The organism is Haloplanus salinarum, from assembly GCF_024498175.1.
Lineage (GTDB): Archaea > Halobacteriota > Halobacteria > Halobacteriales > Haloferacaceae > Haloplanus > Haloplanus salinarum.
Window position 1 is genome coordinate 3,352,637 of record NZ_CP101823.1, and the last position, 53,675, is coordinate 3,406,311.

The window sequence follows — 53,675 nt, forward strand, 5'->3', positions numbered from 1 at the left end:
GAGTGGCCGCCCGCCGAAGACCCGGGCGACGCCGCGGTCGAACCCTTCGACGTCGACGTCGACGAGGCGTCGGTCCGCTCGACGGTCCGCGGGTTCGAGGAGGTCGGCGCCGGCGACGTCGACATCGGCGAGGCCGAGTTCATCGTCTCGGTCGGCCGCGGCATCGAGGAGGAGGAGAACCTCGAACTGATCGAAGAGCTGGCCGACGCGCTCGACGCGACGGTGGCGGCATCGCGGCCCATCGTCGACAACGGCTGGCTGCCGAAAAACCGGCAGGTCGGCCAGTCCGGGAAGGTCGTCACGCCGACGGTGTACCTCGCGTTCGGCATCTCCGGGGCGGTCCAGCACGTCGCGGGCATGAAGGGCGCGGAGACGATCATCGCGGTCAACACCGACCCCGACGCCCCCATCTTCGACATCGCGGACTACGGCGTCGTCGGCGACCTGTTCGAGGTCGTTCCGGAGCTTATCGAGCGGTTCGAATCGTAGCGTCGGAACGTCACGCCGGCCACGGGACCGCGTCGGGTGTTCCGAACGCTGCGATAGCGTCACGTACTTGCCGCGTCCGCCCCTTCGACCGGGCGATGGAGTATCTGGATCGGCGAGTCCGCCTGGTGAACGACCGTTTGGAGTCGCTCATCGAAGCGGTCGAACCGACGGAACTCGCCGCGGAACTCGAACACGTCGCCCTCGCGGGCGGCAAGCGCGTCCGGCCGGCGGTGACGGTGTTGACCTGCGAGGCGGTCGGCGGGTCGCCGACCGACGCCGTCGAGTTCGCGGTCGGGATCGAACTCGTCCACAACGCCTCGCTGGTGATCGACGACATCATCGACCGGTCGGCGGTGCGCCGCGGCACCCCGAGCGCGTGGGAGGCGTTCGGCTACGGTCCCGCCATCGTCGCCAGCGACGGCCTGCTCGGCGAGGCCTTCGCGCTCTTTTCGGAGAACGAGCGGGCCATGCGCATCGTCGCCGAAGCGATGGTCGAACTCGGCGAGGGCGAGGCGACGGAACTGGTCGCCCGCCCGGAGACCGAAGCGGAGTACATGGCGCTCGCCCGGCGCAAGACGGGGGTCCTCTTCCGGGCGGCGGCGGAACTCGGGGCCGTGGCCGGCGGGGCCGACGCCTTCACCGTCGAGTCGCTGGGCGACTACGCCGAGCGGGTCGGCGTCGCGTTCCAGATCCGCGACGACGTGCTCGACGCCACCGCCGACGCGGACGCGCTCGGCAAGCCGACCGGACAGGACGCCGAGATGGACCGGCCGTCGCTGGTCCAGGTGACCGACCTCTCGCCGGAGGTGGCGAACGAGCGGGCCCGCCGGCAGTCCGACCGGGCGCTGTCGGCGCTGTCGGCGGCCGACACCGAGGACGTCGACGCGGTCGACTACCTCCAGGACCTCGCGGAGTTCGTCGTCGTCCGGGAGCGCTAGGCGGGGTCGGCACCCGTCGGATACCGCGACTCCGCGACGGCGAAGGTGAGCGTGCTGAGGACGCCGAGCAGCGTCCCCACGACGAGCGCGATGGCGAGGTCGGTCAGGGTCAGCGTCGTCATCCCCTCGATTGGGGGCAACAGGAACCCCGAGACCGCATAGAGGACGACCGCGATGGCGGCGACGTAGAAGGGCGCGTTCAGGTAGCGCCACTTGAACCGGTCGGCGAGGTACTCGTCGGTGACCTGCCCGAGGCTGCTGGTGATCCCCGCCGCGGCGAACCACTGGATCGCGCCGTTGACGAGGGCCGCGAGCACCGTCATCGCCGAGGGCGGCCCGGCGATGCCGGTCTCGACGGTCCGCAACGTCGAGACGCCCTCGGCGCCGCCCACGACCAGGAGCGCCGCGGCCACGACGTAGGTGATGATCGTCACCCGGCCGGCGTAGAGGACGTTCCGCACGCGGTCGGCGACCTCGTCGACTGTCGATTCGAGGCCGAGGCCACGGAACAGCGTGTAGAGGCCGAGCAGCGCGGAGATGAGGCCGAGGACGGCCGCGCCCGGTACGTCGAAGAAGGTGGCGATGGTGACGAAGGGGTAGATCAGGAGGAGGATGCCGAGCGGAACCAGCAGGGTCCCCCGCGTCTCGGGGTCAGCGAGCACCTGCTTCATCGTGTAGTACATCGACTCCAGGTTCTGGGCCTGCCGAACCACGACCCGACGGACGCTGTCGATGGGGACCCGCGAGCGGATGACCGGCAGCACGGACTCGTCCTGTGCGCCGTCGGTGATGACGACCGCGCGGACGGACTCGCCGGTCGACAGCCCCGCCAGCACGCGGTCGACCTCCTCGCCGACCGCGCGGGTGGCCCGCACCTCGCTCCCTTGGACGCCGGTGACGGCCGCCACCTCCACCTCCTCGCTCTCCTCCCGACGGAGGTCGTCGAGGACGTGAAGCCCCTGGAACATGACGTTCACGTCGGAGTCCTCGGGGTCCGTCGTGGCGAGGTCGACGGCGGCGTCCCTGACGGCGTCACGGCCGACCACCGGCGTCTCGACGCCGGTCTTGCGACCGAGGTCGTCGTCGAGGTCCACACAGAGCACCAGGAGCACGCCCCCCCGTAGGCCATCCGGATATTTGCCTCTTCGGGACGGTCGTGTTCAGATAAGGATTGAAAGGTGAGGCGTAGCGTTTTTTGAGTGCCTATGTCAGAAAACGCTAGCCTCAGCGGTTGTATCGGCCGAATTGAGTTAGGTTTTGTGGAACGAGAGGCAACACCGCGGCTGTTGATGAAGCTCAGTATTCAGCTCCATCTTGCTGGACTATCACTTTCGAATACTGTCTCTATTCTTGAGATATTTGGTGTTGAACGCGCACGATCCACCGTTCATAACTGGGTTCACAAGGCCGATCTACAGCCCGAAGAGGGTCGACGTCCGGATCACGTTGCGGTTGACGAAACGGTGATCCGACTCAACGACGAGCAGTATTGGCTGTACGCCGCGGTCGATCCGGAGACGAACGAATTACTCCATACAAAGCTCGAACCGACGAGAACGAACGTTATCGCTTACTCGTTCTTTCGCGAATTACGCGAGAAACACGACGTTGACGACGCGGTGTTTCTCGTCGACGGTGCGAAACCCCTGAACGACGCGTGCCGTCGCCACGGCCTCGATTTCAGATATGAACGCCACGGAAATCGGAACAGCGTCGAACGTGTTTTTCGTGAGGTAAAATGCAGAACTACCAGTTTCTCGAACTGTTTTAGCAACGCCGAAGCAGAAACTGCAAACGAGTGGCTCAGATCGTTCGCCTTCGCATGGAATCAACTAATCTGAACACCGTCTTCGGGACGATCCAAAGAGTTAACACGTCACTGAGATAACTGGTAACGTATGTCAATGACGAACCGGTCCGGGTCGACCCCGTTCGGGCGGCTCCGGGCGCACTTCGAGGCGTCACGGGCGGCGTGCCCGGCCTGTGGGTACGAGGACCCCGAGGTCGAGTGGCGGGTGACCACCACGGGTTGCCGCGTCGCGTACCGGCACCGCTGTCCGAGCTGCGACGCCGTCGAGGAACACGAGTTCAGCCTGTAAGGAAGAAGATCAGGACGCTGACCGCCATCGCGACGATGATGATGATGGCGGCGAGCGCTCCGCCCATCGAGACGAGGGCGTTGGCGTGACTGGCGAGGGTCTCCGTGCGGTCGTTGCCGAACACCGTCACCGAAGCCCGTTCGGTCGCCATCCCCGCCGACACCGGTTCGAGGTCGGCGACGGCCTCGTCGAGCAACCGTTCGATCAGCGCGACGAACTCGCCGTGATCGATGGCCGACCCAACCTGGTTGTCCGCCTCGACGCTGTTGACGATGTGCGTGTCGGTCGTCATCACCTCCACGGCGTCGATCGGTTCGCGGGCGGTCACCGCGTCGACGACCCGTCCCCGCAGTCCGGGCACCATGTTGTTGCCGTCGACGAGGACGTAGGCCGTGTGTTGCCCCTCGACTTCGGCGACCGCCACCCGGATCCCGAGCGGGCCGATGCCGTCGAGCGGGGTCCACGGCGTCCGGTCCCAGGCGACGCCGAGGTGGAGCGCCCCGCGTGGCGCCTCGCTCAGTTGCCGTCCGGCTTGCCTGGCCGCCGTGATCATGTCGAAGGCGCGCTCGCTGCCGGGCGTGACGTGGCCCAGGTCCTCGCCCTGGAGGCCGTTGTTGGAGTTGTGCGCGTCGACCAGGAGGACGTCGTCGAGGCCGACGGTGCGGGCCTCGGCGGCCGTCGCGAGGCCGACGCCGTACTCCACGTCATCGGCGAAGCCCGGGGCGAAGGTGGCCACCAGGAGGGCGTCGTCGCCGAAGGCCTGGCCGAGCATCGACGCCTCGCCCGACCCCGTGCGGACGCTCCGTGTCGCCTCCTCGGCGTACGCGATCCGGTCGCCCGCGGCGTCGATGGCGTCGAGGATGGCGTCCACCTCGCGCTCGGTCACGAGGTTGAAGTCGTGGCCGGCGGTGGCGTGGGGCGGAAAGACCAGCCCCTCCGTGTGTTCGGCGACCCGGACGGGGAAGTTGCCGCCACCGATCTCACCCATCGGCCCGGGGTGGATCATCGGCAGGACGAACCGCGCCTTCTGGGTGCCGTCGGGCCGCTGGAAGGACAGCACCGTCACAGGGACGACCGCCTCCTCGCCCAGTTTCTCGAAGAAGTCCTCCAGCTCGCGGGATCCCTCGGCGACGTGGCCGACGAACCCGCGGATGAAATCGAGGACCGACACGCCGAGGCTCCGCTGCCACGGGCGGTCGATCACCCGGATGAAGGTGTAGACCGCCCCGGCGTAGATCACGCAGGTGACCGCGAGCAGTTGGAAGTGAGCGGCGTCGATGATCCACAGCTCCGGTGGCGCCTCCGAGGCCCGCGAGAGGTAGGGCATCAGGTAGGCGTCGACGAGCGGGCCGCCGAGTTCCAGAAACCGGACGGTGCCGCTGTAGACGAACAGGAACACCGCCGAGACGACCGTCTGGAGGCTCGCGGGCACCGCGGCGATCAGGAGCGAGGACTGCGAGACGGCCATGACGACCAGCAGGCGGAAGGCGAAGATGGAGGCCAGCGCGATCACCAGGGCGTCGTAGACGAACGTCTGGCCCAGCGGCGTCACCTGCGAGACGATGCCCGCGACGGTGACGATGGCCACGAGGATGACCTCGCAGATCAGCGCCAGCAGCGACGACCGGTTCGGGGTGAGTTTGCCGCCGACGAAGCGGTCGACCCCGGTCGTCCCCAGCGACGCGATGACCGTCGGCAGTCCGATGAAGAAGATGCCCTGCCAGGCGTCGCGGCCGAGGATGAGCAGGTTCCGCCACGTCGGCGACGTGGTCCCCGAGTCGAAGGCCGCGATGCCGGCCATCGCGGCGAGCACGAGCGCGAACCCGAGGCTGGCGTACCAGCTGGGCGCGGTGAAGATATACCGCGACAGGTCCGCGAGGTCGGACTGGGTCGCCGTCATCGGTCGCTCGGTGGACGCGGGACGTGGTAAATCCCCACCTTCAGTCGCAGCGGGCGATGAAGTTCGCGAACACCTCGTCGCCCTCGGCGGTGTGGGCGACTTCGGGATGCCACTGGACGCCGTACAGCTCCCGGTCCGGATCGCTCATCGCCTCGATCTCGCAGACGTCGCTTTCCGCCGTGTGGGTAAAGCCCGTCGGGAGGGCGGTCACCTCGTCGGCGTGGCTCGCCCACACGCGCGTCTCGGGGGCGAGCGACCCGACCAGCGGATCGTCGTCGTCGACGATCCGGACGTCCACGTCCGCGTAGCCGCCGTAGTCGCCGGCACCGACCTCGCCGTCGAGCTCCGTGGCCATGATCTGCATCCCCAGGCAGATCCCGAGGACCGGGATGTCCATGTCGAGATACTCCGCACAGCGGCCGATGCGATCCATGTCGGGCCCCCCCGAGAGGACGAGGCCGTCCGCGTCGAGGTCCTCCGGCGGGGTGTCGTTGTCGACGATTTCGGTGTCCACGCCCGCGTCGCGGAGCGCCCGACGTTCCAGGTGCATGAACTGCCCGTGGTTGTCGACGACGAGAATCCGAGTCATTACGACCGGATAGGCCGGTAACGCCTAAAAGATGACCGGAACCGGCTCACTGCCCGTCGTTCACCGCCGGTCGTCCCGCTCTGCGGCCGTCCGGAAGCCGAACTCGGCTTGCTCCTCGCTCCGTCGTTCCTCGCGGGCGGCGAGTGCCTCGGCGTCCGGATTCACGTCGTCGTCGATCCGCGCCCACCCGGCGTGGACCTTCGCGTGACACCAGCGACACAGCGCCACCGTGATCTCGTGGGCGGGATCGTCCCCGGACGCCTCGGCCGACCCGTAGGAGAGGTGGTGTTCCTCCAGCAGCGGCCGGACGTCGTCGTGGGCCATCCGTACCTCCCCGAGGCCGCAGCGACGACACTCCCGGCCGTCGGTCGTCGAGCGGTAGTGGGGACAGTCGCGCCAGCCGTCGTCGCCGGCGACGACGCAGGCGTGGCCGTCGGCGCGTCGTTCGGCCGCGAACGCGGGATCCTGCCCGGCGTGTTCCAGCGCGAACCGACAGCGCCCGTCGGAGGTCAGGTGATCGCACCGTCCGGCGTGGGCGTAGGGGTCGTCCACCCCGACCGACGTGCCCGTCGGCGTCCGCTCCATGGGCGCCGGTCGGGCGCCCACGGGCAAGAACCTGTCTACCCCTCGTAGCCCGCGTACTCCATCAACTGGGCGAAGATGTCGGAGTCCATCGCCGACTCGTAGACGATGCCGCCGACCATCCCGCCGGGGTAGGCGTTGCCGTTCATCGCGTGGCTCACCTTGTGGCAGTGCATGAGGTAGATGCCGGGGTCGGCGTCGGCCTCGAACTCGATGGTCTTGCGCTCCGCGGGCGCCAGGTCGAGGATGTCCTCCTCGTACTGGGCGGCCTCCGGAATCCGTGACCCGTCCTTCTCGACCACCCGGAACCGGTGGTTGTGCGTGTGGATCGGGTGGTTCATGTAGCCGTTGTTGGCGTAGTGGATGCGGACGGTGTCGCCCTCGCTCACCAGCACCGGCGAGCCGTCCTCGGGGTGGAGCGTCCGCGGTGCCGACCGCCCGTTGATCGTGAACACGTCCGGCTGGCGGTTCCGCGGGCTGTAGCTCACGTCCTCGCCGGCCATCTGCCGGTTGAGCCGGGAGTCCCAGTCTTTGACCGTCATGAACAGCTCCTGATCGGCCGGCTCGTACCCCTCCGGATCGACGCGGAAGATGCCGTACATCCCCATGTCGATGTGCCGGTGGGTCTGGTAGTGGCAGTGATAGAGGTGGGTCCCCGGGACGTTCGCCGGGATCCGGTAGGTGTGTTTCTCGCCCGGCTGGACCGTGATCCCCGTCGTCGTCGGGACGCCGTCGTTCTCCCACGTCTTGCGGACGCCGTGGAAGTGGACGGTGTGGGGCATGTCCGCGTCCGTGTTGTCGAGGGTCACCTCCATGTCCTCGCCCTCCGTCGTCCGGATGATGGGACCCGGAACGCTCGGCTCGCGGTCGTCGGCCTGCCAGGCCCAGACCCGCGGCAGTTCGACGGGGCCACCCATCGCGTCGCCGGGATGGACCGGGAGCCGCGAGGTGACCGACCGGAGCGTCACCTGGTTGTTCTGCTCGGTCACGTCGACGACCTGTGGCTTGCCCGCGCCCGGCAGGCTCCCGCCGCTTTGCTGTGCCGCCGTCCCCGTCGCTCCCCGGGGCTCTCCCTCGCGGTTCATCGGTGCCGTACAGCCGGCGAGGCCGAGGACACCGGCCGTGCCGGTCGCCTTCATGAACTGCCGACGCGAGAGGTTCGTTCCGGGTGCTCCGACGTTGTCCGTCATACGAGTACACGTTACCGGGATAGCTACAAGTCGGGCTCGCCGGTTCCCGTCCGGCGGCAATCCCGTCGGAGATTCCCGAATATGTTCGGCTTCGAAGCGGGGAGTGTGGTGTGGCTCACCGCCGGTCGCGCTCGTTCACGTCGCGGCGGGCGGCCCGCTCGGCGGCCTCACGGTCCATCACCTCCCGGTCGTCGTGTTCGGCCCGGACGAGCCAGTACAGGACCAGCGGCGCCGCCAGGCCGAAGAGGAGGACGACGGCGAGGACGACGGTTCCGCCGGGCATTCAGCCCAGGAACACGTCGACGATGTCGCTCCCCGCCGAGCCGGTGTCGCGGTACAGCTCCGAGTAGCCGCAGTTGGCACAGGAGACCACCCGGAATGAGTTGGTCTGGATGTCGAACATCTTACTGAGACCCCCGCCCGTGGTGGAGATCTTTCCCACGTCGGTCTCGGTGTGGCCACATTTCGGACAGCCGCGGTCGTCCGTCTCCATGCCTTCGGCTTGCGCTCGTCGGGACAAAGAACCTCCGTTGACTCAAAGACGCGTTTGAGACACCGCCGCCTCAGCTGTACTGCTCGTAGATGCTGTCGGCGTCGTCCGCGTTCCGCGAGGCGAGATACCGCAGGTCCTCGGCGACGGTCTCGAAGGCGCCGGCGCGCTCCGGGAAGTCGTCGAGAAGGTCGTCGAGGCGGTCCTCGGCGTCGTTCAACGTGTCGTAGGCGCGCTCGGCCGTGTCGGCGGCCCGGTCGGTCCGGTCGTCGTCGATCTCGTCGCGTGCCCGGGACAGCAGGGTGACGCCGTTCCGGATGTCCTCGGCGTCGTCGGCGAGGGTGGTGAGCACCTCCGATTCGTCGGTCAACTGGGCCACCTTCGCGTCGTGTTCGTCCGCGTCGATGGCGTCGACGGCCGACGCCGGCGATCCTTCGCTCCCCGTGCCGATGGCCTCGATCGGCTCCGAGACCTGATCGGCGGCGGTCTTCACCCGCTCGACGTCGTCCTCCGCGTCGCCCAGGTCGCTGTCGTCCATGTGGGAGTACGCCTCGGTGAGCGCGTCGTGTCCCTCGATGAGCCACGACTGGGCGTCGGTGGCGTGCGTGAGGAACTGCTGCATGGCGTCGATGGCCTCGATGGTCTCCCGCTGGTCCTCGGTCGTCGCCTCTGCCTCCGCCTCGACGAGCGTCCGCTGGATGCCGTCGAGCTGGAGGAGCACCTCGCGGGCCCTGAACGACTCCGTCTCGGCGGTCACCGACAGGAGGTCCCCGGTGACGCCGTCGGTGTAGACGTAGATGGCCTCGGCGAGCTGTCCCTGTGCGGTGCTTATCAGCTCCGCCGCCGCCTCGGACGCCTCCGGCTCCGGCGTGGCCGTGGCCGTCGGCGTCGCGGTCGGTTCGGGCGTCTCGGTGGCCGTCGGTTCGGCTGTCTCCGTCGGGGTCGCCGTAGCGTCCGATCCGCTCGGCTCTCCGCCGAAGCAACCGGCCGCGAGGGGGGTCAGGGCGACGAGGAAGGCACGTCGATCCATACCCGCTTCTGGGGTTTCACATCAGTAAAACGTATCGATGCTGTCAGACGCGTGTGAGACGTGAACGGAGCGATTTCGAGCGTACGAACCGTCCTGTGCGACGTGCGTCAGACACGTATCAGATTTGGATAAAAACATATAGGTCGACGTCGCCGCACAGCAACGAACGATGACCCTCCAGGACTCGTCCACGGGACGCGACGGCGTGGGTGCCCGGGCCGCTGCCGTCGTCGTCGCGCTCCTCGCCGTCGACGCCGGGTGGAACCTCTCGCTCAATACGCTGCTCGTCCGCTCCGGGGCGGCCGAGACGCTCGGAACCACGTTCCCGGTCACCGTCCCGCTCACCACGCTGGGTGCGGTCGGTGGGCTCGTCCTCTCCTCCGTCGCGGGCATCGTCCTGCTGGCGACGCTGGCGCGGGTGTTCGCCGCCGACACGGACGCCCTCGGGGCCGGCGAGACGCCCGCCGAGATGCTCGCGGCGTACGCCCGGGCCGTCGTCGTGACCGTCGTCGGCGTCGTCGCCGCCGGCATCGGCCTCGCCGCCCTCGTCGTCCCCGGACTGGTCGTACTCGTCCACCTGCCGCTGGTGTTCGTCGCCGTCGCCGCCGACGGCGAACCCATCGGGCGCGCGGTCGACCGCACCTGGACGCGCGCCGGCGGCAACCGCGCCCGGATCGCGGCCGTCGGCCTCGCCGTCGTCGCCGTCCCACTCGCGCTGGCCGTCGTCGCCACCCTCACCGCCATACTCCCGCCGCTCGTGGAACTCGCCCTCGGCGTCCTCGTCACCGGCGTCGCGGCCGCGGCGGGCGTCGCCGCCTTCACGGGAATCGCCGACTCGATCGACGGGTCCGCGACCGGCTCGGCCCGGACCGACCGGGTGAACCCCACCGCCTCCGGACGGCTCTAGTGGCCCGGGTCGTCCACCGTCCCGCCGACGGCGACGACCGGGTTCTCGCCGCCGACGCCGCCGTCGCCGACTCCCTCCTCGCGAAGGCCCGCGGTCTCATGTTCCGCCGCTCGTTCCCCGGCGACGCCCTCGTCTTTCCCTTCGACGGCGTCGGGGACCGCACGCTCCACATGGTCGCCGTCCCTTTCGACATCGACGCCGTCTGGCTCCGCGACGGACGGGTCGAACGCGTCGCCCGCCTCTCGGCCTGGACGGGCCTCGGCCGGGCCCCCGCCGACGCCGTGATCGAACTCCCCGCGGGCGTCGCCGACGGGGTGAGCGCGGGCGACGAGATGCTGATCGAGGGTCGCTGACGCCGGGGCGGAGATTTAAGCCCGCCGGGGTTCCCCGGATGTGTATGGAGATCCGATCCAGCGACGACGCGGAGACGACCGAAGCGGTCGCGGACGTCCACCTCTCCCAGTTGGCGTCGGGCGAGGAGATGAGCCTCCAGGGGTACACCATCGACGTCGGCGCGACGGTGCCCGAGCACAGCCACCCACACGAACAGGCCGGCCTCGCCACCCGCGGGGAGGTCGTGTTCATCGTCGACGGCGAGGAACGGGTCGTCGGCGCCGGCGACACCTACGTCGTCCCCGGCGGCGAACCTCACGCCGTCGAGAACCGGGGCGACGAACCGTTCGAGGGCGTCGACGTCTTCAGCCCGCCGCGGACCGACCCCGACTGGCAGGACTAGGCCTCGCGCCGGAGTCGTTTCACCACGAACGACTCGTCGAGTTCGCCGAGGAACTCCCCGAGGCGCGGACCCTCGGTGTCGTCGAAGAAGAGCCGATAGCCCGCGGCGAAGAAGTCGCCCACCTCGACCCCGTGTTCGCGGGCCGTCTCGTACATCTGCCCCTGGATGGCCTCGCCGTCGTGACCCTCGGCCACGAAGTCCGCGAGGTCCGCCAGCGCGGCGACGACGTCGGCGTCGAAGTCCGTCTCCGGCAGGTCCGCCTGCAGGCGGTAGTTGTACGCGTTGTCCATCCGCTCGGCCCACGTCCGTGCCCGCTCGACCCGGTCCAGAGCCTCCTCGATCGCCCACTCCGGCGTATCGTCGTCGAAGAAGCCTTGGTTGCGGGCCATCCGCACCCGGAGGTCGCGGTCGTCGGTCATCCCGAGGACGGCGGCGAAGGTGTACGGCAGGCGCACCCGCTCCGGGCGGACCTCGTCGACGACGAGCGGGTAGGCGCGATCCGCGAGCGGCTTCAAGTCCTCGTCGGTCTCCTCGTCGAAGTAGACCCGTTCGAACCGGTCGAACTCGTCGACTAGCAGGTCGATCCGCTCGGTGTCGAAGTCCTTCGCCCGCTTGGGGTTGCGGACGAAGAAATAGCGGAGGACCTCGGGTTCGAGGAGCGCGAGCACCTCCTCGACCGTGACGACGTTGCCAGCCGAGGAGGAGAGCGGTTCGCCGTCGAGCGTGAACCACTCGTAGGTCATGGGGACCGGCGGCTCGGTCTCCAGGATTTTTCGGGCGATCTCCTGGCCGCTCGGCCACGAGCCCTCGGCGTGGTCCTTCCCGAACGGCTCGAAGTCGACGTCGAGGACCTTCCACTGCGCGGGCCACTCGAAGCGCCAGGGGAGTTTGCCCTCCCGGAGCGTGCCCGTCCCCTCGTGGCCACAGCCCTCGATGTGGTCGCCGCCGGCGTCCAGCCCCGAACAGACGTACGACACCTCGCCGGCGTCGAGATCGACGCCGCGTACGTCCTGCGTGAGTCGACCGCACTCCGAACACTGCGGCATGAAGGGGACGTAGTCCTCGTCGACGCCGTCCTGGTACGCGGCGAGCACTTCGCGGGCGCGGTCGGCCTTCGCGAGCACTTCGCGGGTGACGGCCTCGAACTCGCCGGACTCGTAGAGGGCGGTGTTCGACACCATCTCGACGGGGACGCCGACGGCCTCCGCGCTCCGGGCCAGGAGGTCGGTGAAGTGAGCGCCGTACGAGTCGCTCTCGCCGAAGGGGTCCGGGATGTCCGTGTACGGTTTGCCGAGGTTGCGGCCCAGCGCCCCGGCGTCCACCTCGCCCAGGCCGACGAGGTTCCAGTCCGCGTCCGCGAGCCGTCGGGGGACGCCCCGCAGGGCGTCGCGGTCGTCGCTGGTGAACACCTGTCGTACCTCGTGACCCCGCTCCCGGAGGACAGCGGCGACGAAGTAGCCGCGCATGATCTCGTTGAAGTGGCCGAGGTGGGGGACACCCGAGGGCGAGACGCCGCCCTTGACGACGACGGGATCGTCGGGATCGCGGGCCTCGATTTCGTCGGCGACGTCGTCGGCCCAGAAAGCGTTGTGGTCGCTCATCGGCTCCAGCCGTCGGGGTTCTCGGTACAGCCCTCGGGGACCACGTCCGTCCCGGTGTGTTCCCCCCGGAGGACGGCCGCCTCGATCCGTTCGGGGTCGGTCCCGTCGAGGACGATCGTCCGCATCTTCGAGCGCTCGATGAGTTTCGCCGCCAGCAGGTCGACGGGCGCCGAGGCGCCGGCACCGCGGCTCATGGGGGCGATCAGGTCGACGAGTTCCGCCCCCGTGAGCCGCCCGTGGCGCTCGGCCTCGGGATCGGTGTCGGGGTCGGCGTTGAACACGCCGTCGACGCTCGTGGCGTAGACGAGCAGGTCGGCGTCGACGTACTCCGCGAGCGCCGCGGCCACCGCGTCGGTGGTCTGCCCGGGCATGACCCCACCCATGACGGGCACGTCGCCCCGGCGCAGCGCCTCCCCGGCTTCCTCGTAGTCGTGGGCCGGCGAGGGCGCCGAGAGCCCGTCGAGAGCCGCGATCAGCAGGCGGGCGTTGATCCGCGTCACGTCGATGCCGAACTGATCCAACTGTACCTCGTTGGCGCCGAGTCGGCGCGCCGTCCCGATGTACTCGCGGGCGACGCCGCCACCCCCGACGACCGCGCCGACTTCGCAGCCCGCCTCGACGAGCGCCTCGACCGCCGCCCCGTGGCCCGCGACGCGGTCGGCGTCGAGGTCCGGCGCGAGGACGCTCCCGCCGATAGAGATCACGACTCGCATTATCCGTCCGGTAACCACGAGGCCGGCTTAAGGGTTGTCAAGCCGCCGAGCGTGCGTGAACCGTCCGCGTGACCCCGACTCGCACCGTCGAGTCACAGTTAAGGGTCCGCGTCCGCTTCTCGACGTATGAAGACGCTCAACATCGTCGGCCCGGGCGCCGTGGACCTGGCCGACCGACTCGTCCCCCGACTCGACGGCCGCGTCGCCACCGTGGAGACCCTCCCCGAGACCGCCGCCCGCGACACCGACGCCGGCGCGGCCTACGGCCTCTCGACCGACGGTTCGTGGATCGGTGCCGGTGACGGCGAGACCCTGTCGGACCTCCTCGACTCGCTGGTTCCCGACTACGACGCCGCCCTGACCGTCGGCTTCGCGGACGCTCGCCTCCCGACGGTCGCCGTCGCCGACGCCGAGGCGGCCGGCGAGGTCCGACACACCGTCCCCGAGGCCGCCGACGCCGACCTCGATCCGGTCCTCGACGTCGTCGCCGACCTCGAACCGCGGATCACGCTCGAATCCCTCGTCGACCGGGCGAAAGCGTCCCCCAAGGCCGAGCGCGCCGGCGCCATCGCCACCTTCACCGGACGCGTCCGGGTCAAGGATGCCGAGGACGACACCCCGACCACGCACCTGGAGTTCGAGAAGTACGAGGGCGTCGCCGCAGACCGGATGCGGACCATCCGCGCGGAACTCGAGGCCCGCGACGGCGTGTTCGAGGTGCTGATGCACCACCGGACCGGCGTCATCGGCGAGGGCGAGGACATCGTGTTCGTCGTCGTGCTCGCTGGACACCGCGAGGAGGCCTTCGACACCGTCGAGGACGGCATCAACCGCCTCAAGGACGAAGTTCCCATCTTCAAGAAGGAGTCGACAGCCGAGGAGGAGTTCTGGATCCACGAGAAGGCCTGACCCGTCAGATACCCGATCGAAACGGCGATATAATTTTGCACCAATATTAAACGAAAGAAATTATTAGATGAGGTGGTAAAATGTCTCGAGGCTTCGTAAAACGTCCTGAATGATTTTCCGACTCGGATAAATCGGTAAAACCGCCCGAACTGCTCCGAACGTTCCTCCCTTTATAACACCCTCCGGGCTGTACGAACGGTCGAGGCGAAATCAAATGAGCGCAACCGCAGACCCCTCCACCGACTCCGACGACAGTGCCTCCAAAGAGGAGCGGCTCAAGCAGTACCTGCTCTCGAAGGCGCAGGACGGCGAGCACTACTTCAAGAGCAAGTTCATCGCCGACGAAGTCGACCTCTCGCCCAAGGAGATCGGCGCCCTGATGGTCAAGCTTCGTGACTCCGCCTCCGACCTCACCGTCGAGAAGTGGTCGTACACGAGCGCCACCACGTGGCGAATCGAGGCCGCCTGATCGGTCGTTCCCCCGTCCCCGCTGCGCCATCGCCACCCCGCCGTTCGCCGCCGGTTCGACCGCTGTCACGGGTTTTATACCGCTGAACGCACTACCCTGCACCGATGGACGGAGCCGACGGGCCGCCGTCAGAGCCCCTCGAAGCGGTGTTTTACGTCCGCGAAACCGACCGCGACGGCGACAGCGTTCGTTACTACGGCGAGCCCTTGGTGCCGAAGGGGTCGCTGGCCGACGAACTCCAGGAGCCGTTCCGTCGGGCCGGCTACCGCCTGGACCTCGAGGCCGGGCGCGAGCCCTGGGAGACGGTCGTCGTCGCCACGCCCGCGGACGGCCGGATCGACGGGGTCCCGTGGACCAACCTCGTGCTCTTCGTCGCCACGGTCGTCTCGACGCTCCTCGTCGGCGCCGTGGCCTGGTACTACGTTCCCCCCTCCGACCTCGCGGCCAACCCCCTGCTCGCCCTGCGGGCGTGGCCCTTCACCGCCGCGGTCCTCGGCGTCCTGACGACCCACGAACTCGGTCACTACCTCGTCGGTCGGTACCACGGCGTCGACGTCTCCTTGCCCTACCTCATCCCCTTCGTCGTCCCCTTCGGGACGCTCGGAGCGATCATCCGGATGCGTGGGCGGATGCCCGACCGGAAGACGCTGTTCGACATCGGCGTCGGCGGCCCGCTGGCCGGCCTCGTCGCCACCGTCGTCGTGACGGCAGTCGGGCTCTCGCTCGATCCGATGACCGTCCCCCAGCGGGTGATCGACGCCCCCGGACGGATCATCGTGTTCAACAACCCGCCCCTGCTCGACCTGATCGCGGCGGTACTCGGACAGCCGACGAGTTACGCCGACCCGACCCGCACGGTCCATCCCGTCATCATCGGCGGCTGGGTCGGGATGTTCTTCACCGTGCTCAACCTGCTCCCGGTCGGTCAACTCGACGGCGGACACATGGTCCGGGCGATGCTCGGTCACCGACAGGAGACGGTCGCCTCGCTCGTGCCCCTCGCCCTCTTCTCGCTGGCCGCGTACCTCTACTACGTCCGCGGCCTCGGGTTCAACGAGTCCGTCGGCCTGTGGGCCGTCTGGGGGCTGTTCGCGACGTTCATCGCGTACAACGGCCCCGCCGAGCCGGCCGACGAGACGCCGCTCGGCTGGAAGCGGCAGGTCCTCGGACTCGTCACCTTCGCCCTCGGTGCGCTCTGTTTCCTCCTGGTCCCGATCCAGCTGCTCGGTTAGTGGGTGTACCCCCGATCCGGAAGCGGTTCGCCGTCGGCGACGACGCCCCCGTCGGTCACGCGTCCGATCCGGGTCACCGGCACCGGAAGCTCCGCTCGCACGTCGTCCAGCCGCGCCGCCGGCGCGGTGAACACGAGTTCGAAATCCTCCCCGAAGAAGGCCGAAAGCTCCCGCCGGTCGGCGTCGTCCGCGGCGACGGCGTCGACGCTCGGATCGACCGGGAGCCGGTCCCACGTGATGTGCACTCCACAGCCGCTGGCGGCGGCGAGCTGGTGGAGCGAGCGCGCCAGCCCGTCCGAAGAGTCCATCATGGCGGTGGCGACCGGCGCGAGCGCCCGTCCCGCCTCGACCCGCGGATCGAACCGGAAGAGCTCGTTTCCGCGGTCCGCGTTTCCGGCCTCGAACTCGCGGATGGCCGCGGCGCTCCGGCCGAGCGTCCCCGTCACGAAGACGCCATCGTCGGGGGCCGCCCCGCTCCGGTAGACCGGCTCCTCGACCCGCCCCACGACCGCCCCGGCGACGGTGAACTCGTCGTGGTCGTCGAGGTCGCCGCCGACGTACCGGGCGTCGACCGTCCCGCAGACGTCGGCCGCGCCGTCGACGAACGCGGCCACCTCCTCGGGATCGAACTCGGGGGCGCCGTAGGCCGCGACCGCCGCCGTCGCCGCCCCGCCCATCGCGGCCACGTCGGAGAGCGACGCCCCGATGGTCCGCCAGCCGGCCGTATATCGGGTCACCCCCGCCGGGAAGTCCGTCCGCTCGTGGAGCATGTCCGTCGTCAACACCAGCCCGTCGATCACCGCCGCGTCGTCGCCCGCCTCGCCGACGCGGTCGGCGAGGGCCGCCAGCGCGCTCCGTTCGTCCATGGCCGGCGTTGGGGGTGCCGGGTCAAAAACCCCCGACGCCCGCCGGCGTCGATCCGGTGGGTTAATGCGTCGGCTCCCCCTCCGAACGGACATGGCCGGCGGACGCACTCGGGCGACCGTCCTCGGGTTCGCCGGCGCCATCGCCGTCTTCGCCGTCCTCTTCTGGCTCGCCGGCGTCGACGACCTGCTCGTGCAACTCGCGGGTGCCGACCGCCGTCTCGTCGGCCTGGTCCTCCTGGCGACCCTCGGCTGGCTCGCGGCGTGGGGGCTCGCGCTCCGGGTCGTCCTCTCCGTCCTCGGCATCCAGCTGTCGGTGCCGCGGGCCCTCTTCGTGTTCACCGGAGCCATGTTCGCCAACAACGTCACGCCCTTCGGCCAGGCGGGCGGCGAACCGATCACCGCCCTCCTGATCTCGCGGGTGGCCGACACCGAGTACGAGACGGGGCTGGCCGCCATCGCGAGCGTCGACACGCTCAACTTCGTCCCTTCCATCACCATCGCGCTCATCGGCGTCGGCTACTTCGTCACCGAGGCGACCCTCGGCACCAGCCGGCGGCTCGAACTCGCCCTCGTCGCGGTAGTCGTCCTCGCCGTCGGCGTTCCGACCCTCGTCTACCTCGGCTGGCAGCGCCGCTACCGGCTCGAAGCGCGGATCGTCGGCGTCCTCACGCCGCTCGTCCGCCGGGTGGCGAGCCACGTCCCGCGCGTCCCCGAGCCGACGGTCGAGGGCGTCGAACGTCGGATCAACGGGTTCTTTCGGGCCATCGAGCGCGTGGCAGCCAACCCCCGCGGACTCGCGCTCGCGCTCGCGCTGTCCTCGCTCGGCTGGCTCTGTCAGATGCTCGGCCTCTGGCTCGCCTTCCGGGCCGTCGGCACGCCTATCCCCCTCTCGGTCGCGCTGTTCGTCGTCCCCATCGGCGCCATCGCGGGCGTGACGCCGCTCCCCGGCGGCGCCGGCGGCATCGAGAGCGTCCTCGTCGTCCTGTTGGTCGCCGCCCCGCTCGCGGGGGTCACCGAAGCCGTCGCGCTGGCGGCCGTCGTCGTCTTCCGGGGGATGGTCTACTGGACCCCGACGGTGCTCGGCGGGGTCGCGACCGGCGCCGTGGGCCTCCGTTCGCGGGCCTAATACGATGGGTTTAAACGCCGTCCGCCGGAAGCCTGCGCCAATGGTAACCCTCTACGACGTGCCGGCGGACGCGCTCATCGACGAGCTCGCCGACCGGCTCGCCGACCGTATCGAGGAGCCCGCGTGGGTGAACTACGCCAAGACCGGCTCGAGCAAGGAACTCCCGCCCCAGCAGGACGACTTCTGGGCCGTCCGCGCCGCGAGCCTCCTGCGGAAGGTGGCCGTCGACGGGCCCGTCGGCGTCGACCGGCTGTCGACCGCCTACGGCGACCGCAAGCAGGGCTCGACCCGCTACCGCGTCGCCGCCAAGCACACCGAGGCCGGCAGCAAGAAGATCATCCGGACCATCCTCCAGCAACTCGAGGACGAGGACCTGGTCTCGACCGCCCAGGGCGAGGGCCGCGTCGCCACGTCCGAGGGACAGAGCCTCCTCGACGAGGTGGCCGCCGACGTCCTCGATGACCTCGACCGGCCGGAACTCGAGAAGTACGCCTAACCCTCCGAAATCGTTTTCACTGTTTCGCCGGAATTCGTACCCATGAGTGGCAACCCCGACGACGAACGAATCGAGGAACTCCGCCAGCAGAAGATGCAGGAACTCAAAGAGCAGGCCCAGCAGGGCGGTGCCGACGGCGAGCGGGCCGAATCCCAGCAGGCCGCCCAGCAGGAGGCCGAAGCCCAGAAACAGGCGCTCCTGAAACAGCACCTCACCGACGGCGCGCGCCAGCGGCTCAACGCCGTCCAGATGTCGAAACCGGAGGTCGCCGACAAGGTCGAACAGCAGGTCGTCGCCCTCGCCCAGAGCGGGCGCATCCAGGACCGCATCGACGAGGACCAGATGCGGAAACTGCTGAAGGAGCTCACCCCGGACAAGAGCTTCGACATCCGCCGCCGGTAAGGCGATGGACGCCGCCGTCCTGTTCAGCGGCGGAAAGGACTCGGCGCTCGCGGCGCTCTCGCTCGACCGGTTCTACGACGTGACGCTGGTCACCGGCACCTTCGGGATCACCGACGACTGGCGGCACGCCCGCCGGGCGGCCGACCGCCTCGACTACCCCTTCCGCACCGTCGACCTGGACCCTGCCGTCGCCGACGACGCCGTCGACCGGATGCGCGCGGACGGCTACCCCCGAAACGGCATCCAGCGCGTCCACGAACACGCCCTCGAACGCGTCGCCGGCCTCGACGTGACTGCCGTCGCCGACGGCACTCGCCGCGACGACCGCGTCCCGACGGTCGATCGGTCGACGGCACGGAGCCTCGAGGACCGCCGCGGGGTCGACTACCTCGCGCCGCTCGCCGGGGTCGGCCGGGGCGCCGTCGACCGACTCGTCGATGCCCACCTGACGGTGCGGGCCGGGCCGAGCGAGGCACTGCCCCGGGCCGACTACGAGGCCGAACTCCGCGCCCACCTCGCCGACCGCGCCGGTCCCGACGCCGTCGCGTCGGTGTTCCCCGCCCACGAACAGACGGTCGTCCGCGGGCGACATCCCGCCACGGACGGCGATACGCCGAAGTGACTGGACGCGAAAGCGTGGCCATGGATCTCATCGAGGCGCTGTCGGCCGACGCGGACCTCGTCTGTGTCGTCGGCGCCGGCGGCAAGAAGACGACCCTGTACGCCCTGGCCGCCCGGCTGGAGCGGGCCGTCGTGACCGCGACGGTTCGCATCCCCATCTTCGACGACAACGTCGCGGCGGTGCGTGTCACCCGCGACCCGATCGGGACACTCCGCGACGCCGACGCGACGACTTGGCCGCTCGGACTCGTCCCCGAACGCGAGCGTGACGACCGCTACCTCGGCTACGACCGCGAGACGGTCACGGCGATCCGCGCGGCACACGACGGGACGGTCCTCGCGAAGGCCGACGGGGCGCGCACGCGGCTGCTGAAGGCACCCGACGACCGCGAACCCCAGGTGCCGGCGACCGCCGACACGGTGATCCCCGTCGCGAGCGCCCGCGTCGTCGGGAAGCCACTCACCGACGACCACGTCCACCGACCCGAGCGGGTGGCCGAACTCACGGGCCTCGCCCTCGGCGATCCGATCGGTCCCGAGGACGTGGCGACCGTCCTCGCCAGTCGAGCGGGCGGGCGGAAACGCGTCCCACCGACGGCGACGGTCGTCCCGCTCGTGAATATGGTCGACGACGACGACCTCGCGGCGACCGGTCGGAAGATCGCCGCGGCCGTCCACGACCGGGCCGACGTCCCCCGGGTCGTCCTCGCACGGATGGCCGACCCCTCGGTCGTCGACGTGATCTAATCGCGCAGGCGCCGTTCGGCGTCGGCGAAGTCCTCCCGCGTGTTGCAGTTCTCGAAGGTACGCCGGTGGCCGTGTTCCCGCACCGCCTCGGCGTCGACGACGACGAAATCCAGTTCGAACAGCGGCGCGACGATCCGCTCTTCCCCGGCGTCCAGGGCCGCCTCGCAGGCCTCGGCCATCGCCGCCGCCCGGTAGACCGCGTGGGTCGTCTCGAACCACTGCTCCGGCCTGGGGACAACGGCCTCGTGGCCCGGGGCCCGCTCGAACAGGTAGTCGACGAACTCGGGGTCGACGAAGGGCATGTCGCAGGCGACGACGAAGGCGTACTCGCCCGCGACGGCGCGAAGGCCCGTCGCCATCCCCGCCATCGGCCCCTCGTCGGGGGATTCGTCCTCCGCGAACGTGACGGGGAGGCCCACCCCGTCGAGCGCCTCACGGATCGCCGGCGTCTGTTCGGCGCGGCAGTTGATCACGACCGCGTCGACGACGGGGGCGACCCGGTCGACCACCCGCCGGATCATGGGCGTCCCCGCGAGGTCGGCGACCGCCTTGTCCTCGTCGCCGAACCGCGTCGACCGACCGCCGGCGAGTACGACGGCAGTGCGCTCGGACATGTCGGTGGCTACGCGGGCCCACCTTTTTACGTCGTCGGGTGACGCCCACCTTTTTACGTCGTCGGGTCGCGCTCCGCGCGACCGCTCCTCGCAAAAAGCTGGAGCAAAAACGGCCGCGACTCGCCGCGGGATCGGAGATCCCTCGCTCGTCGCGGTCACTCGTGCTGGACCGCCCCGCCCCGCCCAGCACCGCCCCGCCCAGCACCGCCCCGCTCAGCACCGCCCCGCCCAGCACCGCCATCCACACCCTCACTCGATGCCGTCACACAGGTCGCCGACGACCCGCGCGGCCGTCCGCGCCTCGACGCGCCGCTCCGCGAAGACGCCGAGTGCGCTCTCGACGGCGTCGGGGTCCGGCGCGAAGGTGACGCCCGGATACGTCACGTCCGCGAGGACGAGCGGCGTCGCCGGTGCGGTGGGAACCCCCGCGGGGCCGTCGAGGGGGTCGGGCCCGAGGACGCGGCCCACCCGCTCGGGGTCGCTCTCGCCGGCACCGACCGCCCGCACCAGCGACGCGATCCGACGGACCATGTGCCGGGCGAACCCGCCGGCCGCGAGCGTCAACACGAGGAAGTCGCCGTCCCGCTCCCCGCTCGCGTCGAGGCGGCGGACGGTCCCCGCGTCGTCGGTCGTGAGGTTGTGAAAGTCGTGCTCGCCGGTCAGGCGGTCCAGCGCCTCGCCGGCCCGGTCGTCGTCGAGCGTCGGCGCGTACAGGTGGTATCGGTAGCTCCGGCGGCGGGCATCGTGGGTGGCGTGAAAGTCCGGGCTGACGTCCGCGCTCGCCCACGCCCGGACCGTCGCGGGGAGCGTCCCGTTCAGCGCGGCGGGCGAGAGCCAGTCGGGCGCCTCGAAGGCGACGGTCTGGGCGAGCGCCGAGACGCCCGCGTCGGTCCGCCCTGCGGCGGCGTAGCCCGCCGGCGGCGCCGCCAGGTCGAGGTCACGGAGCGCGTCGAACAGCGCGTCCTCGACGGTCGGCCGGTCGGGCTGTCGCTGGAACCCCGAGTACGGCCGGCCGTCGTAGGCGATCCGGAAGGCGCGTCGCGGCATCGACGGGGGTCGGGCGCCCCGGCAGTTAACCCCTACGCGAAGTCGTCGTAGGTCGGCCGGTCGTGGTCGCCCGGGAAGGCGTCGACGGGTGCGGTCGTCTGGTCGCCGCTCTCCATCTCCTTGACCGTCACCTCGCCGTTCTCCAGGTCGCGCTCGCCGACGATGACGACCGTCTCGGCGTTGACGCCGTCGGCGTAGGACATCTGCGCGCCGAAGCTCCGGTCCGCGAGGTCCGACTCGACGACGTGGCCCCGCTCCCGGAGGTCACGGGCCACCCGCGCGGCCGTCTCCCGGGTGTCACCCACCGAGAGGACGTAGTAGTCCGTCGCGAGCGCCTCGTCGGGCCAGACGCCCGCCCGCTGGAGGAGCAAGGAGAGCGTGGCGTGGCCGGGTGCGACGCCAACGGCCGGCGTCGGCTGCCCGCCGTAGCTCTCGATCAGGTCGTCGTACCGCCCGCCGCCGAACACCGCCCGGGACACCTCGCCCTGCGTGTCGAAACACTCGAAGACGGTGCCGGTGTAGTAATCCAGTCCCCGGGCCGTCTCCAGGGAGACGCTGCAGTACTCCCGGACGCCGAAGTCCGCGGCGGCGTCGAGGACGTTCCGCAGGTTCCCCACCGCCGCCGCGACGTCGTCGGTGCCGGCGAAGGCCGTGAGGTCGTCGAGGTCGTCGGTCGCCAGCAGTTCGTCGAACCGCTCGGCCTGGTCGTAGGAGAGGCCGGCCTCGTGGAGCAGGTCGTAATACTGAGCCGGCTCGATCTTCTCGGATTTGTCGACCGCACGAACCGCCTCTCGAACCCGTACGTCGGCGTCGAACGCCCGGAGGAGGCCGCCGAGGATGTCGCGGTGGGAGACCCGGAACTCGAAGTCGTCGCCGGAGAGGCCGAGCGCGGTCAGGGCGTCGGCCGCGTACGCCAGAATCTCCGCGTCGGCCGTCGGCTCCGCCGACCCGAAGACGTCGACGTTCGTCTGGTAGAACTCGCGGAACCGCCCCTGCTGGACCTGCTCGTACCGCCAGAAGGGCCGCGTCGACATCCACTTGATCGGCTTCTGGAGCTCCTGGCCCTTCGCGACGACCATCCGCGCCACCGTCGGCGTCAACTCCGGCGTCATGGCGACGTGGCGGCCGCCCTTGTCCTCGAAGGCGTACAGTTCCTCGACGATCTCCTCGCCGCTCTTGTCGGTGTAGAGATCGACGGCCTCCAGCGCCGGGGTGCCGATCTCCCGGAACCCGTACCGCCGGGCGGTCTCCTCCAGCGTGTCCGCCACCGCCCGCCTGGCGGCCATCTCCTCGGGGTAGAAGTCACGGAACCCCTTCAGTCGGTCGTACATACCGCGTCGTCGTCGCCCGCCGCGCTTGAAACCTGCCCTTTGGGAAGCGGAAGCCCTTGCTCCCACACGGAGGCTAAGGCCCCCCGCCGGCGACGCCCGGCCTATGTCGCTCGTCTCCGCGTTCACCTCGGCCGTCCTCCCCATCGTGGCGGTCATGGCCCTGGGGTATACGCTCGCGGCCGCCCTCGACGTCGAGGTCGACTCGCTCAACGACGTCGCCCTCTATCTCTTTCTCCCCGCGCTCATCTTCCACAGCATCGTCACGACGACGCTCTCCGGCGACACCGTCGCGCTCATCTTCGCCGGGGTCGGCCTCTTCGTGATCGTCACGATGGGGCTGGTCGAACTCCTCGACCGCCTGCTCGGCGTCCCCGAACCCTACCGGAGCGCGGACGTCCTCGCGGGGGCGCTCCCCAACGCCGGCTTCTACGGCATCCCGCTCGCGGAGTTCGCCTTCGGCGACGTGGGCCGGACCACGGCCGTCATCTACATCACCGCCCAGGCGTTCCTGATGTACACCCTCGGCGTCTACGTCGCCTCCCGGGGCGGCGGCGAGGCCGGCATCGGCGCGGTCAAGGAGATATTCCGCCTGCCGCTCGTCTACGCCATCGCCGTCGCCGGCACCGTCCGCCTCCTCGGGATCGCCCCGCCGACCGACGGGACGTTCATGTCCACCGTCAGCCTCGTCGGCGACGCCTCAATCCCCCTGATGCTCGTCATCGTCGGGGTCCAACTCTACGGCTTGGAGTACGGCAACGTCCGCCGGGTGATCCGCCCCTCGATCGTCAAACTCGTCGTCGCCCCGCTGACGGGCCTCGCCGTCGCGCTCGCCCTCGGGAAGTTCGGCGACGTCGCCGTCGCCCGGGTGTTCGTCCTGCTCTGTGCGACGCCCGTCGCGCTCATCCCCCTCGCGCTCACCCTCTCGTACAGCGACGTGGACGACCGCGACGGCCTCTCGGCCTCCGAGTATCTCACCATGACCATCTTCGTCACGACCGTCGCCAGCGTCCCGGTGTTGACCGTGCTGATCACGCTCCTGCAGGACGGCGTCGTGCTGTGACCGCCTGAACGCTTTTGCCCGCCCGGACGCTTGCCACGGACGATGTCAACGTCGCGAGCGACCGTCCGCGGTGCGATCAGGGGCATGGGTCAGCGAGCCAATCCCGCCTTCGCCGCCGGCGCCGTCGCCGTCCCCGTCGGCGCCCTCGCCTACGCCCTCCTCGCCGCCCCCGTCGTCCACCACATCTACGTCCACGTGATGGCCGGCGTGCTGTGGACGGGCATCGACCTCTTCATGGCGCTCGTCCTCGGTCCCGTCCTCGGTGGCCTGTCCGTCGAGGAGCGTGCCAGCGTCTTCCGGCGATTCACGCCGAAGATGGCCTTCCTCATGCCGTCGCTCGCCCTGGTCACCATCGTCGGCGGGGTCACCCTCGCCGAGCGGCTGGGCGTCTTCCCCCACGCCCAGCCGTGGATCGCCCTCCTGACGCTCGCGACCACCGTCCCCGCGCTCCTCCTCGTCGGCTGGCAGTTCGACGCCCTCGACGACCCCCGGTGGCTGGTCGCCTTCGCCGTCGCGCTCCTCGGCGGCGGCGCCTACCTCGCCGTCACCGCCGACGCCTTCGGGCTGACCTCCCCGATCATCCTGCTCACGCTCGCCATCGTCACCGTCCTCTCGGTCCTCGGGTTCGGCGTCCTCCTCCCCGGCGAGATGCGTATCTACCGCCAGTTGGCGTCGGGCGACCCCGACCCCGAAGTCGTCAGCCGGATCGGGATGCGAAACGCCCGCCTGAGCGGCGTCCAGGGCCTGTTTCAACTCGCCATCGTCGTCGTGATGGTCTACCTGCGGTGGCCGGCGGCCTAACCCATCGCCGACCGCCCCGCCCCCAGGAGGAACAGCGCGCCGACGCCGACCAGGAGAAGCGGCTTGTTGCTTCGCTCCGGCTCGAGGTACCCCTCCCCCGGCGCGTCGGTCGGGACGTACACCGTCGCCGTCTCTCCCGGTTCGTCCCCGTCGAGTTCGGCTCTGGCCGCGCTCTCGGTGTCGAAATCCCGGACGAGCGTTCCGGGGTAGACGTTCGAGGCGGTGTAGTTCTCCCCCTCGTAGGTGTACTCGAAGGTCGCCCGCGGGACGTACGAGGTGCCCTTGGTCGAGCGCTCCTCGACGGACGTCGACGTGATCGTCCCCTGGACCGTCTCGGCGGAGCCGAGCGCCGACGACTGCGTGCTGTAACTGTACGCGCCGAATCCGATCGACGCGAGACCGATCACCAGCGTGAGGGCGATACCGACTCGCCCGGAGGGCCCGCTGATTCGCATATCGGCTCCCAGAACCGAGGGGATGGTAAAAGGTACGCTCGGCTCGCCGAACTGGAAACGGTTTTGCCGGAGCGGGTCCCCGCTTGGGCCATGTACGTCGACCTCGGCAACGCACTCGACGCCGAACCGCGACTCACGCGCGAGGCCTTGGAGCGGCTCGACGAGCGCGTCGCCGACGCCCACGACCGCATCGAGCGCGGCCGGGCCGAGGCGGCCCACGGCTACGCGTCGCTGAACCTCCCCGAGACGGTCGACCCGGCGGCCGTCCGCCGGGCGGTGGATCGCTTCGACGACCCCGCGGCCGTCCTCTCCGTCGGCATCGGCGGGAGCGCCCTCGGCGCCGCGACGCTCGCCGAGGCCCTCGGAACCGACCTCGACGCATACGTCCTCGACAACGTCGACCCCGCACGTGTCGCCGGTCTCCTCGAGACCCTCCCGCTTTCCGACACCGTCGTCCACGTGGTCTCCCGGTCGGGCACCACCGCCGAGACCCTCTCGAACTTCCTGATCGTCCGCGAGGCGATGGCCGACGCCGGCGTCGACTGGACCGAGCGCACCCTGGTCACCACGGGTCCGTCGGGGAACCTCCGGAATCTGGCCGACCGCCACGACCTGCCCGTTCTCGACGTCCCCGCGGGCGTCCCCGGGCGCTTCTCGGTGCTCTCGACGGTCGCGCTCCCCGTCGCCGCCCTCGCCGGCCACGACGTCGAGGCCATCGTCGACGGGGCGCGGGCCGAGGCCGACCGGCTCGCGGGGTCGCTGTTCGAATCGCCCGCCTACGCCTACGGCGCGACCTGTCATGCCCTCGAACGCCGCGGCGCGGGCGTCAACGCGATGATGCCCTACGCCGAGTCGCTGGAGTCATTCGCGGAGTGGTTCGCCCAGTTGTGGGCCGAGAGCCTCGGCAAGGACGCCGTCGGCCAGACGCCCGCCCGGGCGCTCGGAGCGACGGACCAGCACTCCCAGCTCCAGCTCTACCGCGCCGGCCCGCGGGACAAACTCGTGACGCTCGTCCGGCCCCGGGAGCGTCCCGACGTCGCCATCCCCGAGACGGACCTCGACGGCCTCGCCTACCTCGGCGGCGGGAGCCTCGCCGACCTGCTCGACGCCGAGTTCCGGGCGACCGAGGCGAGCCTCGCGGCCTCGAACTGCCCGAACGTCCGCATCGAGGTCGACCGCGTCGACGAGCGGGGCGTCGGCGAACTCCTCTACGGCATGGAGGCGGCCTGTATCATGTACGGCGAGCTCGCGGGCGTCGAGACGTTCACCCAGCCCGCGGTCGAGTGGGGCAAGCGCGCCGCCCGCGGCCTCCTCGGCGGCGGCGACGTCGACGCGGACGACGCGGTGCCCGAGAAGCGCCGTCTCGTCATCGACTGATACTTACTCCCGGGCCGACAGGGGCCGGTATGGTCAACGAACTCCTCGTGGTCGGGGCGATGTTGCACCTGCTCGGCGGGCTGGTGCTCGGGACGCTCGTCCACCAGGACGCGTCGCTCCGGGGGAGCGACCGCGCGACCGAACTCGGGGCCGCGACCCTCGCCCTCGGACTGGTCTTCGCCGTCGGCTACTACCTCCGCCGCGAGCGGGTCGGGGACCTGCCGCCCGACGCCGAACGGCACCGCGCCCCGTTCGCCGACCGCGGGTGGGACCTCCTCCGGAGCCTCCTCCTGATCGTCGCCGCCTTCCTCGCGGCCACGGCCGTCGTCGGGCTCGGGATGAGTGCCCTGATCGGGGCCGGTATCCTCGCCCGCGAGACCCTCGAATACCGCGTCGTCGCCTCCGTCTTCCAGTTCGTCGGCTTCGGCCTCGCCGTCGCCGGCTACCTCGCCATCACCGGCGAGTGGGACCTCCTGCAGGTGAAACGCCCCTCCCTCCGGGGGATCGGTCTGATCGCCGTCGGCGTCCTCGTCCTCGTCGGCGCCCAACTCGTCATCGCTCGCCTGCTGACGGCGTTCAGCGTCGAGGTGGCCCAGAACCAGGTCGTCGTCACCGGCCAGCGCGACCCCCGCTATTTCCTCTATATGATCCCCGTCGCCATCCTGCTCGTCGGCCCGTTCGAGGAACTCGTCTTCCGGGGCGGCGTCCAGGGCATCCTGCGGCGGACCTGGGGTCCCTCGGTCGCCATCGCCCTCTCCAGTGTCCTCTTCGGGGTCGTCCACTGGGTCGCCCTCACCGGCGGTGGCGGCTCCCGGGTACCCTACGTCACCGTCGCCGCCGTCCTCGGTCTCGTCCTCGGCTACCTCTACGAGCGGACCCGCAACCTCGTCGTCCCGGCGGTCGTTCACGGCCTCTACAACACGGTGCTGTTCGGCGCGCAGTACCTCTCCGCGACGGGGATGGGGTAGCTACCGCACCTCGATCGACAGCTCGTCGAACTGCTCGTCCACCAGCGACTCCACCGCGGCCCAGTCGACGGGCGGATCGAGCGATTCGAGGGTCGACTCGAACGACTCGACGGACGCGGTCACCTCGTTCCAGGACTCCTCGAACCCGTCGATGGCCTCGGCCGTCGCGTCGAGACGCCTCGAACACGTCGCGTGGCGCTCGGAAAGCCCCGTGACGCGGTCGCGGAGCGACGACAGTTCGTCGTCGTACGCCCCCTCCCGCCGGCCGAGCCACGCCTCGAGTTCGTCGACGTCCGCCCGGAGTTCGTCGAGGATGACGCCCATGACCCGCTGGAGGTGGTAGGCGGCCAGCCACCGGTCGAACGCCCGGTCGTCGTCGCCGTCGCCCGCCTCGATCCGGTCGAGGAGCCCGGCGGTGTTGTCGAGATACCGTTCGAACCCGCCGAGTTCCTCCCGGAACGCGTCGAACCGCGCCTCGGGGTCGTGGAGCCACGACTCGAACTCGTCGAGCCCCCCCTCGACGTGATGGAGGCCGTGTGCGACTTCGTGGACGGCCCGCTCGCACGCGACCAGCCGTTCGGCACCCGTATAGAGGTCGACGGCCGATCCCGGCTCCCGCGACGTCGCGTCGAGTCGGTCCGCCGCCGTCGATAGCTCCGCCCGAAACGCCTCGAACTGCGACTCGTACTCGTCGATCCGCGCCCGGACCTGGTTGTGTTCGCGGTCCGCGGGGTCGACCCCCGCCAGCAGGTCGCGAAAGCGCGTCGCCGCGGCCTCGACGTCCTCGGCCGTCGAGCGTCGCTCCCGTCGGCACTCCCGGTACCACGACGCGAACGCCTCGGTCGCGTCCGCGCCGTCGGCCTCGTCGACACGCGTCGCGAGGCGGTCGAGTACGTCGTCGGACGCGTCGACGTCCGCCTCGTCGACGCGCTCGCGAACGGTCGCCACGTCGAGGTCACGCTCTCGGTCGTCGGTCATCGACGGCCCTTCGAGGGGTTCGCATTTAGGTGATTCGAGGCGTCCCGCGGCGACGCGGTCGGGATGCATCGAAGACGCCATTATCCTCGCTCCCGGAACGTAGACCATGAGCGCGAACGAGGGCGGCGACGCCGGGGCGTCGGAGCGACACCCCAACGCCGAACAGGCGGTCATCGCCGTCGACGGGGACGATCAGGAGCAAGGGACGGTCAACCGCCTCGATGCACACACCGGCGACGGCGTCCGTCACCGCGCCTTCACCGCCCTCGTCTTCGACGGCGAGGGCCGGGTGTTGCTCGCACAGCGCGCGCCGGGCAAGCGCCTCTGGGACACCCACTGGGACGGCACCGTCGCCTCCCACCCGCGACCGGGCCAGACCCAGAAGGAGGCTACCCGCCAGCGACTCGTCGACGAACTCGGCGTCACGCCGGATCAGTACGACGACCTCCGGGTGACCGACAAGTTCGAGTACAAACGCTACTACGAGAACGCGGGCCTGGAGTGGGAGGTCTGTTCAGTCCTGCAGTGTACCCTCGACGACGTCGCCCTGGACCCCGACGAGACGGAGGTCGCCGGCCGCCTGTGGGTCGACTACGACCACCTCCACGAACATCCCGAGTGGTACCGTCAGCTCCGACTCTGCCCGTGGTTCGAGATCGCGATGCGCCGCGACTTCGACTGATTCGGAGTATCGTAACCGTTCACCGGGTGGTCGCCGGGACGGTCCGGCGACCCACCGGGACCGACCTGCGATAAACAGCACGAGGTGCTCGTCCCGCCCCGCGGCCGCCGACCGCGAGCGTCGCCGACGGCGCCCCGATCAGGTCGAGAGCCGCGCGTAGGCGGCCCACGAGGCGTCGACCGACGGCGCCGCGATCCGGTCGCCGTCGACGTAGGCTCCCTCGCCCTCGACGACCCGACCGATCCGGGCGGCGGTAGTCCCCCGATCGGCGAGCGCCGACAGCACCGCGTCCGTGCCCTCGGGGTCGACGGCGACGACCAGCGTCCCCGACGTCGTGGCGGTCCAGGGGTCGATATCGAGGGCGGCACACGTCTCGGCGACGCCCGGCCGGACGGGAATCCGGTCGCGCTCGATTTCGAACCGGACGCCGGCGCCCGTCGCCATCTCGGCGAACGCGCCGTGGAGGCCGCCCTCGGTGGCGTCGTGCATCGCGGTCACCGGCCCTGCGGCCGCGGCGGTCAGGGCGTCGCGGACGCAACTCGCCTCCTCGAGCCGGTCCTGGGCCGTCGCCAGCGTCGCCGGCGGGAGGTCGACCCGCTCGGGGAACAGCGTCGTCAACAGCCCCGTCGTCTCGACGGCCGGCCCGCCGGTCACCAGGAGGTCGTCACCCGGCCGCGCCCCGTCCGGGCGAACCACGTCCGCGGCGTCGCCGACGGCCAGCGCCGTCGCCCCACCGACCCAGGGGAACGAACACCCATCGTACCGGGCGGTGTGACCGGTGACGACGCTCACGCCCAGGTCCGTCGCCTCGGCGTGGAGGCCCTCCCACACGGCCGCGAACGCCTCGTCGCTCATCCCCGGCGGCAGGGAGAAGGAGACGGCGAGATGCGAGGGCGGGAGGCCGCTGACCGCCACGTCCGCGAGGACGACGTCGAGCGCGAAGCGGCCGGCCCGCTCGTAGCCGAGCGCGGGGAGGACGGAGACGGGATCGGTGGCGATGGCGACGGTCCGGTCGCCGATCGACAGGAGGCCGAAGTCGACGCCGGGCGTCGGGCCGAGGCACACGTCGTCGCGCTCGGCGCCGAGGCGGGGGCGGACGTGGGTCTCGAAGAACTCGCGGTCGATCTTTCCGAGGTCCGGCATACCGTCGCTCGCCGCGCCGGGAGTAAAGGCGTGCCGCTCGCGGTCGATCACGCCATCGCCCGGTCGGCGAACAGCACGCACGCCGTCCCGACGACGAGGCTCCCGACGACGACGGCGAGGAGCGTCCCGCGGACGGCGACGGCGAGGCCGTAGCGAGGCGTGGCGAACGCGACGGCCCCGCCCATCACGACCGGCGCGACGGTGCTCCCGATCCGGCCGGCGGACTCGCCGAGGCTGACGAGCGACCCCCGGAGCGCCGCGGGCGCAACCGTCGAGACGGTGCTGCGATAGAGCGTGAGCACGACGCCGAAGCCCGCGCCGACGACGAGCGATCCGGCGCCGGCGACGGGCAGCGAGGGGGCGAGCGCGACGGCCGCGAGGCCCAGTCCGGCGGCCGCCGTCCCGACGAGCAAGGGGGCGCGCCGGCTGTCGAAGGCGGCGGTGAGCCGCCCCACCTGGGAGCCGCCGACCGAACTCGCGACGCTGGCGACGGCGACCAGCGCCCCCGCCACGCCGGGCGTCCCGTCGAGCAGGCGGACCACCACGATGGAGTTGTAGGTCAGGAAGCCGAACCAGAGGAAGGAGGGGACGGCCCGGCCGAGCAACACCAGCGCGATCCGCGGCGTCCGGACGAGCGCGAGCAGTCGCGTCACGTCGAGCCCCTCGGCGTCGGGGTCGGCGGCCGGCTCCTCGAACCGCCGGTGGACGACGGCCGCCGCCGGCAGGCCGAGCGCGAACAGATAGAAGGGATACTGCCACGCGACGGCGACGAGCAGCCCCGCGAGAAACGGGAAGACGGCGAGGGAGCCCCCGACGGTGGTAAAGCGGAGGCCCTGGGCGGTCGCCTCGCGCTCGCCGGTGAAGAGGTCGCCCGTGGCCGCGATGAGGACGGGCGCGATGCCGGTGAAGCCGACGCCCTGGACGAGACGCAGGGCGACGGCGACCCGGAAGTCGGTCGTGAACGCCAGCCCAAGTCCGGCGGCGCCGAACAGGGCCAGCCCGGCCGTGAGCACCGGCTTTCGTCCCACCCGATCCGACACCATACCGACCAGCGGGATGGCGAGGACCCCCGGGGCGGTGAACGCCGCCATGAGCAGGCCGATCCGTGCGCCGGGGATGCCGTAGACGCCGGTCAGCGAGTCGAGCAGCGGCGAGACGAGCGAGGCGCCCATCGGGGAGACGACGCTCCCGAGGAGGATCACCCTGAACCGCGGATCGGCCACCACGTCCGCCTCGTCGCCGGCGAACCGCGTTGCGAGTCCCACGCCGATGGCTGTGTGCCGTCGGGTTTGAGCCTTCCCGTTTCGGCCGTCGGTTCCGGTTTCACTCGGCCGCGTCGAAGCCCGCCCGCAGGTGGTCGGCCACCCGGTCGGGGAACTCGCGGTGGAGCCAGTGGGTCGCGTCGTCGAGCAGGACGGCCTCGCCGTCCCGGCAGTAGGCGACGCTCTCCTTGGCCATCGACGCCCGGAGGAAGCGGTCGCGGACCCCCCAGATCACGCGCGTCGGCGGCTCGACCGGGTCGGTCCGCTCGGGCGGCGGATACCGCGCCACCGCGCGGTACCAGTTCACCATCGCGGTGAGGGCATCGGGCTGGCGCCACGCCGCCCGGTAGCGCTCGAAGTCGGCGTCGTCGAACGTCCCCGGGCGACTGGACTCGCGCATCGACCGCTCGAAGAGGCGGTAGTTTCCCGCCCGCGAGACGAGTTCCGGGAGGCGGGGAAGCTGGAAGGCGGCGAAATACCAGCTCCGGCGGCGCTGGTCCCACGACCGGGCGAGGGTCCGTCGCATCACCGTCGGGTGGGGGACGTTCAGCGCCGCGAGCGTCCGGACCCGGTCGGGGTGGTCGAGCCCCAGCCACCAGGCCACGGCGGCCCCCCAGTCGTGGCCGACGACGTGGGCCGACGTGGCGCCGACGGCGTCCAGCACCCCCGCGGCGTCGGCCGCGAGCGTCGGCAGGCGGTAGGCGCCGACCCCCGACGGCTTCTCGCTCGCGTTGTAGCCGCGCTGATCGGGGACGAGGACCCGATGGCCCGCCTCGGCGAGGCGGCGCGCCACCGGCTCCCAGCCGTACCAGCACTCGGGGAAGCCGTGCAACAGGAGCACCGGCGGCCCGTCGGCGGGGCCGGCACGCACGACGTGGAGGCGGACGCCGTTCGCCTCGACGACGGTCGACTCGCCCTCCGACGGCCGGGGACGGACTGGGTCGGTCACGTCCGGTGGATACCGCTACAGCGACAAAAGGGCGCCCCCCGGGGCGTCGGACGCCGTCCCCGACGGTCCGTCTCAGTCCATGAGCTGCCGGCTCTCCCCTCGCTCGACGAGGAGGAGTCCGACCAGGCCGAGGATGAGCACGGCGTAGGCGGTGGCGGCGAGGAGGGCGTCGGTCGACGTCGCGTACTCGCCCGTGCGGAAGATGATCGTCTTTCGAACCATCGCGATGACCCCGGTGTAGATGACCAACCGGACGATTCGACGGGTCTCGCTCTCCTCGGTGTAGGCGATGACCGTCTCGTACACCTCGACGATGATGAGGAGGAGGAGGCCGGTGTCGATGAAGCCGATGACGACCAGCGGATCGGTGATCCGGCCGGCCTGTGTCGCCTGCACGATCTGGATCATGAGGTCGACGACGCCGATGGCAAAGAGCAGCGCGAAGACGGCGGCCGCGACGAGTTCGACCATGTGGACGAACCGGTTGGTGACCGCCGCGAACCGGCTCGACGCGAGCGGCGTCGCCCGGCCCCGCGACTCGAGCACATCGGACGAGAGGTCTCCGCTGGTCGACTCGTCCTCGGCCGTCGCTTCACCCTCGTCCGTCTCCTCGGTATCCCGTGCCACTGGGGAACCGTACGCGAGCCGGCACATAAAAACCGGCGGGGCCGGGGGGCGAGCCCCCGGCTCAGTCGCGGTCGGTCCAGAAGTCGAACGAGCGGCCCGGGGCGAACACGTCGAGGCCGACGGCACGCTCCTCGCCCGTGTTCTCGACGCGGTGGGCCTCGTTCGATTCGAGCCACACCGAGTCGTTCGGGCCGAGGGTGACCGCGTCGTCCGCGGTGGTCACGGTGAGCTCGCCCGACAGACAGAGACACACCTGTTCGTTCTCGTGGTCGTGCATCGGCGAGCTGTGCCCCGGCGGTTTCTCGAACCACTCGAAGGAGAAGCGGTCGCTGCCGGCGAGCGCGACACGCCGCCACCCCTCCTCGGGTTCGTAGGTTTCCGCCTCGTCGAAGGCGACTGGCTTCATCGGGGCACCTCCGCCGGACCGTCGGTGATCGGAACCATGTGGCTCGGTACCGCGGGCGACGGGCAAAACCCTTTCCTCGGCGCGGGCGGCCGAAGGTATAGGTGGGTCTGGGTGTTACACGTTCACACCCGCCGCCGGTCGGTTGCCGACCCCGGACGTGGGTACGGCCGTCGACTCGCTCTATCACCCATGACGGACGCAAGTCTCCCGGAATCGGATCACCCGGAACAGGTTCCGCCGCTGTCGGTGGCCGACGCCACGACGCTCACCGACCGCATCGTCGACAACGTCGAGGAGGTCATCGTCGGGCAACACGACGCAATCGAACACATCCTGGTCGCGACCCTCGCCCGCGGCCACCTCCTCCTCGAGGACGTCCCGGGGGTCGGCAAGACGGTCCTCGGGCGGGCCGTCGCCACCTCCGTCGACTGCTCGTTCAATCGCGTCCAGTTCACGCCCGACCTCCTCCCCTCGGACGTGACCGGCGTCAACGTGTTCAACCAGAAGACTCGAGAGTTCGAGTTTCGCCCCGGCCCCGTGTTCGCGAACGTCGTCCTGGGCGACGAGATCAACCGCGCGCCGCCGAAGACCCAGGCCGCCCTGCTGGAGGCGATGGCCGAGGAACAGGTGACCGTCGACGGCGAGACCCGCCGGCTCCCCGATCCCTTCACCGTCATCGCGACGCAGAACGACGTCGAGCCCGGCCGGACGTACGACCTGCCGATGGCCGAAGTCGACCGCTTCATGAAGAAACTCCGCCTCGGCTATCCCGACGAGGACGCCGAGACGCGACTGCTGGAGCGGGTCGCGGGCGATCACCCCATCGAGTCGCTCACACCCGTCGCGACCCTCGACGACCTGCGGGGTGCCCGTCGGACCGTCGCGAACGTCACGCTCAGCGAACCCGTTCGGCGGTACGTCTCGCGGCTGGCGTCCTACACCCGCGACGAGGCGTCCCTGGGTGTGAGTCCCCGGGGCGCCATCGCCCTCACCCGCGCCGCGCAGGCGCGGGCCGTCCTGAACGGCCGCGAGTACGTCGTCCCCGACGACGTCCAGACCGAGGCGCCGACCGTCTGGAGCCACCGCATCGACGCCGACCGACCGGGGCGCGACGTCGTCGACGCCGCGCTGACCGCCGTTTCGGTCGAGTGAGATGTCCCGACGCCTCCTCCCGACCCGCCGTGGGGTCACCGTCGCCGCCGCCGCCGTCGCCGCCGTCGCCGCGGGCGCGGCGTTCGGCCCGCGGTCGCTCGACGCCGTCGTCGTCCCCGCGGGCGTCGCGCTCCTCGCCGCGGGCGTCCAACTCCACCGCCTCGATCCACCGACCGTCGAGCGGACGCCGCCGCCGCCCGCCGATCCGGGGACGACGGCGACCGTCCGGCTGGCGTTCGACACCGACACGCCCGTCACCGCCGTCGTGCGCGACCGTCTCCCCCCGGGCGTCGACGGCGACGCCGAGGCGACGACCCTGGTCGGGGGCGACCCCCTCGTCTACGAAGTGACCTACCGCGAGCGCGGCGAACACGCCCTCGGCCCCGCCACCGTCGACGCCCGGGACGTGCTCGGCCTCGCGCGGCGCACCTTCGTCCCCGAGGGACGGGCTTCGGTGCTGGTGTATCCGCGGGTGTTCCACCCGTCGCCGGCCGTCGCCGAGCGGCTCCGGGGCCTCGCAGCCCTCGACGCGGGCGCCGAGCGCGGCGCGTTCGATCACCTCCGGGAGTACGTCAACGGCGACTCCCTGCGTGACGTCCACTGGAAGTCGAGTGCCAAGCGCGAGGACCTCGTCGTCCAGGAGTTCGCCGACGACGGCGACCGCCGGACGGTGACGGTGGCGGCGAGCGCCGCGCCCGGGCGGGCGGACGCGATGGCGGAGGCGGCCGCCACCGTCGCCGTTTCCCTCCTCGACGAGGGCGTGTCGGTGTCGCTCGCGACGCCCGACGGCCGGGTTCGGACGGCGCCGGACGACGCCGACCGGGTGCTCACCCACCTCGCCCGCGCCGGTGCCGGCGACCCTGGCGACGCCGACGCCGACGCCGACGTCGCGGTTCGTGCGTCCGAGGACGGGGTGACCGTCCGCGTCGACGGCGCGTCACACCCCTTCGATCCCGGCCCCCGACGCCGGCTCGACGACCGGGGGGACCGACCCACGGAGGACGGCTCCCCGTCCGCACCGGAGGTGCGAGCGTGAGCGTCGAGGCCGCCGACCGGTCCGGGCTCCTCCCGTGGTCGATCGGTCCCGACTTTCGGCTCGCCGCCCTCTGCTCGCTGGTCGTGCTCACCGCCGCCTACGGGAGCGTCCTCTATCGCGTGACGGACGTGGTCGGCGGCTCGCGACTCATGCTCGCCACGCTCGTGGGGGCGGCGACGCTGGCCGTGGCGACGGGCCGCGTCCTCCGGGTCCGGACCGCGCTCCTCCTTGCGGCGCTCTCCCTCGTCGCCGGCTTCGCCGTGTACTTCCTCTCCGTGCCCGCGAGCCAGCGGGCGCTCATCTCCCCCGAGCGCCTGCTCTCCGACACCGTCGCCCTGCTCACCGGGCTGTCGGTCCTGCGACTGACGCAGGCAAACGTCTGGGCGCTGTCGGTCGCGCCGACGCCCGTCTTCCTCTCGTGGTACCTGGCCGTCCGCCGCCGGTACGTCTCGAGCGTCGTCGTGGGCGGGACGGTGCTCGCCATGCTCGTATTGACGGGCGACGCGGGGACGCTCACGACCCTCGCGGGCGTCGTCGGCGCGGCGGCCGTCGTCGGCTTCGGGACGCTGGATCGCTACGGCGGGACGGGCACGCAGGTCGACACGCTGGTGATCCTGCTCGCGGTCATGGTGGTCGCCGCGGCGTCGCTGTCGGTGGTGCCGGCGACGCGGACGGCCCCCGTCCTCCCCGACCGCGGTTCGCCCGCGGGCGTGACCAGCCTCGTCGACACGCAGGACCGCGTGGAGGTGGTGGGGACGATCAGGCTCTCGCCGCAGGTGCAGTTCTCCGTCGAGAGCCGGGCCGAATCCTACTGGACGACGGCCACGTACGACCGCTACACCGGCACGGGGTGGGTTCGGTCCGGCGACACGAGCCCCTACGGGGGGCGACTGGACGGGCCGCCCGGCGACGGGCCCGAGGTGAGACAGACGGTCACCGCCGAGACGGAACTGGGGGCGATGCCGGCGGCGTGGCGGCCGACCGCGGTCACGGACATCCCCGCCTCCCGGGTCCGGGTGACGCCACAGGGGACCCTTCGCCCGGCGACGACGCTCGATCCCGGCGAGCGCTACACCGTCACCAGCCGACTGAACCGACCCTCTTCCGACGAACTTCGGGCGGCCGGCACCGACTACCCCGACGGGATCCGCGAGCGCTACACGCAACTCCCGGCGTCGACGCCGGATCGGGTGCGGGAGCGCGCCGCGACGGTGGCCGACGAGGCCGGCGCCGAGACGCCGTACGGGACGGCGGTCGCCATCGAATCGTATCTGGAGGCGAACAAGCGCTACTCGCTGACGGTCGAACGTCCCGAGGGGAGCGTCGCCGACGCCTTCCTGTTCGAGATGGACGCGGGCTACTGCACCTACTACGCGACGACGATGGTGACGATGCTGCGGGCGGAGGGGGTGCCCGCGCGGTTCGTCACGGGCTACACGCCGGGCGAGCGCGTCGCGGAGGACGAGTGGGTCGTCCGCGGCCTCGACTCCCACGCGTGGGTGCAGGTGTACGTCCCCGACGAGGGCTGGGTACGGTTCGATCCGACGCCGGCCGCCCCCCGCGAGTCCGCCGAGCAGGCCCGGCTGAACGACGCCCGCCGCTCCGACGAGGCGGGCGTCGACACGGCGGAGACCCGCAACACGACCCCCGTCTCGACGGCCGCGGACCCCGCCTCGGTGCCGAACACTACGTCGACGGTGGCTCCCGCCGGCGGCGACATGCCGGACACCCAACCCGACGCGGTCGGCGACGCCGACCCGGTCGCGGCCAGCGACGCCGACCGCGGCCCGACTCTGCCCTCGCGGGAGACGCTCGCGCTGTGGGGCGTGGTGCTCGTCGGCATCGGGGCGGCGGCCAGACGCACGGGCGCGGGCGCTCGAGCGGTCCGCGCGGTGTGGCTCCGGCGCCGCGGCCCGCGTCGCGACCCCGATACCGACGCGATACGGGCGTTCGAGCGCCTGCAGTACCTGCTCGAACGACAGGAACGCCCCCGCCGTCCGGGCGAGACGCCCCGGACGTACGTCGAGCGCGTGACGACCGACGACCGCGCTCGGCTGGTCCTGCGGACCTACGAGCGCGCTCGGTACGGCGACGGGGTGGATCGCGAGGCGGCCGACGCGGTGACCGACGCAGTCGGCGAACTGGTCCGCGAGCGGACGCTCCCGACCCGGCCGTTCGCCCGCTGATGGACCGCTCGGCCGGCCGCCGTGACCGGTCCCGACACTGTTTAATAGTCCCATCCAGTAGCTTTACCCTGTAATGTCGGAAGTCTGCTCGACGTGCGGGCTCCCTGAGGAACTCTGCGTCTGCGAGGACGTGGCCAAGGAGTCTCAGGAGATCAACATCCGCATCGACGAGCGCCGCTACGGAAAGGAGGTAACGATCATCGAGGGGTTCGATCCGAAAGACGTCGACATGGACAGCCTGTCGTCGGACCTGAAATCCAAGTTCGCCTGTGGCGGCACCGTCGAGGACGGGTCCATCGAACTCCAGGGGAACCATCTCGGCCGCGTGGAGGACTTCCTCCGCGACAAAGGGTTCAACGTCGCGTGATCGGCGGCTAGTCCGTTCGTCGAGCGCACTCCTTTTCCGCCCCGATCAGAACGGCGAGTCCGGCGTCTCGCCGTCGGTCTCCCGGTCGTCCGTCTCCAGTGGTCCCTCCCACGCCTCGAGGCCGCCGGCCATGCTCTCGACGCGTGCGTCCGCCGTTCCCTCGTAGGACGCGATGAGGCGTGCGGCTTGGACGCTCGCCTTCCCGTGGGGACAGACGGTGACGATGCGGTCGGCGTCGGCGAACTCCTCGATTCGGTCCGGCAGTTCCCCGAACGGGACGTTCTCGCTGTCCGGGATGTGCCCGCGCGCGAACTGCCCCGGCGAACGGATGTCGATCACTCGCGGCCGCTCGTCGCTCTCGAGCAGCGACTCGACGTCCTCGGGCCTGATCTCGTCGTCCATACTCGCTCAAGGGATGTCGAGCCGAATAAGCCACCGGTTCGGACCGTTTGGGTCGTTACCGGTGGTTCGCCGGGACGGTCCAGCGAGCCCCGGGAAACGGGAACGATACTCCGTCTCAGTCGGTGTGCAACACCGCCGTCGGGAACCGCTCGCGGCGCGCGGCCGGATCGTCGGGGAGCTCCCGCCGTTCGTCGAGGGCGGCGTCGGGGGCCGTCCACAGGAGCGTCGTCCCCTCGCGGTCCGCGTACTCCGCGGCCGTCAGTGTCGTCACCGCCCCGACGGCGAGCGTGCGGTCGTCGAGGACCAACCGGTCCAGATCCGGGAAGGGGTCGTCGACCACCCCGACGGCCAGCAGCCCCGCGCCGGCTCCCACCGGTTCGTCCTCGACGGCGAGGGCCGTCACGCCCGCCGTCCGCGCCCGCTCGACGAGTTCCGGTAGCGTCGCCTCGACCCGCTCCAGTGCCCGCCGGAGTCGGTCGACGCCCGCCACGGGTGCGACCGACTCGTCGTCGGCCGCGAACAGGGTGAGCAACGAGTCGGTCCCGGCGTCGGCCGGGCGACGTTCGATCCCGAACGGGTACGGCGTGTCGTCGACGCGGACCGCCGTCGCCTCGACGTCGAGGTCCATCGACTCCGGGCCGTGGACCGATATCGGTAGCTCGCGGTCCCACCCCGGATTGACGGTCCGGACGCCGACGTGGGTCGCGCCGGCCGTCCGGAGCCGTTCGAGCAGGGACTCCAGTGGGACGGCGTCGACCGTCTCGTCGAGGAGCCGTTCGAGCGCGTCGCTGTACCCCTCGTCCGGGCCGAGCCGGCGCGCGAGGCGCTCGGCCACCTCGCCTTCCACCCACAGCATCGTCGGCTCCGCGTAGAGGTCGTCGGGGTACGGCGGCGGTTCGGCCCGCTTGATCGTCGCCTCGGCGGCGTCGATCTTCTCGACGGCCCGCTCGTGATACCCGTCGACGATGGTCCGCGAGAGCGGGTCGCCCTCGGCCGAGCGACCGATCGCCCAGATGTAGAGGCCGATGGCCTCGAACGAGAGGCGGTCGGCGCCCTCGTAGACGAGGTTCCGCAACACCCACGTCTGGGCTTCCCGGCGGGAGAGCGTCGTCTCCGCGACCAGTTCGTCCACGTAGGAGCCGTACAGCTGTTCGAGCGTGTAGCAGTACTCCTCGACCTGGTCGCGGGTGACGTTCTCGGGGAGCGGATCGACGCTCGTGAAATCCAGCGCCGCACCGATGGCGTTCAGCTTCGTCGAGGGGTGCCATCGCGTCTCGATCTCCACGTTCACGTCCCGGGGTAGTGGCGTCGGCCCGTTAAGTGCGCCGGGCGGCCGGGGCCTACGTCCGGTCGGCTCAGATCCGACCCTCGAAGTACGACAGCGGCACCTCCTCGACCACCTCGGCCTCGCCGCTCTGGACCTGCAGGATGCGGTAGGGGACGACCGGTTCGAGGTTCTCGTTCAGGTCGACCGAGCCGGAGGCGCCGTTGTAGTCGATGGCCTCGTCGTTCCCCAGCGCGTCCTTCCCGGCCCCGAACTCCGCGACCGAGACGGTGGTGTCGCCGTCGTTGGGGCGGGAGACGGCCCGGATGTTCTCGGCGATGCCCGTGCCGCTGGCCTCGCCCGCGGCCTCCAGCGCGAAGCCCATGAGGTACGTCGCGTCGTAGGCGTGGGGGGCGAACTGCGTGATGTTCCCCTCGCCACCCATGTTCTCCTGGAACGTCTCGCTGTTCGCGGTCTGGGGCGAGGTGATGTACATCCCCTCGACGATCTCCGAGAGATCGGAGAGGAGTTCGGGCGACAGGATCGCCTCGGCACCGACCCACTCGCCGCCGTAGCCGCCCTGGTTCCACTGCTGGAGGATCGTCCGCCCGCCGCCGGGGTACATGACCGCGCCGACCGCGTCAGGGTCGCCGTCGAACACCGAGTCCAGGGTGGACGTGTAGTCGCTGGTCTGCTGGGAGTAGCCGACCATGTTCAGCGTCTCGCCCTCGAAGTTCTCGCTCGCGGCCTCCGCCAACCCCTGTCCGTAGGGGTTGTCGACGTAGAGGAAGGAGGCCGTCTCGGCTTCGATGGACTGGTTCAGCACCCGCGCCATCACGAGCGCCTGCTGGACGTCGTTTGGCGAGGTCCGGCCGTAGTATTTGACGCCGTTGCTCTCGTTGACGCCCGCGGTCGCCAGGGCGGGTGAGGTGTTGCCGTTGGAGACCTCCATCACCTGGTTGTCACGGGCGATGGGAGCCAGCGTCGTCCCGATCCCGCTGGAGTACGGTCCCACGAGACCGACGATGCCCTCCTGGTTGATCATCGTCCGGAACTTCTGGGCCGCGCGCGACGGGCTCCCCTCGGTGTCGCGGTTGACCGGCGTGATCTCCCGGCCACCGAGGACGCCGCCGGAGCCGTTGATCTCCTCGACCGCGAGGTTGAACGCCTGCTGGTGGCCGCCGCCGTAGGCGCTGTTCGTCCCCGTGATCGGGAAGATGGAGCCGAGGGCGATGGGTTCGCCGCCGCCACCGCCGGACTCCGACTCGGTCTCCGTCTCCTCCATCCCGCCGTCGTCGCCGTCCATGCCCCCCTCGGTCTCCGTCGGCGTCGCCGTGCTCCCGCCGTCGCCGTCCTGCTGTGAACACCCAGCGAGCGAGACGATGCCGACCGTCCCGGTCGCACCGAGCCCCCTGAGGACGTCACGTCGACTGTGGTCTGACATTGCGTGCGCCGTGTTATTACTTTACATAAATTAATCTATTGCTCGTTTGTACACAAATGTATGGGACAGTGGGCGAAAAATATGTACGTACGGCCGTCTATTCCGTCCACCGTGTCCGTCTATCCCACCGGTGATCCGATATGTTAGACGTATCGTCATGTCCCCGACAAAAGATTGTGGGAATCCGTAACAGGATCGAACGCCTCGGGAGCGCGGTGTCGGGGCGGGCGGCCGATCCGGAGCCGGCGGCCCCAGGCCGCCGCGCCAGTGACACCCAAACGATATTAACCGTGCTATGTCATTCCGACGTATGGCCGCCGAGACGGGACTGCTGAACGCCATCGTAACGGGCGTCGTCACCGGCAGCATCGTCGCCCTCGGCGCGACCGGACTCGCGCTCGTGTACGACATCGCCGAGGTCCCCAACTTCGCACACGGGGACCTGTTGACGCTCGGTGCGTACGCTGCACTGTTGGTCAACAAACCGGATACGGTTCCGCTGTTCGACCTGCTGGCGACCGGCTCCCAGCAGGTCGGCGTCGCCGGCGCCGCGGTCCTGTTCGTCCTGTCGGCCGCCGGCGTCCTCGGCACCGTCTATCACCTCGGCGGCGTCCGGGCGCTGAAGGGGAGTTGGTGGGGCGTCGACGTCCCCGACGGCGTCGCGCTCGCGGTCCACGGGGGCATCGCGGCCGCCGTCGGCGCGGCCGTGGTGCTCGGCGCACCCGCCTTCGAGGCCGCACTGCTCTTCTCCTTCGTCCTGCTCGGTGCCGTCGTTCCGCTGCTCGAATCGCTGATCTTCCGTAAGTTCCGCGAGAAGGACGTCGAACTCGCCTTGATGCTCATCGTCTCGCTCGCCGTCGCCTTCGTCGTCCGGTTCGGCATCCAGACGATCTTCGGCGGCGAGATCCGGTTTTACACCGTCGAGACGACCGTCCCCTTCCTCGGCGGCCCGCTCGATTTCACCCTCGCGAAGTTCTTCGACTTCTTCCTCGTGGACGGCGGGCTCACCCTCGCGATCATGGAGAGCCGCGGCGACGCCGTCGAACCCCTGCTCGTGTTGAGCTACTCGTGGCTCGAACTGGCGGTCGTCGGCCTCGCGACGGCGGGAGTCGCCTACGCCGCCCACCGCCGGCGCCGGGGCACCGCCGGCGTCGTCGGGCCGCGCCTCGCCGCCGCGCTCTCGGGGCTCGCCGTCCTCGCCCTCGGCGGCGCGGCCCTCTGGGGCGGCGGGACCGCGGTCCCGGAGACGTCCATCGCCGCCACCCGCGTCCGCACCTCGCCCCTGCGGCTCGGCATCGTCGTCCTCGCCTTGCTCATGATGTCCGCCCTCCACTACCTCCTGCAGGCGACGACGCTCGGCAAGGCCATGCGGGCGACGAGCGACAACCGCACGCTCGCGATGGTCCGCGGGATCAACACCCGACAGGTGATGATGTCCGTCTGGATCATCTCGGGACTGTTCGCGGCCATCGGCGGGGTCATGCTCGGCTTCCTGTTCAGCTCCATCACGATCAACCTCGGGTTCAACCTCCTGCTCGCGATGTTCGCCGGCGTGATCCTCGGCGGCATCAGCGTCTACGGCGCCATCCTCGGGAGCTACGTCGTCGGCCTCGCGATGGAGGTGGGCATCTTCGCCATCCCGGGGCTCAGCGCCACCTACCGCATCCCCGTCGCGTTCGTCGTCCTGTTGCTCGTGTTGCTCGTCAAACCCGAAGGCATCGTGGGGGGGAGCTGAGATGGCGGCCTCCGACGTCGTCATCTCCTTTATGCTCCTGGTGTCCATCTACGGCATCCTCTCGCTCGGCCTGAACGTCAAGTACGGCCACACCGGCCTGCTCGATTTCGGCCACGTCGGCTTCTACCTCGTCGGCGCGTACACCGCGGCGCTGTTCGTCCTCGGACCGGACGACCCCACCGACTTCACCGCGTACGTCATCGGCCTCGGCGAGGTGCCCGTGGTCGGCACCTGGCCGGTCGCCATCGCCGCGGCGACGCTCCTGGCCGGGGTGATCGGCGGCCTGGTCGCCCTGCCGACGATCCGGCTACGCGAGGACTACCTCGCCATCACGGTGCTCGGCGTCTCGGTCATCTTCCAGCGGATCATCCAGTCCGAGACGTGGCTGGCGAACGGGCCCGACGCCCTCCGCGGCTACAGCCCGCCGCTCCAGGACCTCTTCCCGCTGGCGATGGAGACGCTGATCGGCCCCGCGATGTTCGGCCTCGTCGTCGCCATCGTCTGGGGAGTCGCCACGGGCGCGCTCGGGCGCCTCCGCGAGACGGACTCGCGGCTCCCCCTCGACGGCGTCTACGCCGTGACGACGTTCGGACTGACGCGGCTCCGCCGCCGGACCGACGCGCTCGGCTCGGCCACGACGGTCAGCGCCACGGCCGGTGCCGTCGCGGGCCTGCTCACGTTCGCCCTGCTGGTGGCGGTCGACCCGCTCTTGAGCCTCGGGGCGGTCGTCTCGCTGTACACGTGGTTCGTGGCGCTGGTGGCCGTTTCCCACTACTACGGCGACCTGGCCCGCCGCGAGTGGGCGGTCGGTATCGCGCTCGGGACCGGCCTGCTGGTCGCGCTCCTCCCGCTCCCCATCGTCGACGCCGTCGGGCTCAAGAGTGCCCTGACGCTCGCCTTACTCGGCGCGCTCGTGGCCGCGTACTACCTCGGCGTGACCCGGGTCGACTGGCTCGCCGACGTGAAACTGACCGTCGTCGGCGTCGGGTCGCTCTGGTTCGTCTCGCTGTGGTACTTCCTGCTGCCGATCCTGGGCCCGCTCGGCGACGGCGACGTCGGCGGCGCCCTCAACACGCTGGTCCAAAACGTCGTCTGGCTCCTCGGCTTCGGCGGCGACACGGGTATCGGCTACGCGGTGGTCTTCGTCGGCGAGCTGACCGTCAACGTCGACTACGCGCGCTTCCAACTCGCCGCGTTCGTCCTCTTTCTCGCCGGCCTGTACTACGTCCTGGAACTCGCCGTCAGGTCGCCGTTCGGCCGCGTCCTGCGGGCGGTCCGCAACGACGAGACGGTCGTGAAGTCCCTCGGCAAGGACCCGTTCGTCTACAAGGTCCAGACGATGGTCCTGGGGTCGGCGCTCGGCGGGTTCGCGGGCGCCCTCTGGGCCATGTACGCCCAGGGGCTGACCTTCACCACCTTCGCGCCCCGGATCACGTTCATCACCCTGCTGATCATGTTCCTGGGCGGCGCCGGCAACAACAAGGGGATGATCCTCGGGGCGGCCATCTTCTGGGCGTTCCAGCAGGCGACGACACAGCTCGCCTCCTTCTTCCCGCCCGCCGTCCGCGTCAACATCCAGGCGTTCCGGCTGGTGGTCGTCGGCGTCCTCTTCCTGCTCGTCCTCTACTACGTTCCGGAGGGTCTGCTCGGGCGCGAGGAGGGGACCACCTCGGAGGTGGACGGATGAGCGACGCCATCGTCGAGGTCGAGGACCTGCGCAAGACCTTCGGCGGCATCGTCGCCGTCGACGGCGCCACCTTCGACATCGCCGAGGGGTCGATAACGGGACTCATCGGGCCGAACGGCGCGGGCAAGACGACCACGTTCAACCTCGTCAGCGGGTTCTACGAGCCCGACGGCGGCACGGTCCGGTACGACGGCCGCGACCTGCAGACGATCATGCGCCCCCACCGGGACGAGACGGTCATCTGGGGCGGTGCCAGCGGGCTCACGATCGGCGCCCTCGGCGGCGTCGTCGGCCTCGGCCCCCTCGGGCTGAGCGCCGTCCCGGCCGCCGGGGCGACCGTCGCCGGCGCGGCGCTCGGCGCGGGTGGTTACCTCGCCAAACAGCGGGCCACCCAGCGCCGCCCCGGCCACACCAACAGCCGCCCGTACATGCTGGCCCGCGAGGGGTTGGTCCGCACCTTCCAGCTCACCCGCGAACTCGGCGAGATGACCGCACTGGAGAACCTGATGCTGGCGCCCCAGGGGCAGGCCGGCGAGAACCTCGCCAACGCCTGGTTCCGGCGCGGGGCCGTCGCCGAGGAGGAGGCGACGGTCCGGGAACGGGCCGAGGAGACGCTCGAACTGCTGGAGATCGACCACCTCCGGGACGAACCGGCGGGCAACCTCTCGGGCGGCCAGCGCAAACTGCTGGAGCTCGGGCGGGTGTTGATGCTCGAACCGCGGGTGATCCTGCTCGACGAACCCGTCGCGGGCGTCAACCCTGCACTCACCGAGAAGCTGATGGCCCGCATCGAGTCGCTCCGCGAGGACGGCTACACGTTCTGTATCGTCGAACACGACATGGAAGTGATCATGGAACTCTCCGATACGATCATCGTGATGAACGAGGGGAAGAAACTCGTCGAGGGGGAGCCCGAGGCGATCCGAAACGACGAGGCAGTCATCGACGCCTACCTCGGGGTGGGATGACGATGGCGCTGCTCGAAGCCCGCGGCGTGGTGTCGGGGTACGGCGACGCGGAGATCCTCCACGGCGTCGACCTCGACGTCGAGGACCGCGAGATCGTCACCATCATCGGGCCGAACGGCGCGGGCAAGTCGACGATGATGAAAGCCACCTACGGCCTCATCGACTGCTGGGCGGGGACGGTCACCTTCGACGGCGAGGACATCACCGACCTCCGGGCCGATCAGGTCACCGAGCGCGGCATGTGTTACGTCCCGCAGCGGGAGAACATCTTCCCGACGCTGACGGTGCGCGAGAACCTCGAGATGGGCGCGTACATCGACGACCCCGACCCCGCGGACTTCGAGGAAGTCTGGGAGCGGTTCCCGTTCCTCGAGGAGCGGGAGAACATGCGGGCGAGCGCCATGTCCGGCGGCCAACAGCAGATGCTCGCGCTCTCCTCGGCGCTGATGATCGATCCCGACCTCCTGCTCGTGGACGAACCCTCCGCCGGCCTCGCGCCGGACCTCGTCGACGACATGTTCGAGCGCCTGGTGCAGATCCGCGACGAGACCGACACGGCCATCCTGATGGTCGAACAGAACGCCCGGAAGGCGCTGGCCGTCTCGGACCGGGGGTACGTCCTCGACATGGGCGAAAACCGGTTCGAGGGATCCGGCGAGGAGCTTCTCGAAAGCGACGAGGTGGCGGACCTCTACCTCGGGGGCGCGTGACCGTTCCCGCCTACTTCGAGCAGGGACAACACGATTCCACGCGGTCCCGGACCGTCCCGGCGAGGTAGCCACCCGCCCCGCCGAAGCCCGCGCCGATACCGGCCCCGACCGGGCCGAGCGGGCTGCCCATCACCGCGCCGACGGCCGCGCCCATTGATGCACTCTTCCGTGCGCGTTTGTCGTCGTCTCGCATCGTCGGCCCTTCGACTCGACCGAGAAAAGCCTGTCCACGGGGTCGACGACGGCCGGCAAATTTCCAGCTGTGAGACCCCGAATCCCGTTTGACCGACGCGGCTGGGCTTCCAATTCTTACGAATTGATAATTGGCGCCGTGGATTCATGTATCAGGCATGTAGTCCCCGAATATGCTCATGGACCAGTATCGACGAGCGCTGTGGGGGACGATGGACGTCCTCGGGATCACCGAGTCCATCGAGCGCAAGATCGTCGCCGCGGTGACGATCCAGTTCGGTGTCGCGATCGTTCTCGCCGTCCTCCCCTTCGTCCTGTCAGGCGTCGTTCGGACGGCGCTGACGGTCGCCCTCCTCACTGGCGCCGCCGTCGCGTTCGTGAACACGCTGCTCATCGCTCGTCGCGACTTCGTCGCCCCGGTGCGGATGCTCGAGGACGCGGCGACGACGATCGCCGCCGGCGAGATCGACGACGCCACTATCGAGAGCCACGATCAGGACGACGAGATCGGGAGCCTCGTCGACGCGTTCGACGACATGCGCGCGTCGCTCGTGACGATCTCCGCGCAGGCCGACGCCCTCGCCGAGCAGGAGTTCGACGCGCCGGTCCTCGCGGAGTCGGTCCCCGGGTCGTTCGGCGACTCCCTCGACCGGATGGCGGACAACCTCCGGCGGAACACCCGCGAGCTGGAGGCCCTGACGGACCACCTCGAACGGACGGCCGACCGGTACGGAGACGTGATGGCGGAGGCCGCCGACAAGGACCTCTCGGTTCGGATCGATCCCGACGAGGAAAGCGAGGCCATGGCCGCCATCGCGCGCTCGTTCAACCGGATGCTCGACGACATCGAGGGGACCGTCGGAGAGGTGTCCGCGTTCGCCGACACCGTCTCCAAGCGGACCGTCGACACCTCGACCGAACTCGACGAAGTGGCGCGGGCGAGCGAGCGGATCAGCGACGCCACCGACGAGATCTCCGACGATGCCGAGGAACAGCGGGATCAGCTCCAGCGGATCGTCTCGGAGATGAGCGACCTCTCCGCGACGGTCGAGGAGATCGCGGCCTCCGCCGACAGCGTCGCCGAGGTGGCTACCCGCACCGCGGAGATGGGCGACGACGGACAGGAGGCGGCCGTCGAGGCCCTCGACCGGATGGACGCCATCGAGGCCCGGGCGACCGACACGATGGACCAACTCCGCGAACTCGACGACCGCATGGCGCGGATGGGCGACATCGTCGCCACCATCTCCGACATCGCCGAGCGCACGAACCTCCTCGCGCTCAACGCGTCCATCGAGGCCGCCCACTCGGGCGACGGCGCCGAGGGCTTCGCCGTCGTCGCCGACGAGGTGAAGTCGCTGGCCGAGGAGGCCCAGGCCGAGGCGACGGACGTCCAGGAGATCATCGACGGCGTCCAGACACAGACCACTGCCACCGTCGAGGGAATGCGCGAAACCACCGAGGAGGTCGCCGACGCCGTCGAAACCGTCGAGGACGCCATCGACTCGCTCGACCGCATCGCCGAACTCGCCCACGAGACCGACGAGGGTATGCGGGAGATATCGGACGCCACCGACCAGCAGGCCGCCTCGACCGAGGAGACCGTCGCCATGGTCGAACAGATCGAGACCACGAGCCAGGAGACCGCCACCGGCGCCACCGACGTCGCCGGGGCCGCCCGGGAGCAGTCCGCCTCCCTCGACGACGTCTCCGGCCGCGTCGACGACCTGGCCGACCAGGCCGACGCCCTCCGGGAACTGCTGGAGACGTTCGAACTGTCGACGGAGACAGTCGACGGAGCGACCGAGACGGCCGACGCGATGGACGACGTGGTGGTAGCGACGGACGACGTCGCACTCGACGACCCCGACGAAGCGGGCATACGGACGGACGGCGAGGCGGACGCGCGGGCGGACGGTGAGGCGGTCGACGGGGCCGACGACACGACTGACGCGGCGCTCGACGCCGGCGACGGCGACGGCGCCACACCCCCCGAGGTCGAAGCCGACGGCGGCCTCACGTCGGATCGCTGATGGAACGCCCCTCGGTCGGCGTCGCGCCCCCCTCTCCCGATAGACACACGAACGTTCGGTATAAATCCCACATCTCGGCGGATATACAAGCATATTTTGCATATGTGGTCGCTTTCTTGTACGTCGGCCGGAACCCACCGACGTAAATGGCGACATTCACGCTCACGGTCGGCGTCATGGTACTCACGCTCGCGTCTTTTCTGGTGGTCGGGGTCTACTACGGACGGCGGAACCTCGACGGCGTCGAGGACTTCCTCGCGGCCCGCGGGTCGACGGGCGTCTCGCTGGGTCTCGCGACGTTCATCGCCTACGCCGCCGGATCGGGGCTGCTGTTCAGTCCCCCCGAATCCGGCGCCCGGCTCGGTATCGCGGCGGTGATCGGCTACGGCGTCGCCATCGCGACGCCGTTCTTCCTCTATCTGACCGTCGCGCCGAAGATCCGCGAACGGATGCCGCAGGGACACACCGTCGTCGAGTACGCCCGGGCGCGCTACGGGCGGCCGATGTACTTCCTCACGCTGTTCGTCGCGCTGTTTTACATGTTCATCCTGATGACGGCGAACCTCACGGGCGTCGCGCTGGCCATCCAGGCCATCGCCGGCGTCCCGTTGCTCGTGACGCTCACCCTCGTCGGCGGCGTCGTGATGCTCTATACGGTGCAGGGTGGCCTCCTGTCCAGCATCTTCACCGACCTCGTCCAGACCCTCCTGCTCGTCCCGCTGCTCGTCGGGACGGCGGTCGTCGCCGTGTTCCAACTGGGGGGGCCGGCGGAACTCCTCACGCGGATGCAGGCGACGAACCCGACGGCCGTCAGCCTGACGAACCCCGCCGGCGTCCGGTTTGCCGTCTACATCGTCATCGCGCTCGTCGGCGCGGAGATGCTCAACCAGTCGCTCTGGCAGCGTGCCCACGCGGCCCGCGACACCCGGTCGTTGCGCCTCTCGTTGATCGGTGCGACCGTCGCCGTCGTGCCCATGACGATCCTCGCCGGCCTGTACGGCGTCATCGCCAGCGGTCTCGGGATGGATTTCGCGTCGCCGTCCGCCGCGCTGCCGACGGTCGTGCAGGCCACCTTCGGGACGGGCCTGCAGTTGGTGTTCGTCGTGCTCGTCCTGCTGGTGATCGCCAGCACGCTCGACAACGCCCTGTCGGCCATCGTGAGCATCCTCGCCGTGGACGTCGTGCCGCTGTTCGACGCCGACCGGAGCGGCCCCGAACTCCTGCGGGTCGCGCGGATCCTCACGGTCGTCATCGCCGTCGTCGGCGTCGCCATCGCCGCCACGGGGCCGAGCGTCCTCTTCCTGTTGCTCCGTGCGGACCTGCTCGCGTCCGCGACGGTCGGCCCGATCCTCATCGGCCTGTACACCTCCCGGCTCGGCGGGACGGCGGCCTTTACCGCGGCCGTCCTCGGTATCGTCGCCGGCGTCCCGTGGTTCCTCGCCACCAACTACCTCTACTCGTTCGCGGGCGCCCTGCTCGTGAGCAACGCCGTCGCCGTCGGCTGGATGCTCGCACGCCCCGCGGACTTCTCGTTCGACGAACTGACGGACCTGGAGAGCCTCGAATGAGACCGACCCACACAGACCCCGACACGCACCACAGCATGATCCGTACGTGCCCGCCGCGACGTCACACGAGTACCGCTCGACCGACCGCCGACGCGACGGGGGGACGCCGATGACGCCGACGACGTTCACGCTCCTGTTCGGGGCCTGCGTCGTCGTCTCGACGCTCGCCTGGCTCTACCTCGTCGGCGTCACGATCCGCGAGTTCGGAGCGTCCCGCACATGATCGACGAGCCGTCGATCCGGAACGAAGTCCGCGAACGGGTCTGGTCGCAGCTCCGCGAGGTGGCACGCCCCGACTCGCGGTTCGCCTGGGACTTCGGCGAGTTTATCGCCGACTACGTGGGGAGCGAGACGGGCGCCGACCGGCTCCTCGAACTCGCCGACGACCACGACTGCGGGACGTGGCTCGTGACGCCGGACAACAACCTCGACCCGCTCCGGGAACGCCTGATCGAGCGGTCGATACCCTTCCTCATGCCCACCTACGGCATCCGGCGTGGCTTCCTCTCGCTCGATCCGGCCGACGTCCCGGACGGGCAGGCCGCCTTCGCGGCCACGCTCGACGGGATGACCCGCTTCGCCGATCGGGTCCCGCTCGAAACGCTCGAAGCCGACCACCCGTCGCTCGACATCATGGTCACCGGGGCGAGTTTCGTGACCCCGGACGGACTCCGGATGGGCAAGGGCCACGGCTTCTTCGACCTGGAGTGGGCGATGCTGCGACGGGTGGGTCTCGCGACGGCGGACACCCTCGTCGTCGCCGCCGTCCACGACGTCCAGTTGCTCCCCGAGGCGGACGCCCCGTCGGGGATGGTCGCCGACCACGACACCGTCGTCGATCACGTGGTCACGCCGACCCGTACCCACCGGGTCGAGGGTGAACGACAGAAACCGTCGGGCATCCGCTGGCCGTTGCTCACCGAGGCCGAGATCCGGTCGATCCCCCCGCTGGAGACGCTCTGGCACCGGGACGGTCGGCCGACGACGGACGACGCCTGAACCCGGTCGCCGTGTCGGCGCCTCCCTCCGACGGGCGCCCCGAGTATTATACGTGATACCGAGGCACCAACGGCTATGTCGCTCCCGTCGGAGGTGTGGCGTGATGAGTGACGGACCGACGCTCTCGATCGGGGGCGCGGACGACGGCGCGGTCCCCGCGCCGCGACCCCCCGACGACGCCGAGGCGTGGTACGCGTCGGACGTGGTCGACCAGTACGAGGTCTCCCCGGGCGTCGTGGCGACGGTCCGGGAAACCGACGACGAGTTCGCCTACGCGGTCCGCGAACCCGGCCTCGGCCCCGAGGATCGGGCCGCGATGGAGCGCATCCGCGAGCACTTCACGGTCGTCAACCGTCGCCGGCCGTTGACCCGCGAGGGGGCCGCCGAGCGGGCCGCTGCGGGGTTCGAGCCGAAGTACCGCCGGGCGCTCGACCGCCTGATCGACGCCTCGCCCGCCGCGTGGCGCCGGCTCACCTACCACGCGCTCTGTGAACTCCGCCTGCTCGGGGCGTCGACGCCGCTCGCGCTCGACGACCGGATCGAGGTGGTCGACGTCGGGCGGGCGGACGACCGGGTGGTGGTCCACACCGAGGACTACGCCCCCGCTCACACCGACTTCGATGCCGACGCGCGCTTCGTCGACCGGGTCGCCGGCGAGCGCCTCCGGCGGTACACCGTCGACTTCGCCGGCTTCGACGTCGACGTGGTGATCTACCGCGAACACCTGCTCGGGAGCGACCAGGTCTCGACGAAGTACGCCGTCCTCGAACCCGACCTGCTCCCCGGCGACGAACAACTCATCGAGGAGTGCAAGGAACGGATCTGGGAGGCGAACGTCGAGGACGTGGTCGAGGACCGCCACGCCTTCGTCCGGGAGCGTGCCCGCGAGTTCCTCTCCCGGCGGCTCACCGCCCGGAACACCCGCGCTTGGGTCGCGGCGACGAAATACCGGCTGACGACCGCCCTCGCGGAGTACGGCCTCGCCGTCCCGCCGGTCGACAGTCGCTACGCCACCGACCGCCTCGACGACCTGGTCTACTACGTCCTCCGGGACTACGTCGGCCACGGCGTGCTCACCGTCCCCATCCGCGACCCGTCGCTGGAGGACGTGGAGGCCAACCGCGTCGACGAACGGGTGAAGGTGATCCCCCGGGCCGACGAACTCCCCGTCGGCCGCGTCCCCACGAACCTCGCTTTCGACGACGAGACGGCCTTCGTCAACGTCGTCACCCAGTTGGCGGCGAGCGACGGGACGGAACTCAGTGCGAGTCGCCCGAGCGCGAAGGTGAACCTCGAACCGCCGGGCGTCGAGGAGACGATCCGGTGTGCGGTCGCCCTGCCGGTCATCTCGGAGGACGGCCCGCACGTCTCCATCCGCAAGCAGGCCGGCGACCCCATGACGCCCGTCGACCTGATCGAGCGCGACGCCATCTCCACGGAACTGGTCACCCTCCTCTGGATGCTCTACGAGAGCCACGGCGTCGTCCTCTTCTCCGGGCCGACCGGCGTCGGCAAGACGACGCTCATGAACGCCCACATGCCCTTCGTCCCCTACGACGACCGACCGGTCTCCATCGACGAGGGGAGCCGCGAGGTGCGACTCCCCCACGAGACGGGCATCTCCCTCACGACGCGGGACCACGAGAACGAGTACAAGCGGGTGTCGATGGCCCGGCTGATGACCGAGACCAACTACCTCAACCCCGACGTCGAGGTGATCGCGGAGATCAACACACCCGCCTCCTTCGAGACGTTCGGCGAGACGCTCAACACGGGCCACGGCGTCATCGGCACCACCCACGCCGAGGACGTCGAGACGCTCATCAACCGCGTCATCGAACAGGGACTCGCCCCCTATCTTCTGCGGGAAATCGACCTCGTCGTCTTCCCCCACCACGTCGACGGCGACCGCTACGTCGCCGAGGCGGTCGAACTCCTGAGCGAACGCGAGTACGAGGCCCTCGACGCCGGCACGCTCCCCTCGGGCGCCGTCGAGAAGGGTGGCCGCACCCTCTACTGGAACGTCGTCGCGCGCCGCGACACCGACGGGCGCTTCCGCGTCGACTACGCCCACCCGCACCTCGACGACGGCCACCGGTC

The 53,675-nt window shown here is 70.3% G+C and carries 58 protein-coding genes (2 of these 58 running past the window's edge); 33 read left to right on the top strand and 25 right to left on the bottom strand.

Annotated elements, in window-relative coordinates; genetic code table 11:
- Together NO364_RS17565 and NO364_RS17570 are read left to right on the top strand one after the other, a co-directional pair.
- Positions 1-489 carry the 3' portion of an electron transfer flavoprotein subunit alpha/FixB family protein gene (locus tag NO364_RS17565; protein WP_257628157.1) on the top strand. The gene continues 471 nt to the left of window position 1, outside the view, so the window shows 489 of its 960 coding nt (coding positions 472-960); its start codon lies beyond the left edge, outside the window; its stop codon occupies positions 487-489.
- 95 nt (positions 490-584) lie between these two features.
- Positions 585-1,427: a polyprenyl synthetase family protein gene (locus NO364_RS17570; protein ID WP_157689656.1), complete on the top strand. Its 843-nt coding sequence runs from the start codon at positions 585-587 to the stop codon at positions 1,425-1,427.
- Here the strand turns inward: NO364_RS17570 and NO364_RS17575 are convergent.
- On the bottom strand, positions 1,424-2,539 hold the full coding sequence (locus NO364_RS17575; protein WP_157689655.1) for a DUF373 family protein: 1,116 nt from the start codon (positions 2,537-2,539) through the stop codon (positions 1,424-1,426). The two genes, NO364_RS17570 and NO364_RS17575, sit on opposite strands and share 4 nt — an antisense overlap.
- Positions 2,540-2,632: 93 nt before the next feature.
- Between NO364_RS17575 and NO364_RS17580 the strand changes: the two genes are divergently transcribed.
- Positions 2,633-3,268 (top strand): IS6 family transposase, encoded by a 636-nt coding sequence (locus NO364_RS17580; protein WP_257628158.1) that lies wholly within the window; start codon positions 2,633-2,635, stop codon positions 3,266-3,268.
- Positions 3,269-3,325: 57 nt separating this feature from the next.
- Positions 3,326-3,526 carry an HVO_0649 family zinc finger protein gene (locus tag NO364_RS17585; RefSeq protein WP_157689654.1) on the top strand — a complete coding sequence of 67 codons (201 nt, stop codon included), beginning with the start codon at positions 3,326-3,328 and terminating at the stop codon, positions 3,524-3,526.
- Here the strand turns inward: NO364_RS17585 and NO364_RS17590 are convergent.
- From NO364_RS17590 to NO364_RS17620, 7 genes are all read right to left on the bottom strand, one after another.
- Positions 3,516-5,426: a DUF2070 family protein gene (locus tag NO364_RS17590; RefSeq protein ID WP_257628159.1), complete on the bottom strand. Its 1,911-nt coding sequence runs from the start codon at positions 5,424-5,426 to the stop codon at positions 3,516-3,518. The genes NO364_RS17585 and NO364_RS17590 overlap by 11 nt on opposite strands.
- 40 nt (positions 5,427-5,466) lie before the next feature.
- Entirely contained in the window at positions 5,467-6,015 is a 549-nt protein-coding gene (locus NO364_RS17595; protein WP_257628160.1) for a GMP synthase subunit A, read from the bottom strand.
- 60 nt (positions 6,016-6,075) lie between these two features.
- Positions 6,076-6,600, bottom strand: coding sequence for a DUF7097 family protein (locus NO364_RS17600; RefSeq protein ID WP_257628161.1), 525 nt, complete (start codon positions 6,598-6,600; stop codon positions 6,076-6,078).
- 35 nt (positions 6,601-6,635) lie between these two features.
- Positions 6,636-7,787 carry a multicopper oxidase domain-containing protein gene (locus NO364_RS17605; protein WP_157689650.1) on the bottom strand — a complete coding sequence of 384 codons (1,152 nt, stop codon included), beginning with the start codon at positions 7,785-7,787 and terminating at the stop codon, positions 6,636-6,638.
- Positions 7,788-7,902: 115 nt separating this feature from the next.
- On the bottom strand, positions 7,903-8,070 hold the full coding sequence (locus NO364_RS17610) for a DUF8143 family protein (protein WP_199243594.1): 168 nt from the start codon (positions 8,068-8,070) through the stop codon (positions 7,903-7,905).
- The gene (locus NO364_RS17615) at positions 8,071-8,280 is read right to left on the bottom strand and encodes a zinc ribbon domain-containing protein (RefSeq protein WP_157689649.1); all 210 of its coding nucleotides are present in this window, start codon (positions 8,278-8,280) and stop codon (positions 8,071-8,073) included.
- A 70-nt stretch (positions 8,281-8,350) separates the two neighbouring features.
- On the bottom strand, positions 8,351-9,307 hold the full coding sequence (locus NO364_RS17620; RefSeq protein ID WP_199243593.1) for a hypothetical protein: 957 nt from the start codon (positions 9,305-9,307) through the stop codon (positions 8,351-8,353).
- 169 nt (positions 9,308-9,476) lie between these two features.
- On the opposite strand from NO364_RS17620, the gene NO364_RS17625 reads away from it, so the two are divergent.
- Genes NO364_RS17625 through NO364_RS17635 form a run of 3 tightly spaced genes read left to right on the top strand, consistent with a single transcriptional unit; the run spans position 9,477 to position 10,950 of the window.
- Complete coding sequence (locus tag NO364_RS17625; RefSeq protein ID WP_257628162.1) at positions 9,477-10,214, top strand: hypothetical protein; 738 nt, start codon at positions 9,477-9,479, stop codon at positions 10,212-10,214.
- Positions 10,214-10,567, top strand: coding sequence for a DUF192 domain-containing protein (locus NO364_RS17630; protein WP_257628163.1), 354 nt, complete (start codon positions 10,214-10,216; stop codon positions 10,565-10,567). The genes NO364_RS17625 and NO364_RS17630 overlap by 1 nt, the downstream gene beginning before the upstream one ends.
- 44 nt (positions 10,568-10,611) lie before the next feature.
- Positions 10,612-10,950, top strand: a complete 339-nt coding sequence (locus NO364_RS17635) for a cupin domain-containing protein (RefSeq protein WP_257628164.1) — start codon at positions 10,612-10,614, stop codon at positions 10,948-10,950.
- Here NO364_RS17635 and lysS read toward each other — a convergent pair.
- The gene (lysS, locus tag NO364_RS17640; RefSeq protein WP_157689645.1) at positions 10,947-12,551 is read right to left on the bottom strand and encodes a lysine--tRNA ligase; all 1,605 of its coding nucleotides are present in this window, start codon (positions 12,549-12,551) and stop codon (positions 10,947-10,949) included. The genes NO364_RS17635 and lysS overlap by 4 nt on opposite strands.
- Positions 12,548-13,264, bottom strand: a complete 717-nt coding sequence (gene pyrH, locus NO364_RS17645) for a UMP kinase (protein ID WP_157689644.1) — start codon at positions 13,262-13,264, stop codon at positions 12,548-12,550. Before pyrH ends, lysS begins: the two co-directional genes overlap by 4 nt.
- 126 nt (positions 13,265-13,390) lie before the next feature.
- Here pyrH and NO364_RS17650 point away from each other — a divergent pair, with 126 nt between their 5' ends.
- The 3 genes from NO364_RS17650 to NO364_RS17660 all read left to right on the top strand — a co-directional run bounded on the left by NO364_RS17650 (position 13,391) and on the right by NO364_RS17660 (position 15,874).
- Positions 13,391-14,173 (top strand): molybdopterin synthase, encoded by a 783-nt coding sequence (locus NO364_RS17650; protein WP_157689643.1) that lies wholly within the window; start codon positions 13,391-13,393, stop codon positions 14,171-14,173.
- 214 nt (positions 14,174-14,387) lie between these two features.
- A complete protein-coding gene (locus NO364_RS17655; RefSeq protein WP_157689642.1) occupies positions 14,388-14,642 on the top strand; it encodes a DUF7123 family protein in 255 nt (84 codons plus the stop codon).
- Positions 14,643-14,746: 104 nt separating this feature from the next.
- The gene (locus tag NO364_RS17660) at positions 14,747-15,874 is read left to right on the top strand and encodes a site-2 protease family protein (RefSeq protein WP_257628165.1); all 1,128 of its coding nucleotides are present in this window, start codon (positions 14,747-14,749) and stop codon (positions 15,872-15,874) included.
- Here NO364_RS17660 and thiL read toward each other — a convergent pair.
- The gene (thiL, locus tag NO364_RS17665) at positions 15,871-16,740 is read right to left on the bottom strand and encodes a thiamine-phosphate kinase (RefSeq protein WP_157689640.1); all 870 of its coding nucleotides are present in this window, start codon (positions 16,738-16,740) and stop codon (positions 15,871-15,873) included. The genes NO364_RS17660 and thiL overlap by 4 nt on opposite strands.
- A gap of 91 nt (positions 16,741-16,831) precedes the next feature.
- On the opposite strand from thiL, the gene NO364_RS17670 reads away from it, so the two are divergent.
- Genes NO364_RS17670 through yqeC form a run of 5 tightly spaced genes read left to right on the top strand, consistent with a single transcriptional unit; the run spans position 16,832 to position 20,132 of the window.
- Entirely contained in the window at positions 16,832-17,866 is a 1,035-nt protein-coding gene (locus NO364_RS17670; RefSeq protein WP_157691144.1) for a lysylphosphatidylglycerol synthase transmembrane domain-containing protein, read from the top strand.
- 40 nt (positions 17,867-17,906) lie between these two features.
- Positions 17,907-18,362 carry a 30S ribosomal protein S19e gene (locus NO364_RS17675; RefSeq protein WP_157689639.1) on the top strand — a complete coding sequence of 152 codons (456 nt, stop codon included), beginning with the start codon at positions 17,907-17,909 and terminating at the stop codon, positions 18,360-18,362.
- A gap of 42 nt (positions 18,363-18,404) precedes the next feature.
- Complete coding sequence (locus tag NO364_RS17680; RefSeq protein WP_157689638.1) at positions 18,405-18,764, top strand: DNA-binding protein; 360 nt, start codon at positions 18,405-18,407, stop codon at positions 18,762-18,764.
- Positions 18,765-18,768: 4 nt separating this feature from the next.
- The gene (locus NO364_RS17685; protein WP_157689637.1) at positions 18,769-19,386 is read left to right on the top strand and encodes a DUF7411 family protein; all 618 of its coding nucleotides are present in this window, start codon (positions 18,769-18,771) and stop codon (positions 19,384-19,386) included.
- Positions 19,387-19,406: 20 nt separating this feature from the next.
- A complete protein-coding gene (gene yqeC / locus NO364_RS17690) occupies positions 19,407-20,132 on the top strand; it encodes a selenium cofactor biosynthesis protein YqeC (RefSeq protein WP_257628166.1) in 726 nt (241 codons plus the stop codon).
- Here the strand turns inward: yqeC and mobA are convergent.
- The 3 genes from mobA to hisS all read right to left on the bottom strand — a co-directional run bounded on the left by mobA (position 20,129) and on the right by hisS (position 23,124).
- A complete protein-coding gene (mobA, locus tag NO364_RS17695; protein WP_257628167.1) occupies positions 20,129-20,746 on the bottom strand; it encodes a molybdenum cofactor guanylyltransferase in 618 nt (205 codons plus the stop codon). The two genes, yqeC and mobA, sit on opposite strands and share 4 nt — an antisense overlap.
- Before the next feature lie 249 nt (positions 20,747-20,995).
- Positions 20,996-21,793, bottom strand: a complete 798-nt coding sequence (gene truA / locus NO364_RS17700; RefSeq protein ID WP_257628168.1) for a tRNA pseudouridine(38-40) synthase TruA — start codon at positions 21,791-21,793, stop codon at positions 20,996-20,998.
- Positions 21,794-21,825: 32 nt separating this feature from the next.
- On the bottom strand, positions 21,826-23,124 hold the full coding sequence (gene hisS, locus NO364_RS17705; RefSeq protein WP_157689633.1) for a histidine--tRNA ligase: 1,299 nt from the start codon (positions 23,122-23,124) through the stop codon (positions 21,826-21,828).
- Positions 23,125-23,227: 103 nt separating this feature from the next.
- On the opposite strand from hisS, the gene NO364_RS17710 reads away from it, so the two are divergent.
- Positions 23,228-24,184 (top strand): AEC family transporter, encoded by a 957-nt coding sequence (locus NO364_RS17710; protein WP_257628169.1) that lies wholly within the window; start codon positions 23,228-23,230, stop codon positions 24,182-24,184.
- An 84-nt stretch (positions 24,185-24,268) separates the two neighbouring features.
- Positions 24,269-24,985 carry a hypothetical protein gene (locus NO364_RS17715; protein ID WP_420191870.1) on the top strand — a complete coding sequence of 239 codons (717 nt, stop codon included), beginning with the start codon at positions 24,269-24,271 and terminating at the stop codon, positions 24,983-24,985.
- Here the strand turns inward: NO364_RS17715 and NO364_RS17720 are convergent.
- Positions 24,982-25,440, bottom strand: a complete 459-nt coding sequence (locus NO364_RS17720) for a DUF3592 domain-containing protein (protein ID WP_157689630.1) — start codon at positions 25,438-25,440, stop codon at positions 24,982-24,984. The two genes, NO364_RS17715 and NO364_RS17720, sit on opposite strands and share 4 nt — an antisense overlap.
- A 90-nt stretch (positions 25,441-25,530) precedes the next feature.
- Between NO364_RS17720 and NO364_RS17725 the strand changes: the two genes are divergently transcribed.
- The gene (locus NO364_RS17725; RefSeq protein ID WP_257628171.1) at positions 25,531-26,817 is read left to right on the top strand and encodes a glucose-6-phosphate isomerase; all 1,287 of its coding nucleotides are present in this window, start codon (positions 25,531-25,533) and stop codon (positions 26,815-26,817) included.
- A 29-nt stretch (positions 26,818-26,846) separates the two neighbouring features.
- The gene (locus NO364_RS17730; RefSeq protein ID WP_257628172.1) at positions 26,847-27,785 is read left to right on the top strand and encodes a CPBP family intramembrane glutamic endopeptidase; all 939 of its coding nucleotides are present in this window, start codon (positions 26,847-26,849) and stop codon (positions 27,783-27,785) included.
- Here the strand turns inward: NO364_RS17730 and NO364_RS17735 are convergent, their stop codons facing one another.
- On the bottom strand, positions 27,786-28,844 hold the full coding sequence (locus tag NO364_RS17735) for a hypothetical protein (protein ID WP_257628173.1): 1,059 nt from the start codon (positions 28,842-28,844) through the stop codon (positions 27,786-27,788). It lies immediately after the preceding gene.
- 25 nt (positions 28,845-28,869) lie between these two features.
- Here NO364_RS17735 and NO364_RS17740 point away from each other — a divergent pair, with 25 nt between their 5' ends.
- A complete protein-coding gene (locus NO364_RS17740) occupies positions 28,870-29,445 on the top strand; it encodes an NUDIX hydrolase (protein ID WP_157689626.1) in 576 nt (191 codons plus the stop codon).
- Positions 29,446-29,583: 138 nt separating this feature from the next.
- On the opposite strand, the gene NO364_RS17745 is transcribed toward NO364_RS17740, so the two are convergent.
- The 5 genes from NO364_RS17745 to NO364_RS17765 form a co-directional block, all read right to left on the bottom strand.
- Positions 29,584-30,588 (bottom strand): AIR synthase family protein, encoded by a 1,005-nt coding sequence (locus NO364_RS17745; RefSeq protein ID WP_257628174.1) that lies wholly within the window; start codon positions 30,586-30,588, stop codon positions 29,584-29,586.
- 47 nt (positions 30,589-30,635) lie between these two features.
- The gene (locus tag NO364_RS17750; protein WP_257628175.1) at positions 30,636-31,853 is read right to left on the bottom strand and encodes an MFS transporter; all 1,218 of its coding nucleotides are present in this window, start codon (positions 31,851-31,853) and stop codon (positions 30,636-30,638) included.
- Positions 31,854-31,911: 58 nt separating this feature from the next.
- Positions 31,912-32,799 (bottom strand): alpha/beta fold hydrolase, encoded by an 888-nt coding sequence (locus NO364_RS17755; RefSeq protein WP_157689623.1) that lies wholly within the window; start codon positions 32,797-32,799, stop codon positions 31,912-31,914.
- A gap of 72 nt (positions 32,800-32,871) precedes the next feature.
- Entirely contained in the window at positions 32,872-33,345 is a 474-nt protein-coding gene (locus NO364_RS17760; protein WP_233255350.1) for a phosphate-starvation-inducible PsiE family protein, read from the bottom strand.
- A gap of 142 nt (positions 33,346-33,487) precedes the next feature.
- On the bottom strand, positions 33,488-33,832 hold the full coding sequence (locus NO364_RS17765) for a cupin domain-containing protein (protein WP_157689621.1): 345 nt from the start codon (positions 33,830-33,832) through the stop codon (positions 33,488-33,490).
- A gap of 189 nt (positions 33,833-34,021) precedes the next feature.
- Here NO364_RS17765 and NO364_RS17770 point away from each other — a divergent pair, with 189 nt between their 5' ends.
- The 4 genes from NO364_RS17770 (at position 34,022) to yciH (ending at position 38,573) form a co-directional block, all read left to right on the top strand.
- Positions 34,022-34,984: an AAA family ATPase gene (locus NO364_RS17770; protein ID WP_257628176.1), complete on the top strand. Its 963-nt coding sequence runs from the start codon at positions 34,022-34,024 to the stop codon at positions 34,982-34,984.
- A 1-nt stretch (position 34,985) separates the two neighbouring features.
- Positions 34,986-36,020 carry a DUF58 domain-containing protein gene (locus tag NO364_RS17775; protein WP_257628177.1) on the top strand — a complete coding sequence of 345 codons (1,035 nt, stop codon included), beginning with the start codon at positions 34,986-34,988 and terminating at the stop codon, positions 36,018-36,020.
- The gene (locus tag NO364_RS17780) at positions 36,017-38,206 is read left to right on the top strand and encodes a transglutaminase TgpA family protein (RefSeq protein ID WP_257628178.1); all 2,190 of its coding nucleotides are present in this window, start codon (positions 36,017-36,019) and stop codon (positions 38,204-38,206) included. The genes NO364_RS17775 and NO364_RS17780 overlap by 4 nt, the downstream gene beginning before the upstream one ends.
- 73 nt (positions 38,207-38,279) lie before the next feature.
- Positions 38,280-38,573: a stress response translation initiation inhibitor YciH gene (yciH, locus tag NO364_RS17785; RefSeq protein WP_049935096.1), complete on the top strand. Its 294-nt coding sequence runs from the start codon at positions 38,280-38,282 to the stop codon at positions 38,571-38,573.
- Between the two features lie 45 nt (positions 38,574-38,618).
- Here yciH and NO364_RS17790 read toward each other — a convergent pair whose 3' ends face one another.
- The 3 genes from NO364_RS17790 to NO364_RS17800 all read right to left on the bottom strand — a co-directional run bounded on the left by NO364_RS17790 (position 38,619) and on the right by NO364_RS17800 (position 41,683).
- The gene (locus tag NO364_RS17790; protein ID WP_157689618.1) at positions 38,619-38,975 is read right to left on the bottom strand and encodes a rhodanese-like domain-containing protein; all 357 of its coding nucleotides are present in this window, start codon (positions 38,973-38,975) and stop codon (positions 38,619-38,621) included.
- 115 nt (positions 38,976-39,090) lie between these two features.
- The gene (locus NO364_RS17795; protein WP_257628179.1) at positions 39,091-40,266 is read right to left on the bottom strand and encodes a hypothetical protein; all 1,176 of its coding nucleotides are present in this window, start codon (positions 40,264-40,266) and stop codon (positions 39,091-39,093) included.
- Positions 40,267-40,330: 64 nt separating this feature from the next.
- Positions 40,331-41,683 carry an ABC transporter substrate-binding protein gene (locus NO364_RS17800; RefSeq protein ID WP_257628180.1) on the bottom strand — a complete coding sequence of 451 codons (1,353 nt, stop codon included), beginning with the start codon at positions 41,681-41,683 and terminating at the stop codon, positions 40,331-40,333.
- A gap of 310 nt (positions 41,684-41,993) precedes the next feature.
- On the opposite strand from NO364_RS17800, the gene NO364_RS17805 reads away from it, so the two are divergent.
- Genes NO364_RS17805 through NO364_RS17820 form a run of 4 tightly spaced genes read left to right on the top strand, consistent with a single transcriptional unit; the run spans position 41,994 to position 46,783 of the window.
- Complete coding sequence (locus NO364_RS17805; protein ID WP_257628181.1) at positions 41,994-43,418, top strand: branched-chain amino acid ABC transporter permease; 1,425 nt, start codon at positions 41,994-41,996, stop codon at positions 43,416-43,418.
- Between the two features lies 1 nt (position 43,419).
- Entirely contained in the window at positions 43,420-45,105 is a 1,686-nt protein-coding gene (locus NO364_RS17810; protein WP_257628182.1) for a branched-chain amino acid ABC transporter permease, read from the top strand.
- Positions 45,102-46,073, top strand: coding sequence for an ABC transporter ATP-binding protein (locus tag NO364_RS17815; RefSeq protein ID WP_257628183.1), 972 nt, complete (start codon positions 45,102-45,104; stop codon positions 46,071-46,073). Before NO364_RS17810 ends, NO364_RS17815 begins: the two co-directional genes overlap by 4 nt.
- A 2-nt stretch (positions 46,074-46,075) precedes the next feature.
- Positions 46,076-46,783 (top strand): ABC transporter ATP-binding protein, encoded by a 708-nt coding sequence (locus tag NO364_RS17820; protein ID WP_257628184.1) that lies wholly within the window; start codon positions 46,076-46,078, stop codon positions 46,781-46,783.
- A 10-nt stretch (positions 46,784-46,793) separates the two neighbouring features.
- On the opposite strand, the gene NO364_RS17825 is transcribed toward NO364_RS17820, so the two are convergent.
- On the bottom strand, positions 46,794-46,976 hold the full coding sequence (locus NO364_RS17825; protein WP_257628185.1) for a hypothetical protein: 183 nt from the start codon (positions 46,974-46,976) through the stop codon (positions 46,794-46,796).
- Between the two features lie 172 nt (positions 46,977-47,148).
- Here NO364_RS17825 and NO364_RS17830 point away from each other — a divergent pair, with 172 nt between their 5' ends.
- From NO364_RS17830 to NO364_RS17850, 5 genes are all read left to right on the top strand, one after another.
- Positions 47,149-49,008 (top strand): methyl-accepting chemotaxis protein, encoded by a 1,860-nt coding sequence (locus NO364_RS17830; protein ID WP_157689610.1) that lies wholly within the window; start codon positions 47,149-47,151, stop codon positions 49,006-49,008.
- Between the two features lie 146 nt (positions 49,009-49,154).
- Complete coding sequence (locus NO364_RS17835) at positions 49,155-50,576, top strand: sodium:solute symporter family transporter (protein WP_257628186.1); 1,422 nt, start codon at positions 49,155-49,157, stop codon at positions 50,574-50,576.
- A gap of 46 nt (positions 50,577-50,622) precedes the next feature.
- Positions 50,623-50,799: a hypothetical protein gene (locus NO364_RS17840; protein ID WP_157689608.1), complete on the top strand. Its 177-nt coding sequence runs from the start codon at positions 50,623-50,625 to the stop codon at positions 50,797-50,799.
- Positions 50,796-51,575, top strand: a complete 780-nt coding sequence (locus tag NO364_RS17845) for a 5-formyltetrahydrofolate cyclo-ligase (RefSeq protein ID WP_257628187.1) — start codon at positions 50,796-50,798, stop codon at positions 51,573-51,575. Before NO364_RS17840 ends, NO364_RS17845 begins: the two co-directional genes overlap by 4 nt.
- 103 nt (positions 51,576-51,678) lie before the next feature.
- A protein-coding gene (locus tag NO364_RS17850) for a type II/IV secretion system ATPase subunit (RefSeq protein WP_257628188.1) crosses the window boundary here: on the top strand, positions 51,679-53,675 show its 5' portion. It continues 217 nt past the right edge of the window; only the first 1,997 of its 2,214 coding nucleotides appear in the window; it begins with the start codon at positions 51,679-51,681; the stop codon falls past the right edge of the window.

What these genes read in the sequence shown, in the direction of transcription:
- NO364_RS17570 (WP_157689656.1), top strand. Translation starts at nt 585, where the DNA reads ATGGAGTATCTGGATCGGCGAGTCCGCCTGGTGAACGACCGTTTGGAG.
- NO364_RS17580 (WP_257628158.1), top strand. Translation starts at nt 2,633, where the DNA reads ATGTCAGAAAACGCTAGCCTCAGCGGTTGTATCGGCCGAATTGAGTTA.
- NO364_RS17585 (WP_157689654.1), top strand. Translation starts at nt 3,326, where the DNA reads ATGTCAATGACGAACCGGTCCGGGTCGACCCCGTTCGGGCGGCTCCGG.
- NO364_RS17590 (WP_257628159.1), bottom strand. Translation starts at nt 5,426, where the DNA reads ATGACGGCGACCCAGTCCGACCTCGCGGACCTGTCGCGGTATATCTTC.
- NO364_RS17595 (WP_257628160.1), bottom strand. Translation starts at nt 6,015, where the DNA reads ATGACTCGGATTCTCGTCGTCGACAACCACGGGCAGTTCATGCACCTG.
- NO364_RS17600 (WP_257628161.1), bottom strand. Translation starts at nt 6,600, where the DNA reads ATGGAGCGGACGCCGACGGGCACGTCGGTCGGGGTGGACGACCCCTAC.
- NO364_RS17605 (WP_157689650.1), bottom strand. Translation starts at nt 7,787, where the DNA reads ATGACGGACAACGTCGGAGCACCCGGAACGAACCTCTCGCGTCGGCAG.
- NO364_RS17610 (WP_199243594.1), bottom strand. Translation starts at nt 8,070, where the DNA reads ATGCCCGGCGGAACCGTCGTCCTCGCCGTCGTCCTCCTCTTCGGCCTG.
- NO364_RS17615 (WP_157689649.1), bottom strand. Translation starts at nt 8,280, where the DNA reads ATGGAGACGGACGACCGCGGCTGTCCGAAATGTGGCCACACCGAGACC.
- NO364_RS17620 (WP_199243593.1), bottom strand. Translation starts at nt 9,307, where the DNA reads ATGGATCGACGTGCCTTCCTCGTCGCCCTGACCCCCCTCGCGGCCGGT.
- NO364_RS17625 (WP_257628162.1), top strand. Translation starts at nt 9,477, where the DNA reads ATGACCCTCCAGGACTCGTCCACGGGACGCGACGGCGTGGGTGCCCGG.
- NO364_RS17635 (WP_257628164.1), top strand. Translation starts at nt 10,612, where the DNA reads ATGGAGATCCGATCCAGCGACGACGCGGAGACGACCGAAGCGGTCGCG.
- lysS (WP_157689645.1), bottom strand. Translation starts at nt 12,551, where the DNA reads ATGAGCGACCACAACGCTTTCTGGGCCGACGACGTCGCCGACGAAATC.
- pyrH (WP_157689644.1), bottom strand. Translation starts at nt 13,264, where the DNA reads ATGCGAGTCGTGATCTCTATCGGCGGGAGCGTCCTCGCGCCGGACCTC.
- NO364_RS17650 (WP_157689643.1), top strand. Translation starts at nt 13,391, where the DNA reads ATGAAGACGCTCAACATCGTCGGCCCGGGCGCCGTGGACCTGGCCGAC.
- NO364_RS17655 (WP_157689642.1), top strand. Translation starts at nt 14,388, where the DNA reads ATGAGCGCAACCGCAGACCCCTCCACCGACTCCGACGACAGTGCCTCC.
- NO364_RS17660 (WP_257628165.1), top strand. Translation starts at nt 14,747, where the DNA reads ATGGACGGAGCCGACGGGCCGCCGTCAGAGCCCCTCGAAGCGGTGTTT.
- thiL (WP_157689640.1), bottom strand. Translation starts at nt 16,740, where the DNA reads ATGGACGAACGGAGCGCGCTGGCGGCCCTCGCCGACCGCGTCGGCGAG.
- NO364_RS17670 (WP_157691144.1), top strand. Translation starts at nt 16,832, where the DNA reads ATGGCCGGCGGACGCACTCGGGCGACCGTCCTCGGGTTCGCCGGCGCC.
- NO364_RS17675 (WP_157689639.1), top strand. Translation starts at nt 17,907, where the DNA reads ATGGTAACCCTCTACGACGTGCCGGCGGACGCGCTCATCGACGAGCTC.
- NO364_RS17680 (WP_157689638.1), top strand. Translation starts at nt 18,405, where the DNA reads ATGAGTGGCAACCCCGACGACGAACGAATCGAGGAACTCCGCCAGCAG.
- NO364_RS17685 (WP_157689637.1), top strand. Translation starts at nt 18,769, where the DNA reads ATGGACGCCGCCGTCCTGTTCAGCGGCGGAAAGGACTCGGCGCTCGCG.
- yqeC (WP_257628166.1), top strand. Translation starts at nt 19,407, where the DNA reads ATGGATCTCATCGAGGCGCTGTCGGCCGACGCGGACCTCGTCTGTGTC.
- mobA (WP_257628167.1), bottom strand. Translation starts at nt 20,746, where the DNA reads ATGTCCGAGCGCACTGCCGTCGTACTCGCCGGCGGTCGGTCGACGCGG.
- truA (WP_257628168.1), bottom strand. Translation starts at nt 21,793, where the DNA reads ATGCCGCGACGCGCCTTCCGGATCGCCTACGACGGCCGGCCGTACTCG.
- hisS (WP_157689633.1), bottom strand. Translation starts at nt 23,124, where the DNA reads ATGTACGACCGACTGAAGGGGTTCCGTGACTTCTACCCCGAGGAGATG.
- NO364_RS17710 (WP_257628169.1), top strand. Translation starts at nt 23,228, where the DNA reads ATGTCGCTCGTCTCCGCGTTCACCTCGGCCGTCCTCCCCATCGTGGCG.
- NO364_RS17715 (WP_420191870.1), top strand. Translation starts at nt 24,269, where the DNA reads ATGGGTCAGCGAGCCAATCCCGCCTTCGCCGCCGGCGCCGTCGCCGTC.
- NO364_RS17720 (WP_157689630.1), bottom strand. Translation starts at nt 25,440, where the DNA reads ATGCGAATCAGCGGGCCCTCCGGGCGAGTCGGTATCGCCCTCACGCTG.
- NO364_RS17725 (WP_257628171.1), top strand. Translation starts at nt 25,531, where the DNA reads ATGTACGTCGACCTCGGCAACGCACTCGACGCCGAACCGCGACTCACG.
- NO364_RS17730 (WP_257628172.1), top strand. Translation starts at nt 26,847, where the DNA reads ATGGTCAACGAACTCCTCGTGGTCGGGGCGATGTTGCACCTGCTCGGC.
- NO364_RS17735 (WP_257628173.1), bottom strand. Translation starts at nt 28,844, where the DNA reads ATGGCGTCTTCGATGCATCCCGACCGCGTCGCCGCGGGACGCCTCGAA.
- NO364_RS17740 (WP_157689626.1), top strand. Translation starts at nt 28,870, where the DNA reads ATGAGCGCGAACGAGGGCGGCGACGCCGGGGCGTCGGAGCGACACCCC.
- NO364_RS17745 (WP_257628174.1), bottom strand. Translation starts at nt 30,588, where the DNA reads ATGCCGGACCTCGGAAAGATCGACCGCGAGTTCTTCGAGACCCACGTC.
- NO364_RS17765 (WP_157689621.1), bottom strand. Translation starts at nt 33,832, where the DNA reads ATGAAGCCAGTCGCCTTCGACGAGGCGGAAACCTACGAACCCGAGGAG.
- NO364_RS17770 (WP_257628176.1), top strand. Translation starts at nt 34,022, where the DNA reads ATGACGGACGCAAGTCTCCCGGAATCGGATCACCCGGAACAGGTTCCG.
- NO364_RS17775 (WP_257628177.1), top strand. Translation starts at nt 34,986, where the DNA reads ATGTCCCGACGCCTCCTCCCGACCCGCCGTGGGGTCACCGTCGCCGCC.
- yciH (WP_049935096.1), top strand. Translation starts at nt 38,280, where the DNA reads ATGTCGGAAGTCTGCTCGACGTGCGGGCTCCCTGAGGAACTCTGCGTC.
- NO364_RS17790 (WP_157689618.1), bottom strand. Translation starts at nt 38,975, where the DNA reads ATGGACGACGAGATCAGGCCCGAGGACGTCGAGTCGCTGCTCGAGAGC.
- NO364_RS17800 (WP_257628180.1), bottom strand. Translation starts at nt 41,683, where the DNA reads ATGTCAGACCACAGTCGACGTGACGTCCTCAGGGGGCTCGGTGCGACC.
- NO364_RS17805 (WP_257628181.1), top strand. Translation starts at nt 41,994, where the DNA reads ATGGCCGCCGAGACGGGACTGCTGAACGCCATCGTAACGGGCGTCGTC.
- NO364_RS17810 (WP_257628182.1), top strand. Translation starts at nt 43,420, where the DNA reads ATGGCGGCCTCCGACGTCGTCATCTCCTTTATGCTCCTGGTGTCCATC.
- NO364_RS17815 (WP_257628183.1), top strand. Translation starts at nt 45,102, where the DNA reads ATGAGCGACGCCATCGTCGAGGTCGAGGACCTGCGCAAGACCTTCGGC.
- NO364_RS17820 (WP_257628184.1), top strand. Translation starts at nt 46,076, where the DNA reads ATGGCGCTGCTCGAAGCCCGCGGCGTGGTGTCGGGGTACGGCGACGCG.
- NO364_RS17825 (WP_257628185.1), bottom strand. Translation starts at nt 46,976, where the DNA reads ATGCGAGACGACGACAAACGCGCACGGAAGAGTGCATCAATGGGCGCG.
- NO364_RS17830 (WP_157689610.1), top strand. Translation starts at nt 47,149, where the DNA reads ATGCTCATGGACCAGTATCGACGAGCGCTGTGGGGGACGATGGACGTC.
- NO364_RS17835 (WP_257628186.1), top strand. Translation starts at nt 49,155, where the DNA reads ATGGCGACATTCACGCTCACGGTCGGCGTCATGGTACTCACGCTCGCG.
- NO364_RS17845 (WP_257628187.1), top strand. Translation starts at nt 50,796, where the DNA reads ATGATCGACGAGCCGTCGATCCGGAACGAAGTCCGCGAACGGGTCTGG.